A 56,485-nucleotide genomic window follows, 5' to 3' on the forward strand; every position below is an offset into this window, starting at 1 on the left:
CATACTGCCACTCGGCAAGCTCGGCGTCGGTCATGTTGGCGAACTCCGGTTCGTTCCGCTCGGTCATCACAACTCCCATGCGCTGATTACACGTGCGGTTCCGGTGTTCTGTTCGTAAACGAAGTTGATTCGGACTCGCCGACCCCCGTCAGTCCGGCCACTGACGACCCAGCACAGCCGTCGGCGGTCGTTCGGGGCATTCGACGGCCCCGACATGAAAACGACCTTCCACCGGCCGGTGGAAGGTCGTTCGGTAGCCGCCGGGCAGGCGGCGATCAGTAGCTCAGAGGACGCGGACGCCGGTGGCCTGGGGGCCCTTGGCGGCCTGGGTCACCTCGAAGGCCACGTACTGGTTCTCCTCGAGGTTGCGGAACCCGGTGCCGTCGATCTCCGAGTAGTGCACGAACACGTCAGCACCGCCGTCGTCCGGAGTGATGAAGCCGAAGCCCTTCTCCGAACTGAACCACTTCACAGTGCCCTGTGCCATCTTCTGTCTCCCAACAGGAACGGGGGTACCGGCGCCCACCCTGGTGTGGGTACGCCGAGGCCTGGCGTTCCAGACGGCGATGCCTCCAGCTTCCTGAAGGGCAGCTACGCGCCCGCAACATCATTCTGCGAGCGTGTCGAACACGAACACAAAAACCGGCCACCCCCCTCAACGAGTGGCTCCGTGGCTTTGTTCCCGATTCGGGGCACGATCTTGGTGCGGATTCGATCAAAGCACCTCACCTGCGCGTTCGACGCCCCGATCTCACTCGCATGGGTGAGAGCGACGACCACAGCAGGCCAGACCCGAGGCCAGGCTCCGGCACGGACGCCGAGCTGCTTTCCCTCACGGCTGCACTACGCCGAGCAGTTCGGGTCCCCAGGTGCGAAGCCGATGGACCGCGATACGGCCACATGCCCATGCCGATACCACTCCCGAGAGCACTCCGACCGGAACCGACGACCACAGCAGCCAGTCGTTGCCCAGCACCGTGCCGGTGATCAGCACGGCGAGCACCGGTATCGCGGCGACCACCAGCAGCACACTCATGGCGAACTGCTTCAACCCGGTCGCGAACCCGGGCTGACCTGCCGCGGTGAAGGGATTACTGCGCTGCTGCGGCACCGGAAAAGGCGTGAACACCGAAAGCAGCACCACCACACCACTGGCGGCACCCAGCACAGCCGCCGTCACGCCGAGCACCCAGGGATATACGCCCGCCTGCCCTGCCACCGCGGGCAGAACCAGGGCGGCCACGGCAACGACCGGAGCCACGAACGCCAGCCACGCCAGCTGTCGCCCCCGCACCTCCGCGTGCTGCACCTCGGGAGCGACCAAGGTATGCCGCAGGGCGGCACCGTCGAGTCCGTACAGATTCCCGCAATTGAGCATGGACAACCAGATCGCGAACAGGGCGGCGAACGGCAGGGCAGCGTTGCCGGGGCCATTGCCGAAGCCGATGAACAGCGGCATCGCCAAGCCCAGCAACAGACCCGGCAACAGGGACACGCGGCGCCGATTATCGCGCCACCACAGCCGGATTTCCTTGATCATCACCGCATTGATCGGCGTGGCGGGCAGAATCCGCTCCAGCCATCCGCCACCGGCCCTCTTCGCGACCGAGCCCGAGCCCGTTGACGGGGTGGTCAGCCGCCTGCGCAACAACTCCGACCACAGCAGTGTCAGCAGTCCGACGACGACGAGCAGCGCAGCCAACAGGCCCATCGCCAGCGGCCACTGCCCTGCCGAGGCGGCTCGGACCGCCCCCGGAGCCCAACCGGACGGTAGCAGGCGAAGTACCTCGCCCAGTGCGGAATCACCTGCGCCGACCAGGACGGGCACGATCGAACCGAGCAGCATCTGCGCCGGAATGATCAGCAGCATCACGCCGGAAGCCAGCAGCACTCCCAGGTCGCGTCCTCGTCGGGAACGCATCGCCGAACCCAGCCAGCCCACCACGACCCGGGACGCCACGATGGCCAGCGCCGCCTGAAGCACGGCGCCCACCCCCGCCACCGCGAGTGGTCCCGCTCCTCGGCTTGCCGCGGGCACGAGCAGACCGGCGAAGGCCAGCAAGGTCATCACGGGAGCGAGCCCGACCGCAGCGGCTGCGATCAGCCCCAGAGCGAGCTTGCGTGGCCCGACGGGCAGCAGAGCGAAATGCTCGGGCTGCAGAGTCTCGTCGCTACCGGCCGCCAGGATCGGTGCGACAAGCCAACCGAGTGTCCACACCAGGAACAGCAGCGACGCTGCGGTAAGTCCGGTTCCGCCTGCCGCCTCGGCTGCCGCGATGGCGCCTGCCGTGATCACGGCGGACACGAGGCCCAGGACGGCACCGGCGGCAAAACCACCGACCCGGGCCGCGCCGCGCAATGAATGGCTCAGCAGTCGTAGCCGCATGCGAATCAGGACGCCAACCACGACAGCCCCTCTCCGCCGCCGGTGCGGCCACCGACGAGATGCACGAAGGCGTCCTCCAGGGAGGTGCCCGCCCGAACCTCATCCAGCGGACCGGAGGCGATGACCCGACCGGAGGCGATGACGGCCACCTGATCGCAGAGCTGTTCGACCAGAGCCATCACGTGGCTGGAGAACACCACGGCGTTGCCCGCGGTGACGAAGCGCTGCAGGATCCTGCGGATCGTTCCGGCCGAGACGGGATCCACCGCTTCGAACGGCTCGTCGAGCACGAGCAGTTTCGGACCGTGCAGCATCGCCGCGGCCAGTCCGATCTTCTTGCGCATCCCCGCCGAGTAGTCCACCACCAGCGTGCGCCCGGCCTCGGTGAGTTCCAGCACGTCGAGCAATTCCTCGGTGCGCTGAGCGACCGTGCCGGAGTCGATGCCGCGCAGCAGGCCGGTATAGGTGAGCAGCTCCCGGCCGGTGAGCCGCTCGGGCATCGCCATGCCGTCCGGCAGCACCCCGACGAGTTCCTTGGCCCGAACCGGGTCCTGCCAGACATCGGCACCGAGGATGTGCGCGCTCCCGCTGTCCGGGCGCAGCAGCCCCACCGCCATCGACAGGGTGGTGGTCTTTCCCGCTCCGTTCGGTCCGACGAGTCCGAAGAACGAACTTCTCGGCACCGAGAGGTGCAAGCGGTCGACGGCGGTCTTGTCCCCGAACCGCTTGCCGAGAGACTCCAGCCTCATCGCCGACGTGTCGTCACTCGCCCCGGAGCCGATCCGGGGCGATGGGGGGTCGAATTCGGTTTCCATTGATTTCCTCCCGGCCATCGCCGCGGAACACCCTGCCAGATCGGGGACACCGCATTGGAGCAGTTCAAAAAATTGATATCACTATGCTATGTTTTCGACATCATTGACAGTCGCTGATCGGAGTCGCCATGAGCACCGTCCGAGCCGGGACACCCGGGAATACCGAGGCAGACGGCAACGTCGCCGACGTGCCGATGACCATGCCCGAGCCCGACGTGCGCGAGCACCGAGCAATGCATTTCCTGGGGATGCCGCTGCTCGGTGTCGGACTCCTCGCGCTGCTCGCCGGGATCGCACTGCTCATCACCGGCGCCACGATCACCGGCGGTATCGTCATCTCGATCGCGGTGGCCGGCGCCCTCGTCATCCTGGTCGGCCTGGTGACACTCGCGGGACTCTTCGCGGTGTCTCCCGGTGAAGCTCGTGTGGTGCAGTTCCTCGGCCGTTACACCGGCACGGTTCGTGCCACCGGTCTGCAGTGGACCAATCCGCTGACCAGCAAGCAGAAGATCTCCACCCGGATCCGCAACCACGAGACGTCGGTCATGAAGGTCAACGACGCCGAGGGCAATCCGATCGAGATCGCAGCAGTGGTGGTCTGGCAGGTGGCCGACACGGCCCAGGCATCGTTCGAGGTCGACAGCTTCGTCGAGTTCGTGGAGACCCAAACCGAGACGGCAGTCCGCCACATCGCCACCAGCTATCCCTACGACAACCAGGGTGCTCACGATCTGTCGCTGCGGGAGAACGCCGACGAGATCACCGGAAAGCTGTCCAGGGAAATCGCCGTACGGGTCCAGTCGGCGGGCGTGCAGATCGTCGAGTCGCGGCTGACACATCTGGCTTACGCTCCCGAGATCGCCCAGGCCATGTTGCAGCGCCAACAGGCGGGCGCCGTGGTCGCGGCACGGCAGCGGCTCGTCGAGGGTGCTGTCGGTATGGTCGATCTGGCGCTGCAGCGACTGGACGAGCACGACGTGGTGGAACTCGACGAGGACCGCAAGGCCGCGATGATCAGTAATCTGCTGGTGGTGCTGTGTGGCGACCGAGCCACACAGCCCGTGGTCAACACCGGCTCGCTGTACCACTGAGGTGGGGTGTGGCTTCCCGGAAGAGCTTCCTTCTTCGTCTGGACCCGGCTGTGCACGACGCACTCGCCCGGTGGGCCGGTGACGAACTCCGCAGCACCAATGCTCAGGTCGAATTCCTCTTGCGCAAAGCGCTCGCCGAGGCGGGCAGGCTCCCCGAGGACGCGGGGAAACCGGCTCGCCGCGGGCGCCCGCGCAAGGACGGCGGCACGGCAGGCGACGCGGACTGATGCCGTGCCCGCAGTCCGTAGGCCCCTCGGACGCTGCTAGGATGGCGCGCCGTGCCGTGCGGCATTCCGCTCGGGAGGAAGGCTGGCTCTCAGTCGGTCCCCGCCAGACCGTGCGTCCTGGCGACCACGCATCGCGGACAGTGACGGACAGCGACCAAGAGGCAGCGCCACGACAGCGCGGCACGGATCCGATCGAGTCGAAAGAGGCGACCAGTGGCCAACATCAAGTCCGCGCGCAAGCGCATCCTCATCAACGAGAAGAACCGTCAGCGCAACAAGTCGGTGAAGTCCGCGGTGAAGACCTCCATCCGCAAGTTCCGCGAGGCCGCTGCCGCCGGCGAGAAGGACAAGGCCATCGAGCTGCAGCGTGCCGCCGCGCGCTCGCTGGACAAGGCGGCCACCAAGGGCGTCATCCACCGCAACCAGGCCGCCAACAAGAAGGCTGCCATGGCCAAGCGCGCCAACCAGCTCTGAGTTCCGAGCACTGTCGAGTTCGAGCACTCGACCTCTCGGGCCCTTCGGAAGCGAGCATCTTCCGAAGGGCCCGTTCCCTGTCCGCATCACCGTGTGCGCAGGTCGATCAGCCGCAATACCGTACGTTCCAGCGCATAGGAAGCATCCGCGGCTTGCCCCTTGACGTCGGCGTTGACGGTGGCGGTCACCTGCATGGCCGCGGCGACTCCCGCCCGGTTCCACCCTCGTGCCTGCCCCAGCGCCTTCCTGGCTTTCCACTCGGGCATGCCCAGCTCACTCGCCAGCCGATACGTGTCGCTGCTGCCCGCAGCGGCGACCCGCCCGAGGGTGCGCACCGATTCGGCAAGCGCATCGGCGATCAGCACGTGCGGAACACCCAGCTGCAAAGCCCACCGCAATGCTTCCAGCGCACCGGCCCGGTCGCCCGTCACCGCCTTCTCCGCGACCACGAAACCGGTGACCTCAGCACGGCCCTGGTGGTAACGGCGCACCGCCTGCTCGTCGACACGACCGTCCGTGTCGGCGACAAGCTGCGACGCCGCCGACGACAGCTCGCGCAGATCCGAGCCCACGGTTTCGATCAGAGCGCTCACCCCGGCCGCGTCGATACGCCCACCAACGCGGCGAACCTCGTCCCGGACGAACGCTTCACGCTCCGCCGGTTTGGTGATCTTGCGGCACTCGGTCACCGTTGCACCGAGTTTGCGCAGCGCATTGGGCAGTTCCTTGGCCTGCTTCGCTCGACCGCCGCCACTGTGCTGGGCGATGAGCACGACACCATCGGCCGGTTGGCGGGCATGAGCGAGGATCGCCTCGGCGATCTCCTTGCCCGCTTCCTGCGCTGCCTCCAGCGCCACGACCTGTGCTTCCGAGAACAGGGAGGGACTGAGCATCTCGTCGAGCTCGGGCGGGGTGAGTTCACTCACCCTGATGCGGCGGAGTTCGACGGCGGGGTCGACCGCCCGCGCCGCATCCACCACAGCCCGCACAGACCGCTCCACCAGCAGTTCTTCCTCACCGAGAACCAGATGCAGCGACTCCGGAGCAGCGGTCGAGGGGCTCATGCAAGTATGGTCGCACGCGTTCGTGACGACGCGAAGGCGTCCCGCATCCTGGATCGTGGTGGCCGGATGGTGGTCGATTGCCGTACCGTGGCAACCACAAACGAAAAGCTCATCCAGAGGGGCAGAGGGAACGGCCCGGAGAAGCCCCGGCAACCAGCGTTGGCCATTCGTGATCACTGCCGCGAGGCCGCCGACGAAAAAGGTGCCAATTCCGACCCGCATGCGGGACAGATGAGGGGAGAGGACCTCGCGATGACCATTGCCGCCGGCACCCAGACCACTGCGGCGAACAAGACCTTCGATCTCGGCCCGGCTGCCGAACTGGTGTCCAAGGAAGAGGGACACCGCCAGCCGCTGGCACCCGAATTCGTCTGCCTCGAGGACTTCTCGCCGCTGGAGGTCGCCTACGACTTCGGGCGGGTCCGTCGCGAGGACATCGAAGCCGGCCCGCGTTCGATCTGGCGCTATAAACACCTTCTTCCGGTGCCCTCCAACGTGGAGGAGCACCCGAACACCGAGCCCGGCTGCACCCGGCTGGTGCGAGCCGACAACCTCGCCAAGGCGCTCGGTGTCAAGCGCATCTGGATCAAGGACGACACCGGCAACCCCACCCACTCGTTCAAGGACCGCGTCGTTGCCGTGGCATTGGCCGCCGCCCGCGAGTTCGGATTCAAGGTTCTGGCCTGTCCGTCCACCGGTAACCTGGCCAACGCCGTGGCCTCGGCCGCAGCCCGCGCCGGTTGGGACTCGGTCGTTCTCGTGCCGTCCTCGCTGGAACGCGCCAAGGTGTTGATGACCGCCGTCTACGACGGCTCGCTGCTCGCCGTCGACGGCAACTACGACGACGTCAACCGGCTGGCAACCGAACTGGCCGGCGAGCACGAGGACTGGGCGTTCGTCAACGTCAATGTCCGGCCCTACTACTCCGAGGGCTCCAAGACTCTGGGCTTCGAGGTGGCCGAACAGCTCGGCTGGCGACTGCCCGAGCAGATCGTCGTCCCGATCGCCTCCGGCTCGCAGCTCACCAAAGTGGACAAGAGCTTCCGGGAACTCGGCGAAGTCGGCCTCGTCGAACCGAGTCCCTACCGCATCTTCGGTGCCCAGGCCTCGGGCTGTTCCCCCGTGTCGAGTGCCTTCAAGGAAGGCACTGACACGGTGCAGCCGGTCCAGCCGGAAACCATCACCCGTTCGCTGGCCATCGGGGCTCCGGCCGACGGCCCGTACGTGCTCGACTCCGTGCGCCGCACCAACGGTTCGGTCGAGGATGTCACCGACGAGGAGGTCGTCGAGGGCATCCGCCTGCTGGCGCGCACCGAGGGCATCTTCGCCGAGACCGCGGGGGGAGTGACGGTGGCCACCACGAAGAAGCTCATCGACACCGGGCAGCTCGACCCGGACTCGGAAACGGTGCTGCTCATCACCGGTGACGGGCTGAAGACGCTCGATGCCGTGCAGGACCACGTCGGCCCGAAGGCCACGGTCGCGCCGAACATCGATGCCGTGGATACCGCCCTCGGCCGCTGAGCCGTGCAGAGGGGCGGAGGTTTGCGAGGAAACGTCCGCCCCATCACCGCAACAACCGGACGCACTCAGGGCTCCGGGCGGAGCGGGTCACCCCTGCTGACCGTCCGGAGGCCGTCCGGGCCTGTCAGTACGGCGATATCGCCCTGCCGATCGGTACGGAGCACCCTGGTGCCCCCACGTTTCAGGGTGCCGACAATCAGCGGGCTCGGATGACCGTAGTCGTTGCCGTGGCCGACGCTGATCAGCGCCAGCCGCGGCTGCACAGCTCGCAGGAAACGCGGGATCGTATACCGGGAGCCGTGATGGGGGACCTTCAACACGTCCGCCCGCAGATCGCGGTCCGATGCCAGCAGCCGGGACTGACTCCGCAACTCGATGTCCCCGGTGAGCAGGATCCGCGTGGTCCGAGTGGTGGCCCGCAGCACCAGGGAGAGATCGTTGGCCCGCTCCTCCGAGGCGGTTCGCGCCAAAGCCTCCGCCGGTGCGAGCACCTCGAGTTGCAACGCGGGCCACCGCAGACGGTGCCCCGCTGACAGCGGCACCAGGGAAGCACCGGCTGCCCGGACTTCGCGGCGAACCTTTTCCATGGCCCAGGCGGGTTCGCGCAGCCCGCCGAGTGCCACCGCTCCCACGGCGCGGCCGTCCAGCACACCCGAGAGACCACCGATGTGGTCGGCGTGCAGGTGGGTCAGCACGACCAGCGGGATTCGTTCGACTCCGAGGCGGCGCAGGCATGCGTCCGTCACCCCCGGCACCGGGCCGGTGTCGACCACCACGGCTTCCCCCGGAACGCCGGTGGCCAGTACCAGGCTGTCGCCCTGCCCCACATCGCAGGCCACCAGGTCCCAACCCGGCGCGGGCCATGCCGGACTGATGATCCGGGGCGGGACAAGTACCACCCCGAGCATCAGCAGCAGCACAGCCAAGCTCCAGCGGACTCTCGTGCTGCGCAACCCGATCAGCAGGACGGCGGCCAGTCCGGCGAGGGCGAGTCCACCGCTCACCCCCGACGGCCATTCGACGGTCGCACCGGGCACCGCCGAGGCATGGTCGGCCACTGCCAGCACCCACTTCAACTCCGGCGCGGCCAGCCACACGCAGAGTTCGGCTCCCCGATCCCACAGCGGCGCGATCACGGTGGCAGCGACCCCGAACACGGTCGCCGGGGCGACCACCGGCCCCACCAGCAGGTTGGCCAATATCGCGACCATGCTGATCTCACCGGACAATGCGGCCACCAGTGGGGCGGTAGCCACGTGCGCGGCGGTCGGAACGGCCAGTGCCTCGGCCATGCCGACCGGAACTCCCCTGGCATGGAGCGCAGCCGACCAACCGGGAGCCAGCACGATCAGCGCCGCCGTCGCCGCAACCGACAACGCGAAGCCCGCACTGGTTGCCAGGCCGGGCGAGAACAGCAACAGCACGATCACACCGGCCGACAGCGCGGGCAGTGCCGATCTGTTCCGCCCGAGAACGAGCGCAAGCAGAGTGATCGTGCCCATCGCCGCAGCACGCAGCACGCTCGGCTCGGTCCCGGCGAGGACGACGAATCCGAGCATCCCCGCACCCGCACCCAGCGCCGAAACGACCGGACCGGCGCGCACCAACCTGAGCAGCAGGAGCACGGCACCGCAGACAATGGCCAGATTCGCCCCCGAAACGGCTGTGAGGTGCGACAGGCCTGCGGTGTCGAACTCGTGCACCACCTCCTGAGGCAATCCGCTGGTGTCGCCCACGACCAGGCCGGACAGCAGGCCCGTCGCCGCAGGGCCGAGCACGGCTGCGGCGGCCTGCCGCAGCCCCCGACGCAGGCTTTCGGCAGTGCGCTGCCATTCCGGCGGCGCGGAGACGGCTTTCGGTGGCGCGTACACCGGAAGCACGGCGACCAGCAGATCCCCGCCGCGCGGCGGAATCAACGCTGCCTCGACGGTCACGCGGTGGCCTGCGATCAGATTTCGCCACTGGTGCGTGGGAACGAGCAGGAGGACGTCACCACCCGCACGCACCCACCGGTCCTCGATCCGTGCGGCACGCAATTCGGCCCGCACCACCGCTCTGGCCTCCGCGCGGGTGCCACCGTAGGAGGCCCCCTGTAGCGGGCTCGGGGCAGCGTGGAGGACCACGCGCACCGTCGCCCGGTCGCCTTGCTCGACCACGGACCTCAGCGGATGCTGCTCGAGTTGGTGCGTGCGCAGCGCGATACCGAAAGCCGACACACCGATGAGCAGCAGTACCACGAGCACTCCGCTCGCCCACCGCGCCGACCTGGCCGTGCACCACACCAGGAGGAGAGCACCGCAGGCCACCACGGTCACGATCGCGGCGGGCACCCAGCCCGAGAACACCCCCGCCAGCGTGACCGCCCATACCGCAGCCGCCCCGGGAGCAAGGCGAAGATCGGCCGCACCACGCGGATGACGTGTCCCGGCCCGATTCGCGGTGCCGAATGCCGCCGCGCTCACACTCGAACGAGGTCCTGCAGTCGCGAGAACCGAACCTCGCCGATGCCGCTTACCTCCCGCAACTGTTCCACCCCGTCGAAGCGGTCGTGCTCACTACGCCACTGCACGATGCGTCCTGCGGTGACCGGCCCGACTCCGGGCAGTTCCTCGAGTTCTTCCCGGCTCGCGGAGTTGAGGTCGATCTTTCGATCGGATGCCGCCGGGCCACTTCCTGCGGTCCCCGCGCTGTCCTGCGCCTCCGGTGGAACCGGCACGCCCACATAGAGTTGCTCTCCGTCGGAGAGCTTGCGGGCGAGGTTGAGCGCCACGACATCGGTCCCGGGAAGCCGGCCACCCGCCGCCTGCAGAGCATCGGCGACACGGTCGCCCGGTTCCACGGTGACCAGTCCGGGCTCGTGCACGCGGCCGACGATGCTGACAACCAGCTTTTCCGGTGTGGCACTGGTGCTCGGTGACGAGGAGGTCGCCACCGGAGTCGGCAGGAGCGGCACCGGTTCGGCGGAGGGGCGCTCGGACCATGTGGTGACACCGACGACGATCGCAACCACCACAGCAGCCAGCGCCAGGCCGACAAACCCGAGTCTTCCGGGGTCCACCCTGGACCGATGCCAGGACTCGGGGAGCCAACGCCGAGCGAACCGCTGTACGACACCGGCACGTGCGAGGGAAGTACTCACCGGTCCGCCCGCAGCCGTCATCGTGTCGGAATCGCACTGCTCGCCTTCGCCACCTCGAGCTCTGTCCATCAGAGTCAGAAGGCGCTGTCTCGCATCCGGTTGCCCGGGGGTTTCCTCGTCCGCGCCGCCTTGGTGAGCAGCCGGCGCGGAGGCAGTGTGCGCTCGGGAGAACTCGGCCATGCCAGCAACGCTAGGGCGGGCCGCTTACCCTGCGAATCCCCACTTTCGTGGCCTGTGGACAACCATGGCCACTGTGGATCGGTTCGGCCCTGTTCTCACGAACTCTCGTGCCAGCCACCGGGCAGAACCACCACGCCGACCGCACCGGGACCGATGTGCGCACCGATCACCGCGCCGACTTCGGAGACCGTGCAGTCCTGACACTCGGGGATTTGCCCACGGAGCCACTCGGCGAGTTGGAAAGCCCGATCCGGCGCTTCCAGGTGATGTATCGCGACCGTGGCCGGACCCGGTTCCGCAGCGCGCACTGCGATCTCCACCAACCGGGCCATCGCCCGCGTGGTCGTGCGCACCTTCTCCAGGGCTTCGATCCTGCCCGAGCGGATGTGCAGCAACGGCTTGATGGCCAGCGCCGTACCGAGGAGCGCGGTGGCAGTGCCGATGCGCCCACCCCGGCGCAGATAATCCAGTGTCTGCACGGAAAACATCGTGTTCGTCCGTTCCGCGACGCGGCCTGCCGTCGCCGCCACCGCCGCCAGGTCCGAGCCGGCTTCCGCGCTCGCACCCGCAGCCAGCACCGAGAATCCCAGACCCATCGCGGTGGATCGGGAGTCCACGATGCGAACCCGGTGGGAATCGACCTCCTGGGCGGCCAGTCGTGCCGCGTCCCATGTTCCGGAAAGCTGCCGGGAAAGGTGCACCGACACGACCCCCTCGGCACCCGCCTCCAGTGCCGACCGGTATGCCCGGGTCAGGTCCTCCACCGTCGCCCCGGAAGTCGTCACCCGATGTTTGTGGGCGAAGGCGGTGGCCAACTCCCGGGGACCGAAATCGCTTTCGGCGATGGCATCGGCCCCGTCCACGCTCACATACAACGGCACCGTGCGCAGCGAGTACCGCTGAGCGAGCCCCTCAGGCAAGTACGCGGTCGAATCGGTGACCACAGCGATGGACACGGGAACGCCTCACAGCTCGCCGTGCGGAGCGGTCCGGCTGCGCCCGACCGGAGGAACATCCGGTCGAGCCGCCGACACAGCCGAGCACCTCACTCGGGAACACCGCCGTTGTAGGTCAACAGACGCCAACCCCGGATATCACGGCCCCGGCGGGTCAACACCGTCCAATGGCAATTACCGATACCGCCCAGCCCCGGCCACAATTCGGTCGGCCACTCCAGCAGGCGCGCGGTCAAGCCCGTGATCAGACCACCATGCGTGCACAGCAGAGCGGTTCCGTCATAGCCGTGATCGAGCTCCTGCACGACCTGGAGGGCACGTTCGGCAACCTCGACCCGGGACTCGCCGCCGGGTGGTGTCCAGGTCGGCTTCGCCCGCCAGGACCCCATCGCTCCCGGCCATCCGTGCTCCACCTCGGCACCACTGAGCCCCTGCCATTCACCGAGGTGTGTCTCCCGCAGGCGCTTGTCGAGACGTGCCACCTGGCCGCTGACCTCCGTGAAGGCGGCAGCGGTCGTGCTCGCCCTGCGCAGATCCGAGCTCAGCACAACGTCGGGCCGGAACTCGGCGACCACGGGAGCCGCACGTTTCGCCTGTTCGTGCCCGATGGAATCGAGCTCGCTGTCCAGGTGCCCCTGGATACGCCCGGTAGCGTTGTATTCGGTTTCACCGTGCCGCCACAGCACGAGTCGTTCCAGCGTCACTCCCGGCTGCCCCGCTCGTCGGATTCCGCCACCACGTCATCGCCGGAACCGGTACCCTCGGCGCCGGAACCGTCGACGTTCTCGTCGAACTCGATGCGCGGGCAATCCTTCCACAACCGTTCCAGCGCATAGAAGGAACGTTCGTCCTCATGCTGGACGTGCACGACCACGTCGACATAGTCGAGCAGAACCCAACGGCCCTCTCGGGTTCCCTCCCGACGGACCGGTTTGGTGCCCGCGGCACGCATTTTCTCCTCGATCTCCTCGACGATCGCCTCGACCTGCCGCTCGTTCGGAGCCGATGCGATCATGAAGCAGTCGGTGATGATCAGCTGCTCGGACACATCCAGCAGAACCAGGTCGTTGGCCTTTTTCTCCGCCGCCGCTCGCGCCGCTACCAGGGCCAGCCTACGGGCGTCTTCAGTGGCTGCCACATCGCTCCTCTCCGGGGTGGGCTTCGGGTACGGCCCATGCCCGGTCAAGGATAGCCAGCCGGGGCACGACTCGCGGTATCCACCGTGGTGACCGGCATGGTCGTTTCACCGGGCAACGGGGCCCCACTCCGAGGGAGTCTCCCGGTACAGGCCCCGCTTGGTGATGTACTGCACGATCCCGTCGGGAACGAGGTACCAGACCGGCAGCCCCGCTGCGACCCGTTCACGGCACCCGGTGGAGGAGATCGACATCGCCGGAATCTCCACCAGAGACACCGATCCCTGCGGCAGGTGCCTGTCGTCGAGTGAGTAGCCGGGTCGTGTGACCCCGATGAAATGGACGTGACCGAACAACTCGTCCACCCGGTGCCAGGACAGGATCTGCTCCAGGGCATCGGCTCCGGTGATGAAGTACAGATCGGCATCCGGATATTCGGCGTGCAGGTCACCGAGGGTATCAACGGTGTAGGTAGGGCCACTGCGGTTCACATCGACCCGACTGACCGAAAACCGCGGATTCGATGCGGTGGCCACGACCGTCATCAGATAACGGTCCTCCGCGGGACTGACGTATTCGTGCCCCTTCTGCCATGGCCGGCCGGTCGGCACGAAGATGACCTGCTCCATGCCGAACTGGGCCTGCACCTCACTGGCGGCCACGAGGTGGCCGTGATGGATCGGGTCGAAGGTGCCACCCATGACACCGATACGGCGTCGACGAGACATGGTTGACCAGCCTAACCGCCCTCCTCGACCGTGGGCCCGGGGCCACCGCTCCCCCGATGGCCACGGACCCACGGCCCTGCGCAACCTTCGGCGGGCTGGGGTCCACCTCGGGTCGCGGGCGCTGCCGCTACGGGCGCGCACCCGGTGTGACGACGAGGCGCTGCCACCATGACGCGACAACCGCACATTCATTTCCCGAGGGATTCACGTCACCTCGAGGAGTGCGACGGGCGCACGGGAATGCAGTGCCGTACACACCGCATCATCGATCACCGACGCATCATCCGGCCGGACGCACGTGCCCGTCGCCGAAGGCCAACCACTTGGTGGAAGTCAGTTCGGGCAACCCCATGGGACCTCGGGCATGCAATTTCTGGGTGGAGATGCCGATCTCGGCGCCCATCCCGAACTGCGCACCGTCGGTAAAGGCGGTCGATGCGTTGACCATGACCGCAGCGGCGTCCACACGCGCACTGAACTGGCGTGCCGAACGCAGGTCGGCGGTCACGATCGCCTCGGTGTGCCCCGTCCCGTGCTCGGCGATGTGCGCGACGGCCTCCGGCAACGAATCCACCACCGCAGCCGCGATGTCCAGGGAACCATACTCGGTTTCCCAGTCCTCATCGGTGGCAGCGACGACATTCGAGGCACCGGCACCCTCGACGTCGAGGACCCGCTTGTCGCCGTGCACCGTCACGCCCGCCGAACGGAGTGCGGCAATCGCCTTCGGCAGGAACTCCTCGGCAATATCGCGGTGCACCAGCAGGGTCTCGGCGGCATTGCACACGCTCACGCGGCGCGCCTTGGAGTTGAGCAGGATGCGCACTGCGGTGTCGAGATCGGCGTGCGCATCGACGTAGACGTGGCAATTGCCTGCGCCGGTCTCGATGGCGGGCACGGTGGCCTGTTCCACCACGGCGGAGATCAGGCCCGCGCCACCACGCGGAATGACGACGTCGACCAGGCCACGAGCGGTGATGAGGTGCTGCACGGAGGCGCGATCGTGACACGGCACGAGTTGCACGGCCTCGGCGGGGAGGGCATGGGCGCGCAGCACGTCGGCCAGGATCGACACCAGGGCGGCATTGGACCGTTCCGCCGAGGAAGACCCGCGCAACAACACCGCGTTGCCGGATTTCAGCGCCAGGCCCGCGGCATCGACGGTCACGTTCGGTCGCCCCTCGTAAACCATGCCGACGACTCCCAGCGGAACTCGCACCTGCTGCAGCTGGAGCCCGTTGGGCAGCACACTGCCGCGCACCACCTCACCGATCGGATCGGGCAGTGCCGCTACCGTGCGCAGTCCCTCGGCCATGCTCGCGACACGGTCGGTGGTGAGTGTCAGTCGGTCGACCGTGCTGCCCGGCAGCCCGGCTTCCCGGGCGGTTTCGAGGTCCCGACCATTGGCCTCGAGGATCTCGGCATCGCGCTCCAGCAGCGCATCGGCCATCGCATGCAGCACGGCATCCTTGGCGTCCCGGTTGGCCAGGGCCAGGTCGCCTGCGGCGCGCTGGCCACGTCGGGCTGCGTCGTGTACCTGCGCACGCAGCTCCTCGCCCTGTGCCGGTGCGGTGTCGGTCGTACTCGGGGACTCGGTAGTCGTGGTCACCCATCCAGATTAGCGCTCACGGGCAACCGAGTTGCGTAGAGAAATTTCGCGAGAAATTGACCGGCCCTGCGGGCACCGGCCGGTGTCGAGGGCTCCGCGGCGGTCCGGTAGGAATCACGGCGTGGACGAACATGCGCTACGCGAGCTCGCCGAGCAGCAGCTGCACGCCCTGGCAGGCCCCGAAGCCACGCTGCGACAAGACCAGTGGAACGCCATCCGCGCCCTGGTCCTCGAACGCAGGCGAGCCCTCGTCGTCCAACGCACGGGCTGGGGCAAGTCGGCCGTGTACTTCGTGGCGACAGCGCTGCTGCGGGAACTCGGCGAAGGCCCGACCGTGATCATCTCGCCGCTGCTGGCCCTGATGCGCAACCAGGTGGAGGCCGCAGCCTCGGCAGGCGTGCATGCGGCGACGATCAACTCGTCGAACCCCGAGGAATGGGCGAACATCGAGGAGCAGGTCGCCATCGGCGAGGTCGACGTGCTGCTGGTCAGCCCGGAGCGGCTCAACAATCCGGACTTCCGCGACACCATCCTGCCGGAACTGACCCACACCGCCGGCCTGCTGGTCGTCGACGAGGCTCACTGCATCTCGGACTGGGGACACGACTTCCGCCCCGACTACCGGAGACTGCGTACTCTGCTCACCGAACTCCCCGAGGGCGTGCCGGTCCTGGCCACGACGGCCACCGCCAACGATCGCGTCGTCCGGGACGTGTCCGAACAGTTGGGCGTCGGGGACGAATCCGGCACTGCGCACGAAGCCCTGGTGCTGCGCGGCAGCCTCGACCGGGAGAGCCTGCGGCTCGGGGTGGTCACCCTGCCGACCACACAAGCACGCATGGGATGGCTGGCCGAGCATCTCGCCGACCTGCCCGGATCGGGGATCATCTACACCCTGACCGTGGCTGCCACCGACGAGATCACCGGCTTCCTGCGCGACCAGGGCTATGAGGTGGCTGCCTACTCCGGCCGCACCGAGCCGGCGGAACGGGCGCAGGCAGAGGAGGCTCTGCTCGCCAACCGGGTCAAGGCACTGGTCGCGACCTCGGCGCTGGGAATGGGTTTCGACAAGCCCGACCTCGGTTTCGTGGTGCACCTGGGCGCGCCCTCCTCACCGATCGCCTACTACCAGCAGATCGGGCGTGCGGGCCGTGGAGTCCGGCACGCGGAGGCGCTGCTGCTCCCCGCCCCGGAAGACCGGGACATCTGGAGCTATTTCGCGTCGCTGGCGTTCCCGGGTGAACCCACGGTCCGCGCGGTACTGGAGGCACTCACCGAGGCCGACGGCCCGTTGTCGACCGCGGCTCTGGAGCCACGGGTGGACCTGACGCGCACCCGATTGGAGATGGTGCTCAAGGTCCTCGACGTCGACGGGGCGGTCCAGCGGGTGAAGGGCGGTTGGGAGTCGACCGGGCAACCGTGGACCTACGACACCGAACGCTACGAGCGTGTCGCCGCCCAGCGTCGTGCCGAACAGCAGGCGATGCTCGACTATCTCGACACCACCGGCTGTCGCATGGAGTTCCTGCGCAACCAACTGGACGATCCGCACGCCGAGCCGTGCGGCCGGTGTGACACCTGCACCGGATCCGGATATTCGGCACAGGTGGGGCAGCAGGCAGCACAGCAGGCCGAGGACCGCCTTCGCCGTCCCGGTGTGGAGCTCTCGCCGCGCAAGATGTGGCCGAGCGGGATGGCGGCGCTGGGCGTTTCCCTGTCGGGCAGGATCCCGGCGACCGAACAGACCGAGCAGGGCCGGGCGGTGGGCCGCCTGACCGACATCGGTTGGGGAAACCGGCTCCGCGAACTGCTCAGCGCCTCGGCCTCCGACCAGGAGCTGCCGGAGGACCTGTTCCAGGCGTGCGTGCAGGTGCTGGCCGGATGGGAATGGGAGCAGCGGCCGGTCGGTGTGCTGGCCCTCGGCTCACACACGCGCCCGACGCTGGTGCACAGTCTGGCCGCGCGGATCGCCTCGGTCGGCCGGTTGCCACTGCTGGGTGAGATCACGCCGGAGCCGACCGCCACCTCGCCGAGGCGGGGAACCAACAGTGCGCAACGGGTGGCCACCCTGTGGCAGCGGTTCCGGGTGCCGGAGCAACCGGACCTGTCCGCCCTGGACGGGCCGGTGCTGTTGCTGGACGACTACGCCGACACGGGGTGGACGATCACCGTCGCCGGTCGCCTGCTGCGACAGGCGGGAGCCCCCGCCGTGCTGCCCTGCACGCTCGCCACCACGGGGTGAGCGTGCCGCTACGCACCGAGAAACCGACGAATGACCGCACGTACCGCAGTGACAGTACTCTCGTCACAAATACCGGACGCCTCACGGAGGCGAGCCGTGGACACTGCACGCACCTGCTCACAGAGCGCCCAAGTGGGTGCTTTCAAGCCGGTATCCGTGCCCCCCACGGCAATGTGGTGTGGCAAGCCACGATCCCGCGTCGTCAGTGGCACAGCAATAACCAGGTCAGGAATGTACTCGGCGTATTCTGCGCTGGAGACGACCAATATCGGTCGCCAGCCTGCCTGCTCCCGACCAACTGTCGGATCCGGCTTGGCGAAAGTAATTGTACCGGGCCTCACCGCAGGTTGTCCGTCAACGGAGCCTGCACCCACTCATCTCTCTCACTGACGTAGTCCGACCAGGCGTCAGCGTCCTGTTGCAGACGCTGATAACCCGCACCCACCGCAGACCAAAACTCACGCCGTTCCAAAGCATCCAACGCTTCAGCCACAATTTCCGCTTGGGTCACATGTCTCTCATGAGCCCGACTCGCAATACGGTCCCGCAACTCGTCCGGAATCTTGATCGTAGTCGTCATGACTTCAGAATACCTGATTGGTATACGACTTGGCATACCGTAATATCCAATGGACTCCAGCTGATCAACGCATGGCGACGAGGTCGTCGGCATGCACGACCTCGCGCCGCTGCTCGGGGGGCAGTTCATGGCTCGACCGGCCGATCAACTCGGGCAGCTCGCCTGCGTCGTAGGCGACCACTCCCCTGGCCACCACCGTCCCGGAAGGCCCGGCCAGCTCCACCACGTCGCCACCCTCGAAGGCACCTTCGACCCCGGTGACCCCCGCGGCCAGCAGCGAGCGCCTGCGCTTGACCACCGCCGCGACCGCACCCTCGTCCAGGTGCAGCCGTCCCCGCGCGCCTGCGGCATGCGCGAGCCAGAAACGCCGGGCCGACAGATGGGCTCCGGTGGCCGCGAATGCCGTACCGACATCGGCAGGACCGAGCGCACGAACCGCCTGCGCGGCCGAGGTCAGCAGTACCGGAATCCCCGCCGAGCACGCCACCCGCGCCGCTTCGACCTTCGAGGCCATTCCCCCGGTCCCGAGCCCGGAAGTGCCGCTACTCGCGACGGAAACACCCGCCATGTCCGAGGGGCTCGTGACCTCCGAGACGACGGCGGAACCCTCCTGCCGGGGGTCACCGTCGTACAAGGCATCCACGTCGGACAACAGCACCATCGCCTCGGCCCCCACCAGGTGCGACACCAGCGCGGCCAACCGGTCGTTGTCACCGAACCGGATTTCGGCGGTGGCCACCGTGTCGTTCTCGTTGACCACCGGAATCGCGCCGAGGGCCAGCAGCCGGTTCAGGGTGCGCCGAGCATTGCGATAGTGACTCCGCCGAACCACGTCGTTCGCCGTCAGCAGGACCTGCCCCACGGTCAGGTGATGGCGGACGAAGGAGTCCGCGTAGGCGTGGGCCAACGTCTGCTGCCCCACACTGGCGGCGGCCTGCTGGGTGGCGAGGTCCTTCGGTCGTCCACGTAGGCCCAGCGGCGCGATTCCGGCCGCGATCGCGCCCGACGACACCAGTACCACCTGGCTGCCGGATGCGACCTTCTTGGCGAGGATGCCGACCAGCGCGTCCAGTCGCTCGTGGTCGAGTCCGCCTTCGGCGGTGGTCAGCGACGACGACCCCACCTTCACCACGAGGCGTTGTGCGGCCGAGATCGCCTGCCTGGTCGGAGACTCCACTCCGACCGCGCCACCACTCACCGGCCGCTCTCCTCGTCCTCGCCGGTTTCCCCGGGCATGATTTCCCCGGCGTCGTCTTCCTCGAAATCGTCCTCCTCGACGTCATCTTCCTCGACGTCGTCTTCCGAGGAGCCCTCGAAGGCCCGCTCCGTGCCGGGCACGTCCAGGCCCGCTCCCGAACGCCGCGCCTTCATCGCCGCTCGGCGCTCGTCCTTCGTCACCCGCTCGCTGACGTCCAGCCGCGTGTCCGCTCCGCGAGCGCCCTGCACGATGGCCACCCCGGCAGGAGTGGTCGGTTCCCAGTCGAAAGTGACCCCGCCGATGGTCACCGGATTGCCCGGCTGAGCGCCCTGCTTGGCGAGTTCCTCCTCGACACCGAGCCGTGCCAGGCGGTCGGCGAGGTAACCGACGGCCTCGTCATTGTCGAAACTGGTTTGGCGCACCCACCGTTCGGGGCGCTCGCCACGCACGAGGAAACCGTCCTCGACCTCCGGATCGGGTTCGACCGTGAAGCCGGAATCATCCAGCCCGGCAGGGCGCACGACGACCCGTGTGGGCTCCGGAGCGGGCAGCTCCGCACGGTAGCGCTCCACCTCGTCGGCAAGAGCGAAGCTCAACTCACGCAACCCCTCGTGGCTGGCCGTGGACACCTCGAAGACCCGCCAGCCACGTTCGGCGAGGTCGGGGCGAATCAACTCGGCCATCTCCTGCGCATCCGGAACGTCCATCTTGTTCAGGACCACGATCCGAGGTCGCTGCGCCAAGTTCGGAGCACCGTGTTCCTCGGTCAGCGCCGGGGTGTAGTCCGCAAGCTCGTTCTCCAGCGCCTCGATGTCGGACACCGGGTCACGGCCGGGTTCGAAGGTCGCGCAGTCCACCACGTGCACCAGGACCGCGCAGCGCTCGATATGCCGCAGGAAGTCGAGGCCGAGGCCACGTCCGCCACTGGCGCCGGGAATGAGTCCGGGGACATCGGCGACCGTGAAGACCGTCTCGCCCGCGGAGACCACGCCCAGGTTCGGCGCCAGCGTGGTGAACGGGTAGTCGGCGATCTTGGGTTTCGCCGCCGACAGGACGGAGATCAACGAGGACTTTCCGGCCGAGGGGAACCCGATCAGGCCGACATCGGCGACCGACTTCAGCTCCAGTACCAGATCGCCCTGGTCACCCGGCTCGCCCAACAAGGCGAACCCGGGGGCCCTCCTGGCCTTCGACGACAGTGCCGCGTTCCCCAAACCGCCACGGCCGCCACGAGCGGCGACGAACGTCGTGCCCGGACCGACCAGGTCGGCGACCACCTCGCCGTCCGGATTCAGCACCACCGTGCCGTCCGGTACGGACAGGACCAGATCCTGTCCGGCAGCACCGTTACGCATGCTGCCGCGCCCCTGGGTGCCCCGGGTGGCACGCGCGTGCGGCCGGTGGTGGAAGTCCAGCAGGGTGTGCACTCCCGGGTCGACCACGAGAGTGACATCACCGCCCTTGCCACCGTTGCCACCGTCCGGTCCGCCCAGTGGCTTGAACTTCTCCCGATGGACCGAGGCACAACCGTTGCCTCCGTCGCCTGCCGCGACGTGAATGGTCACGCGGTCAACGAAGCGCGACACGGGATACCTCCTGGACGAAAACCGGTGGAAAGAAAAACGAGGGGCGGAACCGGTGGGAACCGGACCCGCCCCTCGTCTTCGAAGGTCGTACCGAGAGCCGGGTCAGGCCTCGGCCGGCACGACGTTGACAGTCTTGCGGCCACGCTTGCGGCCGAATGCGACCTCGCCCGCGGCAAGCGCGAACAGCGTGTCATCGGTGCCGCGTCCCACGTTACCCCCGGGGTGGAACTTCGTACCGCGCTGCCGAACCAGAATTTCGCCTGCGTTGACGACCTGGCCGCCGAAGCGCTTCACACCCAGGAACTTGGGATTCGAATCGCGGCCGTTCCGAGAGTTGGACGCGCCCTTCTTGGTTGACATAGCTCCTCAGTTCCTCACTTCGCGATGCCGGTGACCTCGACGCGGGTCAGCTTCTGCCGGTGCCCCTGGCGCTTCTGGTAGCCGGTCTTGTTCTTGAACTTGTGGATGCGGATCTTGGGACCCTTGGTCTGCTCGACCAGCTTGCCGGTCACCGAAATCTTGCCCAGCGCATCGGCGTCGGCGGTGACATCGGAGCCATCGACGACCATTAGCGCCGGGAAAGTGACCTCGGAGCCCAGCTCGCCCTCGAGCTTCTCGACCTCGACGACGTCCCCGACAGCCACCTTGTATTGTTTGCCGCCGGTCTTGACGATCGCGTACATGAGTCGGAAGTCTCCTGCTGCTCGGTTTCGCTAGTTCACCATCTGCGACGGACGCCCTCCCCGCGACAGGCCGGGGATTCCTCGTACGCCGCTCGCACAGCGTCTCGGTGGGTTCCTGCCTCAGGCGACGACAGCCGACCTTACCGGGCGGACCCCGCCTCAACAGGCGTTTAGCCTCTCCGCCCGTCCGGCGGCGAGAAGTTCTTCACCATCATACAGCCGACCGGGACGCACCCGGTCACGAGGGGGGATCCGGTCGCGGTGACCGGCTACTCCAGGCTGATGTGCGCATCCGGGATGAACAGTCTTCCGCCGCTGAGTTCGACATTGTGCACGACGGCATCGGTGAAGGTCAGCGTCGGCAGTCGCAGGAAGCTCAGGTCGAGATTCGGGGCCGCCAACGAATCGGGGGACAGAGTGACCGGTACGAGCGGGTAGTCCGCCACGTCCAGCGTCCCGGTGAGTCGACGCGTGTAGAGGTGTACCGGCCCGTCGGTGACCGTCGAGACCCGCCCCGGGGCACTCGCCGTGCGCATGATCGTGCCATTGCCCAGCGCACCGCGTTGCACCAGATCGGTGATCTCCAGACGTTGTGCGGTGAAATGCAGCGTCTTGACCTGTCTGCCGTCGACTTCCCGCATCGAGTGGCCGTGGTATCGGGAACCGATCAGTGTCAGCTTGCTCGCGGTCAATGTCCACTGCCTGCCCGGACCCGGTTTCGTTTCGGCGTCACCGGGCGTTCCGGGCGAGGCGGTCGGTAACGCCGCCCCCGTTTCCGTGGCCTCCGGCTGTGCGGACGGCGACGGCTCGGGTGCGGAGGTCTTCGGCCGGCCCGGCGGCGGAACCGATGGGCTCGGAGACGACGGCCGCACCGAGGGCGACGGGGTCGTGGACGGAACGGGCACGGACGGTGTTGTCGTGCCGGGAACCGTCGTGTCCGGTGCCGTTATCGGGTCCGTCCCCTCGGGGGGAGGCGAGGACGGCAGTGGGGAGTCCCGCGGTTTTCCGGGACCGTCATCCGAGGGGAGCAGGAGATCCACCAGCCCCGACACCAGGCCATCGGAATCCTCTTCCGCCGCCCGGGTCTGCGCGCTCGCGGGGGCGGCGACCGCGAGGAGGCCGATGACCATGGTGAGGCTGACGCACAGCGACAGCACCGGCCACGGGCGATACCGCCGAGAGGCACGCTCGGAGCGTTCGGACGGCTGCGGACTCGGCTGCTGCGGACTCGACGGACTCACTCCCACCCTCCACGGACACTTCCGGCCTGGTGGGCGGGCATCCGCCCGGTCCGCGTACCCGCTTGTGCGTGCCCGACCGTCCGCCGCGGCGACCGCGGTTGTTCCGGGGCGGGCGACCAGGCAAGCCCGAGCGCGGCACCGATGATGCCGAGCAGGGTGCCGAGGAACATGGACCCCAGATTGACGGTCACGATCGCCACCACGGCAAGCAGCAACGTCACGATTCCGGAAGCCAACCGAAACCGGGGCCGGGTCCAGAACGATACGGCACATATGATCATGACCGTGCCGATGACCAGTGCCGAAAGCCCACCGAGCGTCTTCAGCGTGATCACCACGGCACCGAACTCCAGCGACGCATACGGCGGATACAGCAGCAACAGAGCCGACAGCAGGGTGAAGACTCCCGCCCAGAACGGCCGGGTTCGCCGCCAGCGGCGGAATGACCTCCACGCGGTTCGCACCCGCTTTCGCCCGGCATGACCGCTCGCCATCGATTCTCCTGTCAGAAGCACTCGTCGTGACCCGCGGTGGCGGTGATCCGCACGTCGTCGAGCCGCAGTGTCGATGCCGTCGTGGACCATGCAACCTGGCGCAGGTCCGCGATGTGCGCGCTGTCGGCCTGAATACCGAAGGTTCCGGGCTCGCCCCGCAGCCCGGCCGGCCCCTCGTCGAACGTCGCGGCATCCCGGCCGATCTCGACATCGTTCAGCGTGAGATCCCCGGTGACCTCCTGCACGCCGATCACCAGATTCTCCGCCCGCATGCCTCCGGGAGCCGAAATGCGGATCGTCATGTCGCCGATCCCCGGGATGCCGGGCACGACGATCGATTGGCAGAAGTTGCTCAGTCGCGCATCGCGAAAGCCGTTGACCAGTACCGGATGCGGCTTTCCCGATCCCCGGTCCACCGAGCCGTACTGGACGACACCCTCGGCGCGGAGATCATCCGCCGACGCCTTGTACCGGGTGCCGGAGACCGCGAAGGATGCCGCGATCGCACCCTGCGACATGCCCGTGAGCATGAGTCCGGCACCGAAGACACCCACCACGAGCACCAGCGCGAACACCCGCCATCGAGTTCGACCCGTTGTCGAGCCGTCGAGCTCCTGTCTGCGGGAGAGTCTGTGCGATGCCATCGTGTTTACCCCTGGACTCTTCGAGATCGACGGAGTGGACAAGCCGCCCTGCCTCCCCCATGGACAGCATTCGACACTCGGAGTGACCTACATTACGACTACCGGCGAGTAACTGTAGGGCAAAGCCAGCGAAAACGCTGTGACCGGGGCCACTGACACGAATTTGATTCGCGCTTCTGGTCACCATCCGTACAAGCGCAGCCGTGCGCCCTCGGTGGTCTGTCCACCGAAGGCGCACGGCTGCCGTGACTTCAGGCCTGCGCTACCTCGGCCCTGCCTGGCCTCACTCCACGGGCGGACCGGCGGGTCGGCCCGCCACACGACGGCGAGACTTGCGAGCGGCCGCGGCCGGGGCCGGAGCCGGCTGCGAACTCGGCTGACCGGTCGACTCATCCGGGGCGGAACTCGATGTTTCCCGCGGCGAAGTCGGCGTCACCACCACCGACGCCGGTGCGGCACCCGAACTACCCGCGGGACGACTGACCTTGCGTCGCTTCGTACGAACCTCGCCCGCTTCCCGAGATTCCGCGCCCACTCCGTTCCGTTGCGATTCCGGCGCAGGGGCCTCCTGCACGGCCACGCCTGCCTTGCCGGTATCCCGGTCGGTCTGTTTGCGGGCAGGCTGCTCGCGGTCGACGCGGCGGGGGCCGGACTCCTGCTGAGGGGCACGAGCGCGTTCCTCGGCCGACTCATCCGCCGAAGCAGCCGGTTCCTTCTCGCTCCGGACAGGCCCCGGCTTCGCGGACCCAGACTTCGCGGACCCGGACTTCGCAGGCTCCGGCTTCGCAGGCTCCGGCTTCGCAGGCTCGGACTTCGCAGCTTGAGGGGTCTTGGCCTGTTCGCCTCGGCCACCGGAATCCGCCGGTGTTTCCTGCTGTTGCGAGCCCTTACCACGCTGACGATTCCGCCGCGATCCACCGTTTCCGGAGTGATTGCCGTGGTGGACATGGTCGACGGGCTCCGTCGACACCAGCAGACCCCGTCCCCGGCAGTGCTCACAGGTGCTGCTGTAGGCCTCCAGCAGGCCGGTCCCGACCCGCTTGCGGGTCATCTGGACCAATCCCAACGACGTCACCTCGGCAACCTGGTGCCGGGTGCGGTCTCTGCCCAGGCATTCGGTCACTCGCCGCAGCACCAGGTCCCGGTTCGATTCCAGCACCATGTCGATGAAGTCGATCACGATGATGCCGCCGATATCGCGCAACCTCAACTGCCGCACGATCTCCTCGGCCGCCTCCAGGTTGTTCTTGGTGACGGTCTCCTCGAGATTGCCTCCGGAACCGGTGAACTTGCCGGTGTTGACGTCGATCACCGTCATCGCCTCGGTGCGGTCGATCACCAGGTGGCCCCCGGAGGGCAACCAGACCTTGCGGTCGAGTGCCTTGGTGATCTGCTCGTCGATCCGTTGCTCGGTGAACACGTCGGTGGAGCCGACGTGCTTGGTCAGCCGGGAGACGAGGTCCGGGGCAACATGCTGCACATAGGCCTCGATCGTGTCCCAGGCATTGTTGCCCTGCACCGTCAGCGACGAGAAGTCCTCGGTGAACAGGTCCCGGACGACCTTGATCAGGAGGTCCGGCTCCTCGTACAGCAATTGCGGCGACTGCGCCTTCGGCGTGTCGGCCTTGTCCTTGACGATGTCCCACTGTGCCTGCAGGCGGCGCACGTCATGCTCCAGGGCTTCCTCGCTGATGCCCTCGGAGGCCGTGCGGATGATCACGCCCGCGTTTTCCGGAACGATCCGCTTCAGGAGCTCCTTGAGCCGCTTGCGCTCATTGTCCGGTAGCTTGCGGCTGATTCCCGTGGCTCCGCCACCGGGCACGTAAACCAGGAACCGGCCCGGGAGGCTGATCTGCGTGGTCAGCCGAGCACCCTTGTGCCCCATCGGATCCTTGGTGACCTGGACGAGCACACTGTCACCCGTCGACAGTGCCTGCTCGATCCGCCGGGCCTTGCCCGCCAGCCCTGCGGCGTCCCAGTCCACCTCACCGGCATAGAGCACCGCGTTGCGGCCACGGCCGATGTCGACGAACGCCGCCTCCATGCTCGGCAGCACGTTCTGCACGCGCCCCAGGTAGACATTGCCGACCAGCGATCCGTTGTCCGAGGAGGTCACGAAGTTCTCGACCAGAACACCGTCCTCGAGCACCGCGACCTGGGTCTGATCACCGTGCTCACGCACGACCATCCTGCGTTCCACCGACTCGCGCCTGGCGAGAAACTCCGACTCCGACAGCACCGGAGCGCGGCGGCGACCGGCATCGCGGCCGTCCCGGCGACGCTGACGCTTGGCTTCCAGACGAGTCGATCCCTTGATCGCGCGGACCTCGTCGTCGCTGCTGTCCTGGCGCCCGCTGTCGGTCGAGGTCTCGCGCACGTGCACGACCGTGTTCGGCGGATCGTCCGCACGGGTGTTGCTGTCGCCTTCACCCGAGCCCTTGCGCCGACGGCGCCGCCTGCGCCGATTCGACACGCCCTCACCGGACTCGTCCTGGAGTTCGCTGCCTGCAGGCTGCTCGGGCGTGGCTTCCTCGGCGACCGCGACGGCTCCGGTCGCCACGGGCTTGTCCTTCTTACCCGCCGAGTCCGCCTTGCCCGACGAGTCGCCCTTGCCCGAGGCGTCGGCGCCCTTGCTCTTCTTGTCCTTCTTGCCCGACCGGCCGCTCTTGCCGTCCTTCTCGCTCTTGCCGTCCTTCTCGCTCTTGCCGGTTTGGTCGGTCTTGCCGGTTTGGTCGGTCTTGCTCGCACCGTCCTCTTCCGGCCTCTGCTCGGTGACAGTCTCACCGGATTCGGCCTGCTCGCCATCACCGCCGCGGCCTCGGCCACGTCCCCGACGACCGCGGCGGCGGCGACGGCGGCTCGAGTGCTCCTCGTCCTCGTCGGTGTCCGCGGTCTCTCCGGTCTCTCCGGTGGTTTCCTCCGCTTCCTCGGCCGGTGCCGCAGCGGGAGCAACCGAGGTCTCCGCCGGCTCCGGCGGCACGGGGAGAGCCGTCTGCGGCTCGGGGGCCAGGAACATGGCCTGGGGCGCGGCCCAGGCTGCGGCCGGTTTCGACGCGCTCGTCTCCGACTCATCTTCGTTGCCGAAGAGCAATCCGGTTTCGCCCGTCTCGCTCGCGCTCGCCTCGGTCGTGGCCGTCTCGGATTCCGTAGGCGCGGTCCCTGCCGAGGTCTCCGTGGTCTCGGCAGCCGGTCGCTCCTCGCGGGGTTCGTCGACCTGCTCCGGACGCAGGGCCCGCACGACCTTCAGCGCCACGTCGCGGCTGATGTTCGACTGCGCACTGCGCACCGGCTCGCCGAGCGAATTCAGGGTGGCGATGACCTCGCGGCTACTGCCCCCCAGAAGTTTGGCCAGAGCATGCACCCGCAGCTTGGCGGGCAACTCGAATGTCTCGCGCCCGGCGCCTTCGGTGCGAGTGTGCTCATCGGCTGCGGGTGTGGTCGATGGCCCACTGGCGTTCCCAGCGGGCGTGTCCATGTTCAACATCCAACTCCTCCACCCCCGGGCGCGTCCTCTCGGGGACGCGGCCGCACAGGGGTCCGTACGTTCTGTGGTCTCCGTCACCCGGGTGACGGCAATTCTTTGGTTCCCTCCGTCCCGGAGCAGTGTCCGGGCAATCTCGGCGGGTCCGACGGCGCCCGCGCCGATGCCCGTCACCCGGCTGCGGGTTCTCCCCGCCGAGCTCCGGCCGCTGCCCTGTCCTGAGCCAACGGGTCGGCGAGCCCCCCGGAATCGTCGAGCCGGCCTTGCTCCGTCCGGGTCGCTGTCGCGAACGCCGGTGGGGCCAGATCGGCGACGACGCGAAGAGCGCTCAGTACGTCGTCGGGTCGTACAACCGGTGTTGCCTGCCGCACGACCGCCACGAGTATCCCATATGGTTCCCGGTCTTTCGGCCAATCGTCCACACGAGCGTCGCAATGAGATTGTTGATTACTCACCGTGTCCACATTCGGACCGTACAACTCCGCCCGAGCAGAGGTGTGCTCGTGCGCCTCGACATGCACCACCGCAGCTCGTGCGTCGAAAGTGCGGCGCCCGTTCTTCGTCATCCGCTCGACCTCGGCGGTTTCCGCCGCCATCAGGCGAGCCACGGCCGCACGCAGATCGAGCACGCTCACTTCCGGCAGCTCGATCCGCCAGCGGCTGACCTCGAGACGATCGGACAACGTGCCCGAGTCCGCCTCCACCGCCTCCACGAGGTCGAATCCCGCCGGAAGAGCGGCGTCCAACCGCGCACGCACGAGCTCCGGGTCGACGCGTTCGACCAGCTGCACCTCGACATACTCGGCCTCGCTGGCCGCACCGGTGGGCACGGCTCCCGCCCACGAGATCTTCGGGTGGGGGCTGAAGCCCTGTGAATGGGCCACCGGTATGCCCGCCCGCCGCAGGGCGCGCTCGAAGGCACGAGCGAGGTCCCGATGCGAGGTGAACCGCAGGCGTCCGCGCTTGGCATACCGGATCCGCAGCTTGGACACCGCAGCCGTGGCGGACGAGTTCGGCTCGTGCCGACGGCTGCCCTGGCGGCCCGTTCGGCCACCCACCTGTCGGCTCACACCGCACTCCCGGTCTCATCGACGTATTTCCCGGTCGCCCGTATTCCCCGGGTCCGGCACTGGGCCTGTCCCATCACACAACGGTAGCGGGCCGACCCCGGGTCATGCCGGAGTGATGGGCAACAGCGTTCTCCCGGACGGACCGACCTCGATATCGGTCCCCATCGTCGGGCACACCCCACAGTCGAAACACGGCGTCCACCGGCAGTCATCCTGTTCGCGCGCGTCGAGTGCATCCTGCCAGTCCGTCCAGAGCCATTCCTTGTCCAGCCCCGAGTCGAGATGGTCCCACGGCAGCACTTCGTCCTCGGTGCGCTCGCGGGTGGTGAACCAGTCCAGGTCCACTCCCAGCGGCTCCAGCTCGGTTCGCGCGCACTCCACCCAACGCTCGAACGAGAAGTACTCGTTCCAGCCGTCGAAACGACCGCCTTCGCGCCATACCCGCTCGATCACGCGTCCGATCCGGCGGTCACCGCGCGAGAGCAGCCCTTCGATCAGTGACGGTTTGCCATCGTGGTAGCGCACACCGATGCTGCGGCCGAGCCGCCGATCGGCGTTGACCTCCTTGCGGAGCTTGCGAAGACGCTCGTCGACGGTGTCCGGAGCACACTGCGGCGCCCACTGGAACGGCGTGTGCGGCTTGGGCACGAACCCGCCGATGGAGACCGTGCACCGGATGTCGTTACGACCTGCGGCCTTGCGACCTGCGCGGATGACCTCCTTGGCCATGGCGGCGATCTGCAGCACGTCCTCATCGGTCTCGGTCGGCAGGCCGCACATGAAGTACAGCTTCACCTGACGCCAGCCGTTCGCGAACGCGGTCGAGACCGTGGCGATCAGGTCCTGCTCGGAGACCATCTTGTTGATGACGCGGCGGATGCGCTCGCTGCCACCTTCGGGAGCGAAGGTCAGCCCGGAGCGGCGCCCGTTCCGGGAGAGCTCGTTGGCCAGGTCGACGTTGAAGGCGTCCACCCTGGTCGAGGGGAGTGACAACCCCGTGTTGGTGCCCTCGTAGCGGTCGGCCAACCCCTTCGTGATGTCACCGATCTCCGAATGATCCGCCGAGCTCAGCGAGAGCAGGCCCACCTCCTCGAAGCCGGTGGCCTCCAGACCGGTCTGCACCATCTCGCCGATGCCCTCGATCGAGCGCTCCCGCACCGGACGGGTGATCATGCCCGCCTGGCAGAAACGGCAGCCACGCGTGCAGCCACGGAAAATCTCCACGCTCATCCGCTCGTGCACGGTTTCGGCGAGCGGAACCAGTGGCTGCTTCGGATACGGCCACTCGTCGAGATCGGTGGTGGTGCGCTTGAACAGCCGGTAAGGCGCCCGATCGCGGTTCGGAACGATCTCGTCGATGCCACCGTCGGGCCGGTAGCTCACGTCGTAGAACTTCGGAACGTAGACGCCGCTGTCGGCCAAGCGCAGCAGGAGCTCCTCGCGCCCGCCCGGCTGCTCCTCGGCCTTGAACCGCCGGATTACCTCGGTGATCTCCAGGACGGCTTCCTCGCCGTCACCGAGGACGACGGCATCGACGAAGTCGGCGACCGGTTCGGGATTGAACGCCGCGTGCCCCCCGGCCAGCACGACGGGATGCTCGTCGGTGCGCTCGGCGGCGTGCAGCGGAATCCCCGCGAGATCCAGCGCGCTGAGCAGGTTGGTGTAACCGAGCTCGGTGGCGAAGCTGACGCCCAGCACGTCGAAGGCACCCACCGGGCGATGGCGATCGACCGTGAATTGCGGGACACCGTGCTCGCGCATCAGCGCCTCGAGGTCGGGCCATACCGAGTAGGTGCGCTCGGCGAGCACGTCGGGCAGCTCGTTGAGGATCTCGTAGAGGATCATCACGCCCTGGTTGGGCAGGCCGACCTCATAGGCGTCCGGGTACATGAGGGCCCAGCGCACGCCGGCCTCGTCCCAGTCCTTGACGGTGGCGTTGAGCTCGCCACCCACGTACTGCACGGGCTTGGACACGCGGGGAAGCAGCGGTTCCAAGCGGTCGAAAACGGACTCCACAGGCACTGTTTCAGGGTAAACGGCGACCGCTCTGTCGGTGCGGGGGTCACAACGTTGATGGGTGGGGCGATTTTCGTGGAATTTCCACGAGAATCACCCCATCCGCTTGCTCACAGGTCGCGGGTGAACCAGATCTGGTCCCGGCTGTCGTCTTCGCCGACCCGCAACGCAGCGGGCCAACGTCCACGTTCGACCCAACCCTGCGCCGCGTAGAAGTCCTCCAGCCCTTGCCCCGAGCGCGTGCTCAGGGAGAGCTGTGTCAGTCCCAGCGCCTGGGCATGCACGGCAGCAGCGTCGAGCAGTTGCTTGCCCAGCCCCCGGTCCTGCAGGTCCGGATCGACCAGCAGCCACTCGACCTCACCACGATGCCGATTCACCGGCAGTTCACCGGGACGCAGCACCACGGCCCCGGCCAGGGCGCGTTCCTGACCGGCGGTCAGCACGTGCCTGCGCTTCGGACGTTGCGACAGGTCGTCGACGATCCCCTGGGCGACCGCCGTGATGGTCTCCAGTTCGGTGGTCGTGGTGAAACCCGTCGCTCCACCGGCCACCGTCACTCGTCCCAGCAGGTCGGCGAGCGCTTGCGGCATGTCCGGGTGGGGCTGATCCACCCGGTGCGGACCACTGATGAACTCGGGATCGCTCATGCCTTCAGGTCCGGGAACCACAGCTTGAGCTCACGCTCTGCGGACTCGGGCGAGTCCGAGCCGTGCACCAGGTTGTACTGGACCTCGAGAGCGTAGTCGCCGCGCACACTGCCGGGAGCGGCCTTGTCCACCGGGTCGGTACCACCGGCGATCTGGCGGAACGCCGAAATCGCACGAGGTCCTTCGACCACGGCTGCCACGACCGGTCCGGAGGTGATGAACTCCAGCAACGAACCGAAGAACGGCTTGCCATCGTGCTCGGCGTAGTGCTGCTCGGCGAGCTTCTGATCGACCTGCCGCAGGTCCATGGCGACCAGCTTCAGCCCCTTGCGCTCGATCCGGCCGATCACCTCACCGACCAGGCCGCGTTCGACCCCATCGGGTTTGATGAGGACCAGAGTGCGCTCACTCACGGGCGTGTCTCCTTCCGTGCCGGGGCGCACGATCCGTGCCGGTCCGCTGCGCCCGATTGACTTCCAGCGTATCGAGGCAGGCCGCACGGCCGCTTCGGGGGCAACTCCCGGAGGCGGGTCTTGCGGGAAGGCCCGGCGGCAAGGCTCAGTTCTCCGGGTTCTCCGGCGCGATGAGCTCCACCGTCGGAAAATAGGTCCGATACCTGCGCGCATCCCGGGTGAGCAAGCGCAGTTTGCTCACGGCCGCGTGCGCCCCGATGAAGAAGTCCGGCAGCGGCGCATGTTTGGTTCCCCCGCGTTTCCGGTAGTCCTGGAAGCACTTGCCCGCAAGGAACGCCGCCGACCACGGGAGGGGAACGCGGACGTACAGTTCCTCCGGCACCACCCTGTCGAGGCTGCCCATCTCCGCAAACCCGACGGATATCTCCGCGTACACGACCGGGTTGATCAGGACCGGCCCAAGCTCCGCAACGTCGGTCAGCATGCGCTTCGACCACGGTTCCCACTGCTCATCCTGCGTGATCAGGTCGAGGAAAACATTCGAATCGACCAACGTCATCGGCCGTCGTATCGACTCATTCGCCACGCGTCAACTCCATGATTTCATCCGTCGTCATCTCGGTATCTCCACTTCCCCTCAGCAGATCGACCATCCGCCGTCCCCTGCTCGGAGTGGACCTGCCTCGCTTCAGCACGACAGCGTCCCCCTCCTGGTGAAACTCGATCTCATCACCGGGCATGAGTCCGAGTTGTTCTCGCATCTCGATCGGGATGGTGACCTGGCCCTTCTCCGTCATTCGCATACTGGTAAGAGTACTACTGTTCCAACTCATACTTCAGAAAGATCACTCGAACGTGCAAGAAGCTTGTGGGTCTGGTGTGTGGGGATCGACCGCGATAGCTTCGCAGTGGTCGTACCGACCGGTCGGCTGGCCGAGCGCCGACCGAGCGCAGCCTCGCGACAAACACCATGATGAGGAGAGCCGCATGCGCGCTGCCGTGCACACCGCCTCGAACGAACCGCTGCGGATCGAGGAGCTGACCGACCCGCGCCCCCGCACGGGCGAAGTGGCCATCGATGTCACCTCATGTGGCGCGTGCCATTCGGACCTGCACGTCCTCAAGGGCGAACTGCCCTTTCCCACCCCCGGAGTGCTCGGCCACGAGGTTGCGGGAGTGGTCTCCGAAGTCGGGCCGGAAGTAACCGATCTGTCCGTCGGCGACCGGGTGGTCACCAGCTTCATCATGCCCTGTGGTCGGTGCGCCCAGTGCGCAAGCGGCAACGAGGAGATCTGCCTGGACTTCTTCGCCTACAACCGGGCCAAGGGCCTGCTCTACGACGGCGACACCCGCCTGTACCGCCCGGGAGGAGACCCGGTGTGGATGTACTCGATGGGCGGCCTGGCAGAACGCTCGGTCACCCCGGCGACCTCGGTATACCGGGTGCCCGACGGCGTGGAACTGGCCGACGTCGCCTCGGTGGGCTGCTCCACGATGACCGCCTACGGAGCGCTGCGGCATGCGGCGGATGTGCGGGTGGGCGACACCGTGGCCGTGGTCGCCGCGGGCGGCGTGGGCTCGGCGTTGATCCAGCTCGCCTCGGTGTTCGGTGCTTCCGAGATCATCGCCGTGGACATCGGCGAGGAGAAACTGGCAGGAGCCCGCAAACTCGGCGCCACCAGCACGGTCAACTCCGCCGAGGTGGATGCGGCCGCCGCCGTCCGTGAGATCACCGGGGGACGCGGAGTCGACGTGGCCTTCGAAGCGCTCGGCGGGGAGAAGACCTTCGACATCGCCCGGGATTCGGTGGTCGAGGGCGGGCAGGTCGTGGTGGTGGGGATCGCCCCGTCGGGCACCACCGGCAAGATCGACCTGGGCACCATCGCCCGGAAGAAACTGCAGGTCAAAGGCTCCTACGGCGCCAAACCCCGGCGGGACATGCCGATCCTGCTCGATCTCGTGGCGCGAGGCCTGCTCCGCCCGCAGGACTCGATCAGCCGGCGGTACGGCTTCGACCGGGTGCAGGAGGCCTACGACGCACTCGACCGGGGAGAGATCCAGGGCCGCGCCGTGATCACCATGGAATAACCCCTGCACAGCGCTCAGTCCAGGGGGTGGTGCCAGCGGAGTCCCGGGTAGCGTGCGAACCCCCGGTCGGCGGTGATCCACTCGCAGCCGTGCTCGATGGCGATGGCCGCGAGGTAGGCATCCGGGACGAGGTTGCCCTTGGCGTCGGACCGTTGAGCACCTCTTCCAACCAACGGGCATATGCGGGTTGATCCGGCAGGGCAACGTTCTGCGCGTTCAGCAGGACGTTGACATCGCACGCGATCACTCTTCGTTCTCCAGCAATTCGAGCAGGGCCGCGTTGTTCGTCAGATCCACTCCCGGTTTGGGCTCTCCGAGATCGAAGGTGGGCAGCGTGAAGCGCGGAACCTCCCGAGTTGCCGCCTGGGAACGGCGAAGCTCCGCAAAGCGCACATCCTCTTCGATCAGTGCGCTGACGGTTGTGTGTTCCGCTGCCGCGCGCCTTTTGAGCTCATCGAGCAAATCCTCGTCGATCGTGATCGTTGTTCTCGCATTCATGCATACGAACATACGATCGACGCATCATGATGCACCACGCTCGAACGAGCGAACCTCAGTTCTGCGGTGGGTGGCCGGGAGGGTGTCCGAGCTGGTCGGCGAGGCGTCCCTCGCGCATGCGGGTGGCAACGTCGCGACGTAGGTAGAGCATGTAGCCCCAGACCGCGGCGAAGATCAACCCCATCACGCCGATGGCCGGATGCACGACGAAGCAGGCGATCAGCCCGGCCTGCAGGGCCAGCGCCAACCCCAGCCCCCACGGCCGCCGTTGCACGAACGCCACCAGCAGGTTCAGCACAGCCAGCACCGCGACGACGACGAACCCGATGCTGGAGACACCGGCACCGAGCTGCCACACCACCGGCAGGGCCAACCCGAACACGATGAACTCCAGGACCAGCGTGCCCGCCATGACCCCCCGGAGTCCCTTCCACGGGTCGCGCACGTCCGGAGGCGGTGTCGGCAAACCACGGTCCTGTCGAGGAGCACCACCGTCGTCCTGCGGTCCGGGCTCGCTCGCGGAGGCGTTCATGCCGGTTCCTTGCCGAACAAGGCCCGGCCCTCACCTGCGGTGACCACCGACCCGGTGATCACCACGCCGCCACCGGAGATCGCCTCGCCGGGGTCGGAGGTTTCCTCGGCCATGCCGATCGCCGATTCCACCGCGTCGTCGAGTCGAGGCTCGACGCCGATCCTCTCCTGACCGAACACTTCCGCAGCCAGCCCCGCCAGCTCGTCCGGGTCCATCGCGCGCGGCGACGAGTTCCTCGTGATCACCAGTTCCTCGACGACGGGTTCCAGTTCGGCCAGGATCCCGCGTGCGTCCTTGTCCGCCATGACACTGACCACGGCGACCAGTCGCCGGAAGGAGAATTCCGAAGTCAGCGCATCCGCCAGCGCCCGCGCGCCATGAGGGTTGTGCGCGGCGTCCACGAGGACCGAGGGAGCGGCCCGCACCCGCTCGAGCCTGCCGGGGGTGATGACCCCGGCGAAGGCTTCCCCGATCGTGTCGGCATCGAGATGGTGCTCGGCTCCCGCGCCGAAGAATGCCTCCACAGTGGCCAGTGCCAGTGCCGCGTTGCGGGCCTGGTGCTCACCGTGCAGGGGCAGGAAGACCTCGTCGTAGATACCGCTCAGGCCCTGCAGGCGCAGCATCTGGCCGCCGACGGCCACGGTGCGTTCCAGTACCCCGAACTCGTGTCCCTCCCGGGCCACGGTGGCCCCGACCTCGGCGATCCGCTCCATGATCACCCGCTCCGCCTCGGCGGGCTGGGAAGCGAGCACCACCACCGAGTCCGGTTTGATGACGCCGGCCTTCTCGGCCGCGATCCCGGCGATGTCCGAGCCGAGATACTCGGCGTGGTCCACCGAGACCGGGCACAGCACCGCCACCTGAGCATCGGCGACATTGGTGGCATCCCAGCTGCCACCGAGTCCGACCTCCAGCACGGCGGCCTCGACCGGAGCTTCGGCGAACGCCGCCAGCGCCATCCCGGTCAGCACCTCGAACTTGCTCATCGCGATCTCGCTGCGCGAGTCCACGATGGAAACATAGGGGGCGACGTCGCGGTAGGCCTCGACATATCCGGACGGGCTGATCGGCCCACCGTCGATGCTGATGCGCTCGGTGGCCATCTGCAGATGTGGGCTGGTGTAGCGGCCGACGCGCAGACCGCGACGACTCAGCAGGGCATCGACCATGCGGGAGGTGGAGGACTTGCCGTTGGTTCCGGCCACGTGCACGACGGGATAGCCGCGCTGCGGCTCGGCCAGCAGGTCCGTCAGCGCACGGATGCGCTCCAGCGACGGTTCGATCTTGGTCTCGGGCCAGCGCTCGTTCAGCTCGGCTTCGACCACCCGCAGTTCCTGCAGTGCACCGGAATCGGTGTCGGGCACGTGTTCACTCCCCTGCACACGAACATCTTGACGACGTGGCTGCAAGTCTACGTCGACGCTGCTCTGCGGCCTGCACCGCCCGACGGCCTGCGGGCAGGGTGAACGGAACTTCCGGTCACCTGGCAGGGACGAAAGTTCCGTTCACGCACAGCGCCGCACGCCTGCGGCAGGGCCGCACGCCTGCGGCAACGCCTCACGCCTGCGGCAGCGACTCCAGCCGCGCATTGATGCGCTCGATGTCGGCCTGAGCGGCCTCTCGCCGCGACCGGACCTTGTCGACCACCTCGGCCGGGGCCTTGTCGGTGAACGACGGGTTGTTGAGCTTCTTGTCCGTTCCCTCCAGCTCCTTTTCCGCCGTCGCGAGGTCCTTGCTCAGGCGCTTGCGCTCCGCCTCGACGTCGATGGCACCGGACAGGTCGAGTTCGACGGTCACATCCCCCGCGGCGAGCCCCACCTCGAGGGCGGCCGAGGCGATGAATCCCTCGCCCGGTTCGGTGATCTTGGCCAGGGTCCGCACCGCAGGGACGTGCTCGGGCAGGCTCGCGGCCTCGATCCCGTCGAGGTTGGCCGAGACCTTCTGCCCCGGTTTCAGGCCCTGGTCCGAGCGGAACCGGCGAATCTCGGTGATCAGCTTCTGCACCGAGGCGATCCGCTCGGCGGCTCCCTCGTCCGGCTGCCCCCCGACCGGGCTCGGCCAGTCCGCGACGACCACGGACTCCCGCCCGGTCAGCGTCGTCCACAGCACTTCGGTCACGAACGGGATCGTCGGGTGCAGCAGCCGCAGCAGCACATCGAGGACGTAACCGAGCACCGCACGAGTGGTCTCGGCTCGCTGCCCGCCCGCATCGAGCTGCACCTTCGACAGCTCCACGTACCAGTCGCAGAACTCGTCCCAGGTGAAGTGGTACAGCGCCTCGGTGGACTTGGCGAACTGGAAGTCCTCCATCAGTTCGTCCACCTCCGCCACCACGGCATCGGTGCGGTCCAGGATCCAGCGATCGGCATCGGTCAACGTCGCCCGGTCCGGCAGCACATCCGGCACGTAGGCGTTCTTGCCCAGCACGAACTTGGTGGCGTTGAACAGCTTCGTGACGAAGCTGCGCGAGCCCGCGACCCAGTCCTCGCTCATCGGCACGTCGGTCCCCGGATTGGCTCCGCGGGCGAAGGTGAACCGCAGCGCATCGGTGCCGTAATCGTCCATCCACTGCAGCGGATCGACGGTGTTGCCCGCCGACTTCGACATCTTCTTGCCGTGCGGGTCCCGCACCATGCCGTGCAGGGCGATGACGTTGAACGGCACGGCATCGGCGGCGTCGCGATCCTGCATCGCGTAGAGCCCGAGCATCATCATCCGGGCCACCCAGAAGAACAGGATGTCGTAGCCGGTGACCAGCACGCTGGTCGGATAGAACTTGCGCAGGTCGGCGGTGTCGTCCGGCCAGCCCATCGTGGAGAACGGCCACAGGCCCGAGGAGAACCACGTGTCGAGCACGTCCTCGTCCTGGCGCCAGCCGGCACCGCTCGGCGGTTCCTCGTCCGGGCCGACGCAGACGACCTGCCCCTCCGGCCCGTACCAGACGGGGATGCGGTGCCCCCACCACATCTGCCGCGAGATCGCCCAGTCGTGCAGGTTGTCGATCCAGTCGAAGTAGCGCTTGGCCATCTCCGGCGGGTGCACCGCGACACGGCCGTCGCGCACGGCGTCCCCGGCAGCCTGGGCCAGGGGAGCGACCTTGACGAACCACTGCAGCGACAGGCGCGGTTCGATCGGCTCCTTGGAACGGGAACTGTGCCCGACGCTGTGCACGTAGGGGCGCTTCTCGGCCACGATACGGCCCTGCGCACGCAGCGCCTCCCGCACAGCCACGCGCGCCTCGTAGCGGTCCATGCCGTCGAACTCGGTGCCGGTGCCCGCGATCCGGGCGGTCTCGTCCATGATCGTGAGCATCGGCAGGTCGTGGCGCCTGCCGATCTCGAAGTCGTTGGGATCGTGCGCCGGAGTCACCTTCACCGCACCACTGCCGAACTCGGGATCGACGTGCGAGTCGGCGACGATCGGAATCGTGCGCCCGGTCAGCGGCAGCTCGATCTCGGTACCGACCAGGTGCCGGTAGCGGTCGTCATCGGGATGCACCGCCACGGCGGTGTCGCCGAGCATCGTCTCGAGCCGGGTGGTGGCCACCTCGATCGCGTTCTCGCCGTCGCCGTAGCGCATGGAGACGAGCTCGCCCTCGACCTCCTTGTGCTCGACCTCGATGTCCGAGATCGCCGAGCGCATCTCCGGCGACCAGTTGACCAACCATTCGGCCTGGTAGATCAGGCCGTCGTCGTAGAGCTTCTTGAAGATCGTCCGGACGGCGCGCGAGAGTCCCTCGTCCATGGTGAAGCGCTCGCGGGTCCAGTCCACGCTGTCACCCAGGCGACGCATCTGCGACAGGATCGCGCCGCCGTGCTGCTCCTTCCACTGCCACACCCGGTCGAGGAAACCCTCGCGGCCGAGTTCGCGGTGGTCGATGCCCTCCTCGCGGAGCTGCCGCTCGACCAGGGCCTGCACGGCGATACTCGCGTGGTCCATGCCGGGCAGCCAGAGCGCTTCGTAGCCCTGCATCCGGCGGCGCCGCGTGAGCAGGTCCATCAGCGTGTGCTCGAAGGCGTGGCCGATGTGCAGGCTGCCGGTCACGTTCGGCGGTGGGATGACGAGCGAGAACGGGGGCTTGTCGCTGTGCGCGTCGGCGGTGAAGTACCCCTTGTCCACCCAGCGCTGGTACAGCTCGGCCTCTACGTCGGCCGGGTTCCAGCTCGACGGAAGTTCACGGGACTGGGCTGCTGCGCTGGTCTGTGTCACACGGGGGATTCTACGAACCGGCTTTGCCTCCTCGTACGGTGCTCGCCCTTGGCTCGTCCTTGCCGGATGCGCGTCGGCGGTGAATGATCCGGAAACGATGACTCCGATGATCCTCGACCGGGTCCGCGACGGACACCACCGCCTGCTGGACCTGCTCAGCGAGCTGGAAACGGACGAGTTCCGGCAGGCCTCCCGGCTGCCCGGATGGTCCCGCGCGCACGTGGTCGCCCATCTCGCGCACAACGCCCGGATGCTCACGCGGGTGACGAGGCACGCCGTGCAGGGCGAACTCGTCGAGCCCTACCCCGACGACGATCGCGACTCGGCGATCGAGCGGGACTCGGCGCTGGGGGCCACCGCCCTCGTCGAGCTGCTCATCTCCGCGCAGGCGGAGCTGGAGATCACCTGGGACTCGCTCGCCGAGCAGGACTGGCAGCGGCCGGTGCGCTTCCGCAACGGCACGGTGCACGACCTGCTGCTCTGCCGCTGGCGGGAGAACGAGATCCACACCGTCGATCTCGCCTTGGGCGTCACCGAGGAATCCTGGTCGCCGGAGTTCTGCGAGCACGCCATCGACTTCCTCTCCCCACGGCTGGAGGGCAGTGACGTGCTGCTGGCGCCCGGCGATCTGTCCCGGATCTGGACGTTCGGCGACGGGTCCGGCGGGACCGTGCGCGGGCCGAGCCACACCATCGCCTGCTGGATGTCCGGCCGCGCTCCCCAGCGGCGGCCGACCTGCGACGGCCCACTCCCCGACCTCGGTCCCTGGCCCTGAGGACAGCAGGCACTCCGCCACCTTGCTCCGAGGAGATCGCCGCGATGCTCGGCGATACCTTCTCCTGGGTCGACGTCTTGCCGGAAGACGACCGAAGGGAATTCGCCACCGACTTCAGCAGGGCCTTCGAAACGGCTACGGAGCTGGAACGTACTGACACAGCCCGTGCGCGAGTGGTAAGCGACGCCGGCCGTGCCGCGTAGTCGGCCCCGTTGGTGGCCAACGAGGGGTCCCGGCCTTCCTCGGTGCAGAACTCGACGAATCCGGCGACGTCACCATGGATCACGACCGGTGTCCTTGTCCGGCCAGCGCCGCAGCACCTCGTCGAGCTCGGCACCCGGCCGATGCAGCACGGCTGACCGTGTCGGTCCCGGGCTGCGCGGCGCCCCTCCGTCGAGAAGTTCCCGGTAGCCCGCACGGATCTGCCTGCTGAAATCGTCCAGCGTGTCCTCGGGCTGCTCCAGGGCCTAGGCCGGACGCGAAGGCGGGTACTGAAGCAGCATGTCGAGATTCGGATCGCCCATGGCGTCGCGGTGTTCGAGCAGAAACGAGGCGCAGTAGGCCTTATCATCCGTCGACCGGGCAAGGGATCTTCGTCGGGCAACTCCCGGCGCGGCAGGCGCTGCTACCAGAAAAGAGCAAGACTCGTTCGGCTTTTCGACAATTCCGGGATGTTCGAGTGGGATTGTTTGCTTCGGCAAACCCGGACATCCGAGCGACGAAGATTCCCGAAGAATGCCCCGATCGGCGGATTCCTCCCCACAACAACGGCGCTACTGTCGATACACATCGTGCGAAGAATCCTGAACGAGCACGATTCCAAAAAACACATAACGCTATTCGGAGATTCGATGAGACGCATTGTTTCCGTTGTGGCACTGATGTTGTTGAGCGTTCTGGCAGTACCTGCCGCCTCGGCACAGGCCCCGACTCCGGTGCCCGCCCAATCCTCGCTCAGTGCACAACAGACAGCGGTTGCGTGCCCACCCACGCTCTCCCGTGGCTCCACAGGATACTGGGTGGAGGTTCTGCAGGATGAAATGAACAGCTACCCGTACGAAGTGAGCGGCCCCTGGCTGACCGTCGACGGAATCTACGGGCCGAAGACGGAAGACGCAGTCGTCGACTTCCAGCAGTGGTACGGCCTGCTGGTCGACGGAATCGCCGGACCACAAACCTGGGGGCAACTGGGATACTGCTGAGAAACAGCACGGCCAGATCCCGAAGCAGAAAAACCAACCGGATCATTGTCACGATGCACATCCGTGGAAAACCTGCGGAATGTGCATCGTGACATGGAACGTACTTCACGCGGCCGAATCGGATGCGGCGCGAATCAGAATTCGATCAGGCCGGGCCGGGAAATCCCCGGCGCCCGCACATCCGACGCATTCGATCGAGGAATACCGCAGGCACTTACCGGGCGGCGAGTTCGCGACCGCGCCGACCCGCGCACTTCCGGGTAAGCTTCCGGCCGAGCGGCTGAACTCGAACCCGAAGAGCGGGAGCGCATGCCATGACCAGTATCGACGGGAAGGTCGTGTTCATCACCGGCTCGACGAGCGGGCTGGGCAGGAAACTCGCCGAGCGGCTCGTCTCCGAGGGCGCCGGTGTGGTGCTGCACGGGCGCAGCAGCGAACGCTGCGAGTCCACGGTGCAGGAGATCCAGGAGGCGACGGGCAGCGACCGTCTTCCCTACCACGTCGCGAACCTCGCCTCGCTCGCCGAAGTACGCAGGCTCGCCGACGCGGTACGCGAGCAGCACGACCGGCTCGACGTCCTCGTCAACAACGCCGGTGTCGGAGGTGGACCCGCGCAGGACGGCACGCGGGAGCTCAGCGAGGACGGATACGAACTGCGGTTCGCGGTCAACCACCTCGCGCACTACCTGCTGACTCATCGGCTGCTGCCGCTGCTCCGTGCCTCCGCACCCGCGCGGGTGGTCAACGTCGCCTCCGGTGCCCAGGAAGCCATCGACTTCGACGATGTGCACTTGGAGCGCGACTACAGCTCCTCACGGGCCTACACCCAGAGCAAGCTGGCGCAGGTGATGTTCACCTTCGGCTTGGCCGAGACGCTGGACGCCGGTGAGGTCACGGTCAACAGCCTGCATCCCGCGTCGTTGATGGACACCAAGATGGCGCAGCGGTGGTACGGGAGCGCGATGTCCTCGGTGGAGGAGGGCGTGGCGGCGACGCACCGGCTGATCACCGATCCCAAGCTGGCCGGGGTCACCGGGCGGTACTTCAGCGGGCAGCAGGAGGCGCGCGCCGCCAAGCAGGCCTACGACGCCGAGGCGCGCAGGCGGCTCCACGACCTCTCCGAGGAGCTGACCACTCAGCACGCCGGCAGTACGGAGTGAACGGACCGTTCGCCCGGTCCATCCGGTACGAACGGTCCGTTCACTCCCGAGGCGGAGCACTCAGCCGGTGATGAAGGTGACCTTCGCGTCAGCACGGGTGCAGGTGTAGACGTAGTTCGGTGTCGGCTCGCTGTCGTCGTACTCGGGCAGGCAGGAGAACCCACCGGGGGTGCCGTAGGGCTGGCCGATCCGGCCTTCGACGAGGGAAGCCACGTTCCGGGCCTTCTCACAGCCCACGTTCGTGGCGGTGATGTTGAAGGCGCCGTAGTCGGTTTGCGGCTCGAACGACACATCGCCGCACTCGCGGGTCACCGGGTCGTCGGAGCCGCAGTTCGGCGTGCCGACGTCGACCACGATGGCGCTGTCCCGAGTGGTGACCTCGAACGGAGCCCGCACCGGAGCACCGTGGCAACTGTTCACGCCGATCGCCGCTTCCTGGACCTTCTCGAAGCCGCCCAGGTAGCGCACCTCGGCCACCGTCGGCAGGGTCGCCTCGACGCTCTCCCGCACGCTTCCGCTCGCGGTCGCGGGCGAGAAACTCATCTTGAGGAAGAGCTGGCCCTCCATCTCGACCGGCTTCCCGGATCCGGGCTTGCGCGGGTAGTCCTCCAGATACGTCGGAGTGTGCTCCGGCAACCGCTGCCCACCCTGGGTGCCGGAGAAGTTGAAGATGACCCGATCGTAGGAGGCGTCGCCGGGCTTGACCTCGATCCCGGTCAGCGTGGCCGGGTTCTGGGCGGGTGGTTGCTGGGCGGCCGGTTGCTGCTTGGCACCGGTGGACGGCTTGACGCGGGTGGACTCCTGGGCAGCCTGCTGCTGGGTCGTGCTCGGCTGCGCCTGCGTGGTGCTCGCCTGCGTGGTGCTCGGCTGCGTGGTGCTCGGCTGCGCCTGCGTGGCACTCACCTGCGCCGTGCTCGGCTGCGTCACAGCGTGCGAGGACTGCACGGAGCGATCCGGCGGAGCGTTCTCGGAGCCCTGGGACAACGCGGTGCCCGCACCCCAGCCGGCCAGCGGAACCACCAGCGCAGCAGCCGTCCCGGTCATGAGCATCCGTAGCGAACGACGTTTCACGGTCCTCACCCTTTCGTCCGTCGGAGTGTTCGTCCTTACACCCTGGGGGACGCTCGGAACCGGCGCAGGGTTGAGAAGCCCGATGCCGAGATGTGGGGATTCATCCCAACCAGAGTTGGGAGCCCAGGTGAGCCAGCCGCTGCTTGCGTGTCTCGTAGTCCGGCATGGTCCGAGCAACGATCTCCCAGAACCGCGGCGTGTGGTTCGGCTCGCTGACGTGGGCGAGTTCGTGCACGATCACGTAGTCGACCAGACTCGGTGGCAGTTGCATCGTCGCCCAGTGCAGGTTCAACCGCGTTCCCCCGCCGAGTGAGCCCCAGCGATAGCCGAGGTCCTGCACGTCGAGGCGATCAACGGGCGTGTGCATCCGCCGGGACAGTGCCCGCACGTGCGCGGGCAGCCGGTTCAACGCCCGGTACCGGTACCAGCCGATGACGGCCCGCGCCGCACCGTCGCCACCGGCCAGGTTCCTCGGCAGCAGGAGCCTGCCGCGTTCGAGCTTGACCTTCTCGACCTCGTCGGTGACGCGCAGCCGATAGCGCCGCCCGAGATAGTCGAATCCCTCCCCCGATACGAAATCCTTCGTCACCGGAGGCGCCAACAGCAGGTCCTTCTCGGCGAGCTTGCGGTAGACCCAGCCGCGCTTGCCGCTCGCCCACCGCCGCACGGTCGCCGGATCGGTATCGGCAGGCACGTGCAGGATCAGTGAGCCGTCCCGATCGACGGTGATCCCGACCGTGCGCCTGCGGGTCGAGCGCCGCAGGCTGAACACCAGATCGTCCAGAACCAGGCGGTCGGGGTGCTCATCGGCGATCGGGGCAGCGCGGGTCATCGCTGTTCAGTCAACCGCCTGTGGTTGGACTTCGCCAAATCGACCACCTGATCGGACACCCCGTCCAGCCGTTCCCACTCGAACAGCTCGCCGCCTTCGACGGTGTAGCCGTCCAGCAGCTCGACCACGTCCTGACGCAGGCGGTGCTGCGCGTTCGGGTTCTCCCAGAATCCCACCACATCGATCTCGGCGCTGATCTTGTCCACGACATCGACGGTGACCGAGCGCAGCACCTCCACGGTGCCGTCGTCGAGGTCGGCGCCGCGCTGCTGCCGCAGCAATGCGCACAGCAGGTCGAAGAAGGGGGCTTGAGTGCGCGGGTCGAGGCCGCTGCCGTCCTCGTCACCGCGTCCCCGGCGGGCCTCCTCCACCAGCGGCTTGAGCGCGTCATAGGCCTGGTCCCACTGCCCGTCGAACCGCTGCAGCACCTGCTGCAGCCGCTCGGCCAGGGACTCGTAATAGGCGGGGTCGGAGTCGAGGTGCTCACTGATGTGGTGCCGGATGGCGTGTTCCATCTCCGAGGCCTTGGCACGGTCGCCGGTCAGCGCGTCGACTTTCTCGTCGAAGTCGGCAGCGGTGATCGATACCGGCGGCACCTTGTCCTGCACGCCGAGTGCGGCGATGTGGGTGTCGATGAGCTCGCGGACCTTCTCGCCGACCTGGCCGGGGTCGAACCCGTCGGTGTCTTCCCGATACCGGCGCCGCGTCTCGTACCGGACGAGCGCATGGGCCTTCAGCATCGGCAGGTACGGCTTGGCCTCGGGTCTGGGCATGATCGTTTCCACGGCGGAGCTGAACCGGGTGAACGCGGTTTCGAATTCGGCGCGGAGCCGCTCGTCGGCCAGTAGCTGCACGCACGCCTCCACGTCCTCGTCCGTGGTGACCTGGTGGATGCCGTGGCGGGCGAAGACCTGGCGCAACCGTTCCGCGCGGGTGGCCATCTCCGGGACCTCGTCGGCCAGGCTCGTCAGCGCGCCTTCGACGTCCTCGTCGGCGTAGGCGGCCAGGGCGTCCTTGAGGTGGGCGGCCACTCCGTAGTAGTCCACGACGTAGCCTGCGGTCTTGTGCGCGCTGGTGCGGTTGACGCGCGCCACCGCCTGCAGCAGTTCGGCTTCCTTGATGTGCCGGTCGAGGTAGAGCACCTGCTCGACGGGGGCGTCGAACCCGGTCAGCAGCATGGATTTGACGATGAGGAAGCCCAGCGGGCTCGTGGCGGTGGGATCGTCATCGGCCGATCGGGGCAGTTTCCTGGTGAATTCGGCGATGCGCCGGTCCTGTTTGGACGCGTTGGTCCACTCGTCGTAATGCTTGGGGTCGTTGTGCGACCCGGAGATCACCGGGGCGAAGTCGAGCTGCTCGATCAGCCACCGGTAACGGTGGGCGCGCACGAGCCGCCGCTGACGGGCGGGCAGTTCGTCGACCCGGTCGATCGCCTCGGGGATGACCTGCTCCGGCTCCAGCGAATCGAGCTCGTCGAGCAGTTCCCGCCGGGCCTCCAGGAAGGCGTCCCGGTAGCGCAGGGCGGCTTTCCGGCTGACGGCCACGACCTGGGCTTTGAAGCCGTTCGGCAGGATCGACTCGACGTAGTGCCACAGCATGCTGCGGGCCTTGCGCTTGATCAGTTCGGGTGCTTCGAGCACCTGGTTCTTGGTGCCCCAGCGTTGTTTGATGCGCTGTAGTTGCTCGTCGGTGTACTCGACGAACATGTCGTCGAAGAGCTCGTCGAGGTTGTCGGCGTCGCGCACGGCCGCGGTGGTGGTCTTGCCCTCGTAGCGGATCGGCACGGTCGCGCCGTCGTCCTGGGATTCGGTGATCGTGTAGCGGTCGATGTAGTCACCGAAGATTTTCGTGGTGCGCTTCTTGCGGCCCATGACGATCGGAGTACCGGTGAATCCGATCAGCGCGGCGTTGGGCAGTGCTTCACGCAGGCTCGTGTGCAGCTCACTGCTCTGGCTGCGGTGTGCCTCGTCGATGAGCACGAGGATGTTCTCGGCACGGTTGAGCTCGCCCAGAGACGGCATGGTCCGCTTGATTTCGCCGGAGGAAGCCGAGGCCCCCTCGGAACCGTCCTCTCCGGCCTCCTCGGTGTCCTCGGCCGTGTTCGTCTCGGAGTCCGCGCCGGAGTCCGTACTGCCCTGTTCGGTGTCGCGGTATTTCTGGATCATCGCGAACACGAGGTCCTTGCCCGAATAACTCAGGTGCTGTTTGACCTCGGTGACGGTGCGGGCGGTGCGCGCGGTTTCCCCGGTCAGCGCGGCGGTGGCGCGTAGCTGGTCCTGGAGCTGTTTGCGGTCGGTGACGACCACGATCTTGAACGGCCGCAGGCGGGCACGGCTGCGCATCACCCGCACGAGGAACACCATGGTCAGGCTTTTGCCGGACCCTTGGGTGTGCCAGATGATCCCGCCCCGGCGGTCCTGCACGCCGTCCTGCTGCCGTGTCCTGCCGTTCTCCAGGCGGCTGATCGCGCGCCGCACCGCCCGGTACTGCTGGTAGCGGGTGACGATCTTGGCGGTGCGCCCACCGGTTTCGGTGAACAGGGTGAAGTGCCGGACGAGGTCGAGCAGGACGGCGGGCCGCAGCATCCCGCCCACGAGCGTTTCCTGCCCGGACAGTTCGCCGTCGGCGGGCTTGCCGACCTCGCCCAGGACGTCGGCGACCTCGGCGGGTTCGACGGTTTTCCACGCGGCGAAGTGCTCCGCACCGGAGGTGACCGTGCCGACCTTGGCGGTGTCGTAGTTGGCCGCGACGACGAGTTGGTTGGTGCGGAACAGTCGTTCGCTGCCTTCGGGCTCGCCGTGCGGGTTGCGCTGGTTGGCGTAGCGGCGCAACTGGTCCAGCGCCTCGGTCAGCGGCTGGTGCGGGGCCTTGGTCTCGATGACCACCAGCGGCAGCCCGTTGACGAACAGCACCAGGTCGGGCTTGATGCGCTTGCGCCCCTGACCGCCGGGGAGTTCGACGGTGAACTGGCTGGTGACCACGAAGTCGTTGCGCTCGGGGTGTTCCCAGTCGATGTAGTCGATGTGCCGGGCTCGCTGGTTCGCCGCACCCTCGGGGGCGTCGACCTCGGTGCCGCCGACGAGCAGGTCGGTCAGTTCGCGGTTGATCTCCAGCAGGCTGGTCGCCTTCGGCCGGTACACGACGTTGGCGGCCTGGGAGATGCGGTGCTCGTCCAGCCACGGCTGCCCGTCGAGGGTGTTGATCCGCTGCAGCGCCTCGCGCAGCCTGCCCGCGAGGACGACGTCACGCAGCGAGTCCCGCCCGACCGGGGCGCCTTCTTCGGTGAGTGCGGGCAGGTGGGTCCAGCCCATCGCTTCGAGTTGGCGGATCAACGGCCACTCGGTGGCGTCCTTCTCGGTGGGCAACCCCAAGCTCACAGTGCGCTCCACGATCGGGTCCGGCGTCGCCGTTGATCGTAGCGCCGACAGGTGACATTCGGTCGCGTTTTCGATAACGAAGAGTCACACCTCAGTGTGGCGGTCAGCTCTTCGGACGCTCCTCCGCGCGGCGGTTATGCCGAAGCCAAGCCGGCCGGGCGGACTGTCGAGATCGCTTCCTCCGAGGCCAGAGCCTGGTCCATTTTCTCCCAGCCCGGGGTCGCGGCTCCAGCGGCGTGCAGCGCCGAGCGCACCACCGTGTGCGCCTGCGCGACCGCATCCGCCGCACTCTCCGCTCGCACGTGCAGGCAGAAATCGACGAGCATCTCGTCCAAGTCCGCACCGATGTCGGCGTCGGCCACGCCGGGTTCGTCCTGCAGAGCTTCCATCACCTGCTCCAGGTGCTCCTCGAACTCTTCCGCGTTAGAGCCCGATGCCCGGCAAGTGACCTCCACGTAGAACGTGCGCGTCATACTTGATCCTCCTACCGGCATCCGGTGCGATGGAGCCATCCTCGCAGGTTCCGCGTGTAGTCGGGGGAGCCGACTCTGTGCAACCAGTTACCGAAATAGTGAATCTCCCGGCATTGGCGCAGCGCCCGTGGTGATCGATACTCCGAGTGGGGCCGGACCACACGGTCACATCGAGCTGTACAACGAACGAGGACGTCACCGGGATCATGCTGGACGCGGTGGCGAGTGAACCGATCGGCGATTCAACACCGGGAAGGAAGATCGATGTCCGAGCAGGTGAGCTTCGTCGATGCGCACCTCGGGTGAGGCGCTGCTCGACGACATCGACGACTGGGTCGATGACTGGCACGACGCGCACGGTGCACCCGGTGGCAAACCCCGGCCGTTGGCGAATTACCTGGGGCTGACCGAGAACGAGTACGCCTTGTGGGCAGAACTCCCCGAATCATTACGGTTCTTCCTCGCCGCGCGGCGCGCGCAGTACCCCGCATCCGAGAGTGCCGGACTCGCCGGCGTAGCGGAAGCCGCAGCGCGGACCGACAACGATGTCGAAGCGACTGCGGTGCTGCATTGGTTGCGTCACGACGAGGGATACCGGAAGCTCGCCGAGTCCATGACCGAGGAGGAACGGGCCGAACGCCGCGCGATCACACGCTCACGGCACGCATGAGCACGGCAGCGTGAGCAGCGCTGAGCCTGTAGGCCGTGAGCGCACGAGCCGGGAAGAACCCGTACCGCACGCTCACGACCCGATCGCGGCTCAAGCGAAGCGATCCGCCTTGATGGCGGCCACGAACGCCTGCCACTGCCGATGATCGGTGGTGAAGTAGCCGGCCGCGCGATCCTTGGTGTCACGCACGGCAGCACCCTCGGCCACCCGACCGACCTCGACACAGGTACTCGTGTTCGCACTCCGGCTGGACTTGCGCCAGCCAGTTGGGTGCTGGTGCGGCGTCATGGGGCTGCCTCCATATCCTTGGCAATCTCGGCGACGAACCCGGAGGACTCTTCGGGGCTCATGGCTGCCCGAAAGACCGTATCGGCGGCTTCCCTATAGCTCTGCACATCCTCCTGCTCGTGCAGAAACAGGCCCGATCGGCGACTTTCCAGTTGCACCACAGGCGTCTGCTCGGACTCGATGAGTAGGAACAGACCTTCCAGCGCGGGATGCCGACCGCTGGAGAACGGCACCACCCGAAGGTCCACATTGGGCAGTTCGGCCATCTCCCCGAGATACTCGAGTTGCTCGACCATCACCTCCGGCGTGCCGATGACCTGCCGCAATGCGGCCTCCCCCGGTTGCACTTTCGATAACGAAGAGTCACGCGACGGCGCCGTCAGTCGCCCGGATGAGCAGTGGCCAACCCGAGGGAGTCCGCTGCGGCCAGTAGTCGCTTGTCGTAGGTGACGAACGCGGTCAGGTGCGCGCCGAAGACGGCCGAAGCAGTAGCCAGATGAACGGCGTCGAGCGACCGCAGGTAGGGGTCCTGGTAAGCACCCGCCGTGGCGCGCACCAGGTCGTCGATCTCGTACAGCGCGACCCTCCGCAGGATCGCGGGTACCGACCCAAGCAGCTCCGGTTCACTACGGCGCAACGCACGCGGCACCTCGACCTCCACCAGCGCCGAGGAGACCAGTGACTGATCACTGCGGTCGTGCAGCCATGTGACCAGTTCCTCGCTGGCGACCTCGGGACGGATGATCTTGATCAGGGCTGCCGTGTCCAGATAGATCATCAGTAGCGTTCCTCGTCGCGCATCTCGCTGACGAGTTCGCCGCTCTCGTGGTCGGTACGGACGGGTCCTCGCGGCCGGGGCATCGGGTCGTCAATGGTGGGCAGGCGAAGCTTGCCGCTCGCCGCCATCTCGGACAACGGGTTCGCAGCAGCGGGTACCAGCCGGGCCACCACCGCTCCGCGTTCGGTGACCTCGATCTCCTCGCCGCGCTTCACGCGGGCCAGCACACTGGCGGTTTCCTGATTGAGCACACGTACCGGCACTTCGCTCATGAACATAGTGTAGTACGAATACGTCAGACAAACCATCTGCGCGGCGGTGACCACACAAGAGGGGTTGCCCGATCCCGACAAGGCCGGGCAACCCCGCACCTGCGCGACTCAGGCGAAGCGATCGGCCTTGATGGCGGCCACGAACGCCTGCCACTGCCGATGATCGGTGGTGAAGTAGCCGGCCGCGCGATCCTTGGTGTCGCGCACGGCAGCACCGCCGGCCACCCGGCCGACCTCGACGCAGGTGCTCGCGTTCTGACTCCGGCTGGACTTGCGCCAGTTCGTGGGGTGCTGATGCGGCGTCATGGGGCTGCCTCCATATCCTTGGCGATCTCGGCGATGAACGCCGACGAGTCTTCGGGGCTCATGGCTGCCTGGCGGACCGTATCGGCGGCTTCCCGGTAGGTCTGCACATCCTCCGGCTCATGCAGGAACAGTCCCGAGCGGCGGCTTTCCAGTTGCACGACCGGTGTCTGCTCGGACTCGATCAGCAGGAACAGGCCTTCCAGTGCGGGATGCCAGCCGCTGGAGAACGGCAGCACCCGAAGGTCCACATTGGTCAGTTCGGCCATCTCCCCGAGGTATTCGAGCTGTTCGACCATCACCTCCGGGGCACCGATGACCTGCCGCAATGCGGCCTCCCCCACCAGGGCCACAAGCTGAGCCGGATCGCGCCGAAGGATCACGTCACGACGTCCGAGCCGTACGGCGATGCGGGTTTCGACGTCATTGGCGGGCACGCCACCAGCGGACATGATCGCGCGAGCGTAGTCGCTCGTCTGGAGCAGACCCGGGATCAGCAGCGGTGAGACTTCGGTGATCGTCGTCGCTGCCCGCTCGAACTCCAGCAGTGCCCCGAGCTGCTGACGCTGCTCGGGCAGGGTTACGGCCAACCAACGGGGTTCATCGGTACCGCTGCAGATCGCGATGATCTCCTCGTAGCGCTCCCCGTTGACGCCCAGGTGAGTCAGGATCTGCGCGACGTCGGTCGGTCTCGGCGCGCGTTCGCCGTTCTCCCACCGCGAGAGTTGCCCGGCGTTCTTGCCCAGCTCGGAGGCGAGCTGCCGCAGCCCCAAACCCTGTTCTTCGCGCGCTTCCCGCAACGCGCTACCGAGAGCACGCGCCTTCGGGGTTCGCGTGTTGCTGGCCATGCAACAGAGCCTACGTCACAGCACACCGCCATAGAAGATCACCCACACAGGTGATTGCACCGCTCTGTTTCCAGTGTTGACACTTATGCGTAACAGAATAAACAACCGGGAACAGAGAGGTCTCGAAGATGCCCCACCCCTTCACGTGGGTGCCTGCCGACCAGGCACGGCACGCCAGCACCGACTCGACGCCGAACGGGCACGGCTATCCCACCGGCACCGAGGTGATGACCTTGTGCGAGCAGCAGCTCACTGCCGACAACAGCGAAAACGCCTGGTTCTGGGGGACCTGCCCGGACTGCAACGTCGCGGCTCACGAACTGACGGGCGTCGAGATTCCAACGGCCTCGAAAGCGGCCGAGCGGTGAGCCGTCACGGTGAGCTCGCACGGTTGATGAATCTCGCGGCGGTGATGCTGGCCAACGCGGCCGAGGATGTGGCGAATGGGCACTACACCACCCCGGAGCGCGCCGACCTGGCCAAGGGGCTCGATCAGCTTTCCGCAGCACTGCGCGAGGAACTGCGCGAGGAGACGACCGTGGTCGACAGGGGTGAGCAGTGCGAGAGGTCATGATCATTGTCGGCCCGCTCGTGGTGTTGCTGATGGTGCTGGCTTGGCATCCGGCTGGCAACACCACCTCGTCACCCCGGCGAGGCGGCGGCAGGCACGCGCGCCAGCGGCAGCCCACCATCCCCACTTCGGCCCCTGCCACCGAGCCACCCGCACGCCGCTGGATTACCGGTGCACGGGAATCACGATGGCACCTGTCGAGTGACCGGCCACCGTTGGCGCGCTGCGGTCATCGGATACGTGGGCCGCTGCACAGCGCCTTCGGTTCCACTGCCCCGGCCGATCCTCGACGCACGACCTGCGAAGCCTGCTGCTCCGTGGCCGCCCTGGCGATCGAATCGCCGTATCGACCAGTGGCAGGGTTCGCCCTCCTCTCCACGGTCCCGAACACGGTGAACGAGCCATTTGGGCGGTCCTACTGCCACAACGACCCGTTCACCTCGGAGCCGATCGAGTGGCCGCCCCACGACCCCGACGAGGAGGAAGCCCCGACCCGGCGGCATCCTTCCCTCAACGCGGCCCTGGCTCTACTCCCCTCCCCTGACACGCTGGTTCCCCATGCGTCGCACCCCGGCATTCCCGTGCGGGCCGGGGCGAATGGCAGCGGAGACACCTCCGTCGCGTTCCCGCTCACCGCGTAAATCCCGGATCTCACCCCACCAGACCCCGGCCCGGATGCCGCCGACCCCGACCTCCGGCATCCGGGCCGGTCCCAGCCCGGTCGGCCGGTGCGCACCCGGAGAGCGCATCGGCCGACCGGCCCTGTCGGTGGTCCCCGGCACGATCCTCTCTGGCACGTCACAACACGGAAAACCGTTCTCCCACACCTACCGAGGCAACGGATCATGACTGCGACCGCCGACATTCCGCTCTTGCACACCAACGGCATCGACCTCTCCAGGCTGCCGGACAGTATAGACCTGGCCGCGCTGATCCGGCAGGCACAGCAAGACCCGCAACTTGGTTCGACGTGCTCGTGGGTCCTGTCGTTCTCCCAGGAAGGTGTTCCCTGGTACATGACTCCGGCCTTGCTGGTCGGAGTGCGCGGTGATGTGGGCGCGGTGGCGTGGAGCGACGAGCCACCGATGGTCCCCACCAACGGCACGAACCCCGAGCCGGTCGACTACTGGCTCGGCGGCCTGCACCACACCCCGATGGAGCCACACACCGAGATCCCCATCGAGCAAGCTCTCGCGGCCGTGGACGAGTTCGTCCGCACCGGACAGCGCCCGACCTGCGTTGAATGGCGCACCGAAGGCGCTCGCGGCGCAGCAGACGGATGACCAACCGGACCAGCCACCATTCGAGGAGTGGGTCCAGAATGATCAGTGTCTTTATCGAGCGGGTACCGGATCGAGTGGTTGCGAGGAGCACGGAGGAGGTCGAGGAGGTCGTCCGGACGCTGCTTTCCGGACCGGAGGTCCACCAGATGGGCGTGGTCGTCGACCCGCACGTGATCGCGGACCTCTACAGCGGTGATGTGACCGGCGACGAGGAGGACGAAGAGTTGTCGGTCGGCTGGTTACACGTCAGCGTGCACCCTGAGCGCCGACTCGGCGCACTCAACTACAGCTGGACGGACGGCGCGGAAATCGACTCCTGGGAGTCGCGAGGATCGGTCGGCGGCGAGCCACTGCTTTACTCGACGCGCAGCGGCAACACGTTCCACGCTGACACTGGTGTCACCCTCACGGTCGTTGCCGACGCCGTGCGTGAGCTCGCCCGCACCGGTGACCGGCCGACATGCGTGCACTGGCTTCAGGGCGTCCTAGTGTAGCAGCAGACGGAGCCGTGCGGCTCGCCGCGCTCACGAGGTGGTGGTCTCCTCGGCGTCCACGTTCACCCGCACTCGACCTGTCAACAGGTCGTCCATCAGCCCCTGCTTGAGCTTCCGCAGCTTGGCGAGTTCTGCGTGCTGCCTCTCTTCTTCAGCGTGCCACTCGTCATAAATATTGGCTATGTTAGATTGAATCTCAATGTCCAATTCAGGAATAGACAAAGGAAAAATATCCTGAAGATTAATATTCCTTTGAGCGCTTTGCGGTGCCTGCGACTCAAGAACAGGCTTCATCCTGCGAATACAGAGTTCAATATATCGAGGAACGTATCCACTCTTAGGAGTTACCCCTACTAAGGAGTCTGGAAAATACATCGAACAACCAAGTATTGCCGTGTCTGCAATGTTCGCCGCGATAGTGACAGCAACAGTACCTGCGGGAAACTTACGACTTACCGAAGCACCCAGTTCATTGAGCGTTTGTGAAGCATTGTAAATAGTATTTCCTTCGGCATTGGCAACATCGCCAGTTTGAATAAATAGATGTTCACCCACATAAAATCTCGGATCGTTCCTCGGTCGAGGCGTAAACCGGCCACGGGAAACATCAGCTATCTCGACGAGTTTCCTGGTGGCAACAGTTCCCTGATCTATGTATCGGGTAAATACATCACGAATAATCCCCTGCTTGGTTTGTTCGAGCTTGGCGATGAGGCGTTCCGTCGAGCGGATGTTCGCATCCACCGTGTCCAGGATCTCCGCAATCCTTCGCTGTTCTGGCAACGAAGGGACGCCAATCTCAAAATCCAGAATATCGCTCGATGAGATCCCTTTTACAGTGGATCCGGTAGCAACGGACTCGATCTTAGGATGCAGTAGATTAAGACAATGCAAGACATAGCGCTCATCAACCGAATCGCCACAGTACAATGCTTTTAAGTCCTGGTTGATAGCCATGTCCGTACCCGGTATAGCGCATCGACCAACCGCCATCCTAGTACACACAATTGGGGTTCCTGCATGCACAAGGTTGACCGCACTACCTGAAAGAGCTCCTGAAGAAATGTGCTCCTGCGTGGCAGATATATGTGTTGCTTCTTCAGGCATGTCCTTTACAGATACCCAAGGTATATCGCCTTGCCAGTAAGCTACAACTCCACGAGGAGGTGTTCCGCCACCGACAACGCGATCAACCAACAACGACAGGGGGGCTGTGCGCCAAGAAAGATCACTCATAACCCAGCTCCTTGAGGTATCCGGCGAGTTTGTCGGCGGCAGCGTCGCGGTCGGATTCGATCTCGTGTAGGGACACGGCGTACTTGTCCCACCAATTCTCCAGCGCGGCCACGATCTCGCGGCGGTGCGCGGCGGCGTAGGCATCCAGGTGGCCGCTGACCTCCTCACGCAGGATGCCCAGGACGAGGTCGCGTTCCTGCTCCTCGGTCAGGGCGCTGCGCTCGGTCTCCAGCTCGATGCGTAGCCGCCCGCGCAGCTTGCCGAGTTCGGCCTTGGCCGCCTTTTGGTCCTTGGCAAGCTGCTTCAGCTCTGCTGCCGAAAGCCGGGTCTCGGACTCTTCCTCGTCGCCGTCCTCGTCCTCGCCGACGCTGTTCGCCGCCTTCACCCACGCGTCCAGTTCGGCGCGCTTCGCCTCGGCCTCGGCGAGCCGTTCCAAGTAATCCGGCACCAGCACCGGAACGAGCTTGTGCTCGAACGGATCGGCCTTGGAGTCGTCGTCCTCCAGCATCGCGACGATCGTGGTGATCCAACCGTCGATGACCCCGGCGAAGCCATTCGCCGCCAGAGTGCGCAGGTCGTACTGGATGCCGTCCCACCAGCGCACGATCACCCCGGCCGTCTGGAAGCGGTCCAGGATGCCCACCGGCCGCACCACCTCCAGGAAGCTGTCCAGCAGGTCGCGGCGGGTGGACATCAGCGCTGTGGTCTCCGGCAGCTCGATCAAGCGCCGCGAGTGCTCGCCCCACCACTTGTCCAGCGCCACGCGCAGCTCGGCCTCCTTGGCCTGCACCCCGGCGTGCCCGTCGACCACACCCTTCAGCGCGGCCCGGTCCACACCCGGCGCGAAGTCGAGATAGTCCCCGCCGCGGTCGGTGAACACCGCCTGCGGATCGAAACCGTGCGAGGCGAACAGCCCCGCCTTGTCGTCCACCTCGTGCCGGGGCACGCCCCCGTGCAGGTGCGCGCGCACGTCGTGCGGCTCCGGCGGCGGGGCGTTGTCGGCGTAACGACGGATGTTGAGGTTGTCCTCGTTGTCGCGCAGCTCCTCGCGAGAAACGACCCGCGCGTAACCGGGAATGTCGTCGAACTCGCGGTAGGCGGCCACGATCTTCTCGTAGTGCTCGGGCAGCAGGTAATTCTGCGCGCGCCCGGCCGAGAACTCGTCGTCGGCATTGACGAACAGCACCTTCTTACGCCGCTCCGGCGGCTTGCTGCCCGGCGCGCGCAGCACCAGCACACAGGCGGGGATGCCGGTGCCGTAGAACAGGTTCGGCGCCAGACCGATCACGGCCTCGATCACGTCGTCGTCCAGCAGATCCGTGCGGATGTCGCGCTCAGCGCTTCCCCGGAACAGCACCCCGTGCGGCATGACCGTGGCCGCCACCCCGTTGCTCTTGAGTACCGAGACCATGTGCTGCACGAACATCAGGTCGGCCTTCTTACCGTTCTCCGGCGCCCACCCCCAGCGGAACCGCTCCGGATACCGCATCTCCTCGCGGGAGTAGTTCAGCGAAAACGGCGGATTCGACAACACCCGGTCGAACCGCTTCAGCTCCCCGCCGCTTTCGTGGCACGGGTTGAGCAGCGTGTCGTCGTTCTCGACCTTGGCATCGGAGATGCCGTGCAACAGCAGGTTCATCTTGGAGATCGACCAGACACCACCGTTGTGCTCCTGACCGGCCAGCGCCAGATCCTTGACGTTACCGCCGTTCTCCTCGATGTGGTGGTGCGCGTGGATGAGCATCCCACCCGAGCCCGAACACGGGTCGTAGATCTCCATGCCCTCGGCGGGTTCGACCAACCGCACCATCATCCGCACCACCGCGCGCGGGGTGTAGAACTCGCCGCCCTTCTTGCCCGCCGAATCCGCGAACTCGCCGATCAGGTACTCGTAGGCCGCC

At 67.0% G+C, this 56,485-nt stretch carries 60 protein-coding genes, 1 pseudogene and 1 riboswitch (2 of these 62 running past the window's edge); of the genes and pseudogenes, 16 read left to right on the plus strand and 45 right to left on the minus strand.

Annotated elements, in window-relative coordinates; translation table 11 throughout:
- The 4 genes from JOF55_RS05565 to JOF55_RS05580 form a co-directional block, all read right to left on the minus strand.
- On the minus strand, positions 1–67 hold the 5' end (the start) of the coding sequence (locus JOF55_RS05565; RefSeq protein ID WP_310270540.1) for a ribbon-helix-helix protein, CopG family. 308 nt of this gene lie to the left of the window's left edge; only the first 67 of its 375 coding nucleotides appear in the window; the start codon lies at positions 65–67; its stop codon lies beyond the left edge, outside the window.
- A 216-nt stretch (positions 68–283) separates the two neighbouring features.
- Positions 284–487 carry a cold-shock protein gene (locus tag JOF55_RS05570; protein WP_310270543.1) on the minus strand — a complete coding sequence of 68 codons (204 nt, stop codon included), beginning with the start codon at positions 485–487 and terminating at the stop codon, positions 284–286.
- Between the two features lie 345 nt (positions 488–832).
- The gene (locus tag JOF55_RS05575; RefSeq protein ID WP_310270546.1) at positions 833–2,407 is read right to left on the minus strand and encodes a hypothetical protein; all 1,575 of its coding nucleotides are present in this window, start codon (positions 2,405–2,407) and stop codon (positions 833–835) included.
- Entirely contained in the window at positions 2,392–3,201 is an 810-nt protein-coding gene (locus JOF55_RS05580; RefSeq protein ID WP_310270549.1) for an ABC transporter ATP-binding protein, read from the minus strand. Before JOF55_RS05580 ends, JOF55_RS05575 begins: the two co-directional genes overlap by 16 nt.
- Before the next feature lie 128 nt (positions 3,202–3,329).
- Here JOF55_RS05580 and JOF55_RS05585 point away from each other — a divergent pair, with 128 nt between their 5' ends.
- The 3 genes from JOF55_RS05585 (at position 3,330) to rpsT (ending at position 4,993) form a co-directional block, all read left to right on the plus strand.
- Complete coding sequence (locus JOF55_RS05585; protein WP_310270552.1) at positions 3,330–4,292, plus strand: SPFH domain-containing protein; 963 nt, start codon at positions 3,330–3,332, stop codon at positions 4,290–4,292.
- 8 nt (positions 4,293–4,300) lie between these two features.
- A complete protein-coding gene (locus tag JOF55_RS05590) occupies positions 4,301–4,519 on the plus strand; it encodes a type II toxin-antitoxin system antitoxin (protein WP_310270555.1) in 219 nt (72 codons plus the stop codon).
- A 213-nt stretch (positions 4,520–4,732) separates the two neighbouring features.
- Positions 4,733–4,993 (plus strand): 30S ribosomal protein S20, encoded by a 261-nt coding sequence (gene rpsT / locus JOF55_RS05595; RefSeq protein WP_310270557.1) that lies wholly within the window; start codon positions 4,733–4,735, stop codon positions 4,991–4,993.
- Between the two features lie 86 nt (positions 4,994–5,079).
- Here the strand turns inward: rpsT and holA are convergent, their stop codons facing one another.
- Positions 5,080–6,057 (minus strand): DNA polymerase III subunit delta, encoded by a 978-nt coding sequence (gene holA, locus JOF55_RS05600; RefSeq protein ID WP_310270559.1) that lies wholly within the window; start codon positions 6,055–6,057, stop codon positions 5,080–5,082.
- Positions 6,058–6,163: 106 nt separating this feature from the next.
- A riboswitch (SAM riboswitch) is annotated at positions 6,164–6,295 on the plus strand.
- Positions 6,296–6,309: 14 nt separating this feature from the next.
- On the opposite strand from holA, the gene thrC reads away from it, so the two are divergent.
- Positions 6,310–7,581: a threonine synthase gene (gene thrC / locus JOF55_RS05605; protein ID WP_310270562.1), complete on the plus strand. Its 1,272-nt coding sequence runs from the start codon at positions 6,310–6,312 to the stop codon at positions 7,579–7,581.
- Between the two features lie 65 nt (positions 7,582–7,646).
- On the opposite strand, the gene JOF55_RS05610 is transcribed toward thrC, so the two are convergent.
- From JOF55_RS05610 to JOF55_RS05640, 7 genes are all read right to left on the minus strand, one after another.
- Positions 7,647–10,043, minus strand: coding sequence for a DNA internalization-related competence protein ComEC/Rec2 (locus JOF55_RS05610; protein WP_310270565.1), 2,397 nt, complete (start codon positions 10,041–10,043; stop codon positions 7,647–7,649).
- A complete protein-coding gene (locus tag JOF55_RS05615; protein ID WP_310270568.1) occupies positions 10,040–10,900 on the minus strand; it encodes a ComEA family DNA-binding protein in 861 nt (286 codons plus the stop codon). Before JOF55_RS05615 ends, JOF55_RS05610 begins: the two co-directional genes overlap by 4 nt.
- Positions 10,901–10,995: 95 nt before the next feature.
- Positions 10,996–11,856, minus strand: coding sequence for a DegV family protein (locus JOF55_RS05620; protein ID WP_310270571.1), 861 nt, complete (start codon positions 11,854–11,856; stop codon positions 10,996–10,998).
- Positions 11,857–11,945: 89 nt separating this feature from the next.
- Positions 11,946–12,560, minus strand: coding sequence for a histidine phosphatase family protein (locus JOF55_RS05625; RefSeq protein ID WP_310270574.1), 615 nt, complete (start codon positions 12,558–12,560; stop codon positions 11,946–11,948).
- The gene (gene rsfS / locus JOF55_RS05630) at positions 12,557–12,994 is read right to left on the minus strand and encodes a ribosome silencing factor (RefSeq protein WP_310270577.1); all 438 of its coding nucleotides are present in this window, start codon (positions 12,992–12,994) and stop codon (positions 12,557–12,559) included. Before rsfS ends, JOF55_RS05625 begins: the two co-directional genes overlap by 4 nt.
- 105 nt (positions 12,995–13,099) lie before the next feature.
- Positions 13,100–13,720 (minus strand): nicotinate-nucleotide adenylyltransferase, encoded by a 621-nt coding sequence (gene nadD, locus JOF55_RS05635; RefSeq protein ID WP_310270580.1) that lies wholly within the window; start codon positions 13,718–13,720, stop codon positions 13,100–13,102.
- A 280-nt stretch (positions 13,721–14,000) separates the two neighbouring features.
- Entirely contained in the window at positions 14,001–15,329 is a 1,329-nt protein-coding gene (locus JOF55_RS05640) for a glutamate-5-semialdehyde dehydrogenase (RefSeq protein ID WP_310270582.1), read from the minus strand.
- Between the two features lie 121 nt (positions 15,330–15,450).
- On the opposite strand from JOF55_RS05640, the gene JOF55_RS05645 reads away from it, so the two are divergent.
- The gene (locus JOF55_RS05645; RefSeq protein ID WP_310270586.1) at positions 15,451–17,571 is read left to right on the plus strand and encodes a RecQ family ATP-dependent DNA helicase; all 2,121 of its coding nucleotides are present in this window, start codon (positions 15,451–15,453) and stop codon (positions 17,569–17,571) included.
- Between the two features lie 8 nt (positions 17,572–17,579).
- Here the strand turns inward: JOF55_RS05645 and JOF55_RS24400 are convergent, their stop codons facing one another.
- The 16 genes from JOF55_RS24400 to JOF55_RS05720 all read right to left on the minus strand — a co-directional run bounded on the left by JOF55_RS24400 (position 17,580) and on the right by JOF55_RS05720 (position 32,427).
- The gene (locus tag JOF55_RS24400; protein ID WP_374727234.1) at positions 17,580–17,945 is read right to left on the minus strand and encodes a type II toxin-antitoxin system PemK/MazF family toxin; all 366 of its coding nucleotides are present in this window, start codon (positions 17,943–17,945) and stop codon (positions 17,580–17,582) included.
- Positions 17,909–18,151 (minus strand): ribbon-helix-helix domain-containing protein, encoded by a 243-nt coding sequence (locus JOF55_RS05650; protein ID WP_310270589.1) that lies wholly within the window; start codon positions 18,149–18,151, stop codon positions 17,909–17,911. The genes JOF55_RS24400 and JOF55_RS05650 overlap by 37 nt, the downstream gene beginning before the upstream one ends.
- A 64-nt stretch (positions 18,152–18,215) precedes the next feature.
- On the minus strand, positions 18,216–19,349 hold the full coding sequence (gene proB, locus JOF55_RS05655) for a glutamate 5-kinase (protein WP_310270592.1): 1,134 nt from the start codon (positions 19,347–19,349) through the stop codon (positions 18,216–18,218).
- Complete coding sequence (obgE, locus tag JOF55_RS05660; RefSeq protein WP_310270595.1) at positions 19,346–20,935, minus strand: GTPase ObgE; 1,590 nt, start codon at positions 20,933–20,935, stop codon at positions 19,346–19,348. Before obgE ends, proB begins: the two co-directional genes overlap by 4 nt.
- Before the next feature lie 102 nt (positions 20,936–21,037).
- Positions 21,038–21,295 (minus strand): 50S ribosomal protein L27, encoded by a 258-nt coding sequence (gene rpmA, locus JOF55_RS05665; RefSeq protein WP_310270598.1) that lies wholly within the window; start codon positions 21,293–21,295, stop codon positions 21,038–21,040.
- Positions 21,296–21,309: 14 nt separating this feature from the next.
- Positions 21,310–21,618 (minus strand): 50S ribosomal protein L21, encoded by a 309-nt coding sequence (gene rplU, locus JOF55_RS05670; protein ID WP_310270601.1) that lies wholly within the window; start codon positions 21,616–21,618, stop codon positions 21,310–21,312.
- Between the two features lie 269 nt (positions 21,619–21,887).
- Positions 21,888–22,859 (minus strand): hypothetical protein, encoded by a 972-nt coding sequence (locus JOF55_RS05675; protein WP_310270604.1) that lies wholly within the window; start codon positions 22,857–22,859, stop codon positions 21,888–21,890.
- Entirely contained in the window at positions 22,856–23,353 is a 498-nt protein-coding gene (locus tag JOF55_RS05680; protein ID WP_310270608.1) for a DUF6114 domain-containing protein, read from the minus strand. The genes JOF55_RS05675 and JOF55_RS05680 overlap by 4 nt, the downstream gene beginning before the upstream one ends.
- An 11-nt stretch (positions 23,354–23,364) precedes the next feature.
- Positions 23,365–23,997, minus strand: a complete 633-nt coding sequence (locus tag JOF55_RS05685) for a DUF6230 family protein (RefSeq protein WP_310270610.1) — start codon at positions 23,995–23,997, stop codon at positions 23,365–23,367.
- 283 nt (positions 23,998–24,280) lie between these two features.
- Positions 24,281–27,481, minus strand: a complete 3,201-nt coding sequence (locus JOF55_RS05690; RefSeq protein ID WP_310270616.1) for a translation initiation factor IF-2 N-terminal domain-containing protein — start codon at positions 27,479–27,481, stop codon at positions 24,281–24,283.
- Between the two features lie 167 nt (positions 27,482–27,648).
- On the minus strand, positions 27,649–28,470 hold the full coding sequence (locus JOF55_RS05695) for a TIGR03936 family radical SAM-associated protein (RefSeq protein ID WP_374727403.1): 822 nt from the start codon (positions 28,468–28,470) through the stop codon (positions 27,649–27,651).
- A 180-nt stretch (positions 28,471–28,650) separates the two neighbouring features.
- Positions 28,651–30,570 carry a TIGR03960 family B12-binding radical SAM protein gene (locus JOF55_RS05700; protein ID WP_310270622.1) on the minus strand — a complete coding sequence of 640 codons (1,920 nt, stop codon included), beginning with the start codon at positions 30,568–30,570 and terminating at the stop codon, positions 28,651–28,653.
- A gap of 104 nt (positions 30,571–30,674) precedes the next feature.
- A complete protein-coding gene (locus JOF55_RS05705; protein ID WP_310270626.1) occupies positions 30,675–31,211 on the minus strand; it encodes a GNAT family N-acetyltransferase in 537 nt (178 codons plus the stop codon).
- The gene (ndk, locus tag JOF55_RS05710) at positions 31,208–31,624 is read right to left on the minus strand and encodes a nucleoside-diphosphate kinase (RefSeq protein WP_310270629.1); all 417 of its coding nucleotides are present in this window, start codon (positions 31,622–31,624) and stop codon (positions 31,208–31,210) included. Before ndk ends, JOF55_RS05705 begins: the two co-directional genes overlap by 4 nt.
- A gap of 145 nt (positions 31,625–31,769) precedes the next feature.
- On the minus strand, positions 31,770–32,183 hold the full coding sequence (locus JOF55_RS05715; RefSeq protein WP_310270633.1) for a type II toxin-antitoxin system VapC family toxin: 414 nt from the start codon (positions 32,181–32,183) through the stop codon (positions 31,770–31,772).
- A 16-nt stretch (positions 32,184–32,199) separates the two neighbouring features.
- Positions 32,200–32,427 carry an AbrB/MazE/SpoVT family DNA-binding domain-containing protein gene (locus JOF55_RS05720; protein WP_310270636.1) on the minus strand — a complete coding sequence of 76 codons (228 nt, stop codon included), beginning with the start codon at positions 32,425–32,427 and terminating at the stop codon, positions 32,200–32,202.
- A gap of 184 nt (positions 32,428–32,611) precedes the next feature.
- On the opposite strand from JOF55_RS05720, the gene JOF55_RS05725 reads away from it, so the two are divergent.
- On the plus strand, positions 32,612–33,712 hold the full coding sequence (locus tag JOF55_RS05725; RefSeq protein WP_310270639.1) for a zinc-binding dehydrogenase: 1,101 nt from the start codon (positions 32,612–32,614) through the stop codon (positions 33,710–33,712).
- Positions 33,713–33,726: 14 nt separating this feature from the next.
- Here JOF55_RS05725 and JOF55_RS05730 read toward each other — a convergent pair.
- From JOF55_RS05730 to JOF55_RS05750, 5 genes and pseudogenes are all read right to left on the minus strand, one after another.
- Positions 33,727–33,858: pseudogene (locus JOF55_RS05730) on the minus strand (PIN domain-containing protein); the annotation flags it as partial.
- Between the two features lie 97 nt (positions 33,859–33,955).
- Positions 33,956–34,210 (minus strand): ribbon-helix-helix protein, CopG family, encoded by a 255-nt coding sequence (locus tag JOF55_RS05735; protein ID WP_310270645.1) that lies wholly within the window; start codon positions 34,208–34,210, stop codon positions 33,956–33,958.
- A 55-nt stretch (positions 34,211–34,265) separates the two neighbouring features.
- Positions 34,266–34,742 (minus strand): DUF4233 domain-containing protein, encoded by a 477-nt coding sequence (locus tag JOF55_RS05740; protein ID WP_310270648.1) that lies wholly within the window; start codon positions 34,740–34,742, stop codon positions 34,266–34,268.
- On the minus strand, positions 34,739–36,124 hold the full coding sequence (folC, locus tag JOF55_RS05745; protein WP_374727235.1) for a bifunctional tetrahydrofolate synthase/dihydrofolate synthase: 1,386 nt from the start codon (positions 36,122–36,124) through the stop codon (positions 34,739–34,741). Before folC ends, JOF55_RS05740 begins: the two co-directional genes overlap by 4 nt.
- Positions 36,125–36,299: 175 nt before the next feature.
- On the minus strand, positions 36,300–38,951 hold the full coding sequence (locus JOF55_RS05750; protein ID WP_310270654.1) for a valine--tRNA ligase: 2,652 nt from the start codon (positions 38,949–38,951) through the stop codon (positions 36,300–36,302).
- A gap of 97 nt (positions 38,952–39,048) precedes the next feature.
- On the opposite strand from JOF55_RS05750, the gene JOF55_RS05755 reads away from it, so the two are divergent.
- From JOF55_RS05755 to JOF55_RS05765, 3 genes are all read left to right on the plus strand, one after another.
- Positions 39,049–39,726: a maleylpyruvate isomerase family mycothiol-dependent enzyme gene (locus tag JOF55_RS05755; RefSeq protein ID WP_310270658.1), complete on the plus strand. Its 678-nt coding sequence runs from the start codon at positions 39,049–39,051 to the stop codon at positions 39,724–39,726.
- Positions 39,727–40,745: 1,019 nt separating this feature from the next.
- Positions 40,746–40,928 carry a peptidoglycan-binding domain-containing protein gene (locus JOF55_RS05760; protein ID WP_310270660.1) on the plus strand — a complete coding sequence of 61 codons (183 nt, stop codon included), beginning with the start codon at positions 40,746–40,748 and terminating at the stop codon, positions 40,926–40,928.
- A 314-nt stretch (positions 40,929–41,242) separates the two neighbouring features.
- Positions 41,243–42,088 carry an SDR family NAD(P)-dependent oxidoreductase gene (locus tag JOF55_RS05765; RefSeq protein WP_310270664.1) on the plus strand — a complete coding sequence of 282 codons (846 nt, stop codon included), beginning with the start codon at positions 41,243–41,245 and terminating at the stop codon, positions 42,086–42,088.
- A gap of 60 nt (positions 42,089–42,148) precedes the next feature.
- Here the strand turns inward: JOF55_RS05765 and JOF55_RS24405 are convergent, their stop codons facing one another.
- Complete coding sequence (locus tag JOF55_RS24405) at positions 42,149–43,033, minus strand: AMIN-like domain-containing (lipo)protein (protein ID WP_445352012.1); 885 nt, start codon at positions 43,031–43,033, stop codon at positions 42,149–42,151.
- Here JOF55_RS24405 and JOF55_RS24690 point away from each other — a divergent pair.
- A complete protein-coding gene (locus tag JOF55_RS24690; RefSeq protein WP_445352013.1) occupies positions 42,956–43,144 on the plus strand; it encodes a hypothetical protein in 189 nt (62 codons plus the stop codon). The genes JOF55_RS24405 and JOF55_RS24690 overlap by 78 nt on opposite strands.
- 115 nt (positions 43,145–43,259) lie before the next feature.
- Here the strand turns inward: JOF55_RS24690 and JOF55_RS05775 are convergent, their stop codons facing one another.
- The 3 genes from JOF55_RS05775 to JOF55_RS05785 form a co-directional block, all read right to left on the minus strand.
- Complete coding sequence (locus tag JOF55_RS05775) at positions 43,260–43,991, minus strand: M48 family metallopeptidase (RefSeq protein WP_310270668.1); 732 nt, start codon at positions 43,989–43,991, stop codon at positions 43,260–43,262.
- Entirely contained in the window at positions 43,988–47,368 is a 3,381-nt protein-coding gene (locus JOF55_RS05780) for a type I restriction endonuclease subunit R (protein WP_310270670.1), read from the minus strand. Before JOF55_RS05780 ends, JOF55_RS05775 begins: the two co-directional genes overlap by 4 nt.
- Positions 47,369–47,502: 134 nt before the next feature.
- Positions 47,503–47,841, minus strand: coding sequence for a hypothetical protein (locus tag JOF55_RS05785; RefSeq protein ID WP_310270673.1), 339 nt, complete (start codon positions 47,839–47,841; stop codon positions 47,503–47,505).
- 289 nt (positions 47,842–48,130) lie between these two features.
- On the opposite strand from JOF55_RS05785, the gene JOF55_RS05790 reads away from it, so the two are divergent.
- The gene (locus JOF55_RS05790) at positions 48,131–48,511 is read left to right on the plus strand and encodes a hypothetical protein (protein ID WP_310270676.1); all 381 of its coding nucleotides are present in this window, start codon (positions 48,131–48,133) and stop codon (positions 48,509–48,511) included.
- A 90-nt stretch (positions 48,512–48,601) separates the two neighbouring features.
- Here the strand turns inward: JOF55_RS05790 and JOF55_RS05795 are convergent, their stop codons facing one another.
- The 6 genes from JOF55_RS05795 to JOF55_RS05820 all read right to left on the minus strand — a co-directional run bounded on the left by JOF55_RS05795 (position 48,602) and on the right by JOF55_RS05820 (position 51,000).
- On the minus strand, positions 48,602–48,799 hold the full coding sequence (locus JOF55_RS05795; protein WP_310270680.1) for a DUF397 domain-containing protein: 198 nt from the start codon (positions 48,797–48,799) through the stop codon (positions 48,602–48,604).
- Positions 48,796–49,125 (minus strand): DUF5753 domain-containing protein, encoded by a 330-nt coding sequence (locus tag JOF55_RS05800; RefSeq protein ID WP_310270683.1) that lies wholly within the window; start codon positions 49,123–49,125, stop codon positions 48,796–48,798. Before JOF55_RS05800 ends, JOF55_RS05795 begins: the two co-directional genes overlap by 4 nt.
- Positions 49,126–49,178: 53 nt before the next feature.
- Positions 49,179–49,577, minus strand: a complete 399-nt coding sequence (locus JOF55_RS05805) for a type II toxin-antitoxin system VapC family toxin (RefSeq protein WP_114452223.1) — start codon at positions 49,575–49,577, stop codon at positions 49,179–49,181.
- Complete coding sequence (locus tag JOF55_RS05810) at positions 49,577–49,849, minus strand: type II toxin-antitoxin system Phd/YefM family antitoxin (protein WP_114452464.1); 273 nt, start codon at positions 49,847–49,849, stop codon at positions 49,577–49,579. Before JOF55_RS05810 ends, JOF55_RS05805 begins: the two co-directional genes overlap by 1 nt.
- A gap of 108 nt (positions 49,850–49,957) precedes the next feature.
- Positions 49,958–50,155, minus strand: a complete 198-nt coding sequence (locus tag JOF55_RS05815; RefSeq protein WP_114452221.1) for a DUF397 domain-containing protein — start codon at positions 50,153–50,155, stop codon at positions 49,958–49,960.
- The gene (locus JOF55_RS05820; protein WP_310270691.1) at positions 50,152–51,000 is read right to left on the minus strand and encodes a helix-turn-helix domain-containing protein; all 849 of its coding nucleotides are present in this window, start codon (positions 50,998–51,000) and stop codon (positions 50,152–50,154) included. Before JOF55_RS05820 ends, JOF55_RS05815 begins: the two co-directional genes overlap by 4 nt.
- Before the next feature lie 128 nt (positions 51,001–51,128).
- Here JOF55_RS05820 and JOF55_RS05825 point away from each other — a divergent pair, with 128 nt between their 5' ends.
- From JOF55_RS05825 to JOF55_RS05845, 5 genes are all read left to right on the plus strand, one after another.
- The gene (locus JOF55_RS05825) at positions 51,129–51,368 is read left to right on the plus strand and encodes an HC3 family zinc finger protein (protein ID WP_310270693.1); all 240 of its coding nucleotides are present in this window, start codon (positions 51,129–51,131) and stop codon (positions 51,366–51,368) included.
- Entirely contained in the window at positions 51,365–51,574 is a 210-nt protein-coding gene (locus JOF55_RS05830; RefSeq protein WP_310270696.1) for a hypothetical protein, read from the plus strand. The genes JOF55_RS05825 and JOF55_RS05830 overlap by 4 nt, the downstream gene beginning before the upstream one ends.
- A complete protein-coding gene (locus JOF55_RS05835) occupies positions 51,571–52,212 on the plus strand; it encodes a hypothetical protein (protein ID WP_310270699.1) in 642 nt (213 codons plus the stop codon). Before JOF55_RS05830 ends, JOF55_RS05835 begins: the two co-directional genes overlap by 4 nt.
- A gap of 204 nt (positions 52,213–52,416) precedes the next feature.
- Positions 52,417–52,854: an Imm1 family immunity protein gene (locus tag JOF55_RS05840; RefSeq protein ID WP_310270703.1), complete on the plus strand. Its 438-nt coding sequence runs from the start codon at positions 52,417–52,419 to the stop codon at positions 52,852–52,854.
- A 38-nt stretch (positions 52,855–52,892) separates the two neighbouring features.
- Positions 52,893–53,348, plus strand: a complete 456-nt coding sequence (locus JOF55_RS05845; RefSeq protein WP_310270705.1) for an Imm1 family immunity protein — start codon at positions 52,893–52,895, stop codon at positions 53,346–53,348.
- A gap of 30 nt (positions 53,349–53,378) precedes the next feature.
- Here the strand turns inward: JOF55_RS05845 and JOF55_RS05850 are convergent, their stop codons facing one another.
- Both JOF55_RS05850 and JOF55_RS05855 read right to left on the minus strand, forming a co-directional pair.
- On the minus strand, positions 53,379–54,584 hold the full coding sequence (locus JOF55_RS05850; protein ID WP_310270707.1) for a restriction endonuclease subunit S: 1,206 nt from the start codon (positions 54,582–54,584) through the stop codon (positions 53,379–53,381).
- Positions 54,577–56,485, minus strand: partial view of a type I restriction-modification system subunit M gene (locus JOF55_RS05855; protein WP_310270710.1) — the 3' portion only. Its footprint extends 500 nt past the window's final position; the window shows 1,909 of its 2,409 coding nt (coding positions 501–2,409); its start codon lies off the right edge, out of view; its stop codon occupies positions 54,577–54,579. The genes JOF55_RS05850 and JOF55_RS05855 overlap by 8 nt, the downstream gene beginning before the upstream one ends.

It is taken from the genome of Haloactinomyces albus, assembly GCF_031458135.1.
Lineage (GTDB): Bacteria > Actinomycetota > Actinomycetes > Mycobacteriales > Pseudonocardiaceae > Haloactinomyces > Haloactinomyces albus.

Coding starts and splice junctions, on each gene's coding strand:
- JOF55_RS05570 (WP_310270543.1), bottom strand. CDS start 487: ATGGCACAGGGCACTGTGAAGTGGTTCAGTTCGGAGAAGGGCTTCGGC.
- JOF55_RS05580 (WP_310270549.1), bottom strand. CDS start 3,201: ATGGAAACCGAATTCGACCCCCCATCGCCCCGGATCGGCTCCGGGGCG.
- JOF55_RS05585 (WP_310270552.1), top strand. CDS start 3,330: ATGAGCACCGTCCGAGCCGGGACACCCGGGAATACCGAGGCAGACGGC.
- holA (WP_310270559.1), bottom strand. CDS start 6,057: ATGAGCCCCTCGACCGCTGCTCCGGAGTCGCTGCATCTGGTTCTCGGT.
- thrC (WP_310270562.1), top strand. CDS start 6,310: ATGACCATTGCCGCCGGCACCCAGACCACTGCGGCGAACAAGACCTTC.
- JOF55_RS05615 (WP_310270568.1), bottom strand. CDS start 10,900: ATGGCCGAGTTCTCCCGAGCGCACACTGCCTCCGCGCCGGCTGCTCAC.
- nadD (WP_310270580.1), bottom strand. CDS start 13,720: ATGTCTCGTCGACGCCGTATCGGTGTCATGGGTGGCACCTTCGACCCG.
- JOF55_RS05650 (WP_310270589.1), bottom strand. CDS start 18,151: ATGACGACTACGATCAAGATTCCGGACGAGTTGCGGGACCGTATTGCG.
- rpmA (WP_310270598.1), bottom strand. CDS start 21,295: ATGTCAACCAAGAAGGGCGCGTCCAACTCTCGGAACGGCCGCGATTCG.
- rplU (WP_310270601.1), bottom strand. CDS start 21,618: ATGTACGCGATCGTCAAGACCGGCGGCAAACAATACAAGGTGGCTGTC.
- JOF55_RS05680 (WP_310270608.1), bottom strand. CDS start 23,353: ATGGCGAGCGGTCATGCCGGGCGAAAGCGGGTGCGAACCGCGTGGAGG.
- JOF55_RS05685 (WP_310270610.1), bottom strand. CDS start 23,997: ATGGCATCGCACAGACTCTCCCGCAGACAGGAGCTCGACGGCTCGACA.
- JOF55_RS05690 (WP_310270616.1), bottom strand. CDS start 27,481: ATGTTGAACATGGACACGCCCGCTGGGAACGCCAGTGGGCCATCGACC.
- JOF55_RS05705 (WP_310270626.1), bottom strand. CDS start 31,211: ATGAGCGATCCCGAGTTCATCAGTGGTCCGCACCGGGTGGATCAGCCC.
- JOF55_RS05715 (WP_310270633.1), bottom strand. CDS start 32,183: ATGACGTTGGTCGATTCGAATGTTTTCCTCGACCTGATCACGCAGGAT.
- JOF55_RS05720 (WP_310270636.1), bottom strand. CDS start 32,427: ATGCGAATGACGGAGAAGGGCCAGGTCACCATCCCGATCGAGATGCGA.
- JOF55_RS05725 (WP_310270639.1), top strand. CDS start 32,612: ATGCGCGCTGCCGTGCACACCGCCTCGAACGAACCGCTGCGGATCGAG.
- JOF55_RS05735 (WP_310270645.1), bottom strand. CDS start 34,210: ATGAATGCGAGAACAACGATCACGATCGACGAGGATTTGCTCGATGAG.
- JOF55_RS05740 (WP_310270648.1), bottom strand. CDS start 34,742: ATGAACGCCTCCGCGAGCGAGCCCGGACCGCAGGACGACGGTGGTGCT.
- JOF55_RS05755 (WP_310270658.1), top strand. CDS start 39,049: ATGACTCCGATGATCCTCGACCGGGTCCGCGACGGACACCACCGCCTG.
- JOF55_RS05765 (WP_310270664.1), top strand. CDS start 41,243: ATGACCAGTATCGACGGGAAGGTCGTGTTCATCACCGGCTCGACGAGC.
- JOF55_RS05775 (WP_310270668.1), bottom strand. CDS start 43,991: ATGACCCGCGCTGCCCCGATCGCCGATGAGCACCCCGACCGCCTGGTT.
- JOF55_RS05785 (WP_310270673.1), bottom strand. CDS start 47,841: ATGACGCGCACGTTCTACGTGGAGGTCACTTGCCGGGCATCGGGCTCT.
- JOF55_RS05790 (WP_310270676.1), top strand. CDS start 48,131: ATGCGCACCTCGGGTGAGGCGCTGCTCGACGACATCGACGACTGGGTC.
- JOF55_RS05795 (WP_310270680.1), bottom strand. CDS start 48,799: ATGACGCCGCACCAGCACCCAACTGGCTGGCGCAAGTCCAGCCGGAGT.
- JOF55_RS05805 (WP_114452223.1), bottom strand. CDS start 49,577: ATGATCTATCTGGACACGGCAGCCCTGATCAAGATCATCCGTCCCGAG.
- JOF55_RS05810 (WP_114452464.1), bottom strand. CDS start 49,849: ATGAGCGAAGTGCCGGTACGTGTGCTCAATCAGGAAACCGCCAGTGTG.
- JOF55_RS05815 (WP_114452221.1), bottom strand. CDS start 50,155: ATGACGCCGCATCAGCACCCCACGAACTGGCGCAAGTCCAGCCGGAGT.
- JOF55_RS05820 (WP_310270691.1), bottom strand. CDS start 51,000: ATGGCCAGCAACACGCGAACCCCGAAGGCGCGTGCTCTCGGTAGCGCG.
- JOF55_RS05825 (WP_310270693.1), top strand. CDS start 51,129: ATGCCCCACCCCTTCACGTGGGTGCCTGCCGACCAGGCACGGCACGCC.
- JOF55_RS05835 (WP_310270699.1), top strand. CDS start 51,571: ATGATCATTGTCGGCCCGCTCGTGGTGTTGCTGATGGTGCTGGCTTGG.
- JOF55_RS05840 (WP_310270703.1), top strand. CDS start 52,417: ATGACTGCGACCGCCGACATTCCGCTCTTGCACACCAACGGCATCGAC.
- JOF55_RS05845 (WP_310270705.1), top strand. CDS start 52,893: ATGATCAGTGTCTTTATCGAGCGGGTACCGGATCGAGTGGTTGCGAGG.
- JOF55_RS05850 (WP_310270707.1), bottom strand. CDS start 54,584: ATGAGTGATCTTTCTTGGCGCACAGCCCCCCTGTCGTTGTTGGTTGAT.